The organism is Oceanobacillus aidingensis, assembly GCF_042654105.1.
GTDB classification, from domain to species: domain Bacteria; phylum Bacillota; class Bacilli; order Bacillales; family Amphibacillaceae; genus Oceanobacillus; species Oceanobacillus oncorhynchi.
Map to the genome: position 1 here is coordinate 172,589 of NZ_JBHSFT010000020.1, position 57,671 is coordinate 230,259.

The 57,671-nt window shown below is 40.9% G+C and carries 53 protein-coding genes and 1 tRNA gene (1 of these 54 cut by a window edge); 5 read left to right on the plus strand and 49 right to left on the minus strand.

The window, feature by feature from the left end; all coding sequences use genetic code 11:
• Positions 1-94: 94 nt before the first annotated feature.
• The 9 genes from eno to ACFO3P_RS14025 all read right to left on the minus strand — a co-directional run bounded on the left by eno (position 95) and on the right by ACFO3P_RS14025 (position 10,441).
• Positions 95-1,384, minus strand: coding sequence for a phosphopyruvate hydratase (gene eno / locus ACFO3P_RS13985; RefSeq protein ID WP_289584405.1), 1,290 nt, complete (start codon positions 1,382-1,384; stop codon positions 95-97).
• A 29-nt stretch (positions 1,385-1,413) separates the two neighbouring features.
• Positions 1,414-2,952: a 2,3-bisphosphoglycerate-independent phosphoglycerate mutase gene (gene gpmI, locus ACFO3P_RS13990; protein WP_042530415.1), complete on the minus strand. Its 1,539-nt coding sequence runs from the start codon at positions 2,950-2,952 to the stop codon at positions 1,414-1,416.
• On the minus strand, positions 2,949-3,704 hold the full coding sequence (tpiA, locus tag ACFO3P_RS13995; RefSeq protein WP_042530413.1) for a triose-phosphate isomerase: 756 nt from the start codon (positions 3,702-3,704) through the stop codon (positions 2,949-2,951). Before tpiA ends, gpmI begins: the two co-directional genes overlap by 4 nt.
• Positions 3,705-3,731: 27 nt before the next feature.
• A complete protein-coding gene (locus ACFO3P_RS14000; protein WP_193063371.1) occupies positions 3,732-4,913 on the minus strand; it encodes a phosphoglycerate kinase in 1,182 nt (393 codons plus the stop codon).
• A 175-nt stretch (positions 4,914-5,088) separates the two neighbouring features.
• Positions 5,089-6,096 (minus strand): type I glyceraldehyde-3-phosphate dehydrogenase, encoded by a 1,008-nt coding sequence (gene gap, locus ACFO3P_RS14005; RefSeq protein ID WP_042530410.1) that lies wholly within the window; start codon positions 6,094-6,096, stop codon positions 5,089-5,091.
• A gap of 48 nt (positions 6,097-6,144) precedes the next feature.
• Entirely contained in the window at positions 6,145-7,164 is a 1,020-nt protein-coding gene (locus tag ACFO3P_RS14010) for a sugar-binding transcriptional regulator (protein WP_042530408.1), read from the minus strand.
• Between the two features lie 798 nt (positions 7,165-7,962).
• Positions 7,963-8,190 (minus strand): glutaredoxin family protein, encoded by a 228-nt coding sequence (locus ACFO3P_RS14015; RefSeq protein ID WP_052484923.1) that lies wholly within the window; start codon positions 8,188-8,190, stop codon positions 7,963-7,965.
• Entirely contained in the window at positions 8,183-9,478 is a 1,296-nt protein-coding gene (rpoN, locus tag ACFO3P_RS14020; protein WP_042530404.1) for an RNA polymerase factor sigma-54, read from the minus strand. The genes ACFO3P_RS14015 and rpoN overlap by 8 nt, the downstream gene beginning before the upstream one ends.
• A 78-nt stretch (positions 9,479-9,556) precedes the next feature.
• Positions 9,557-10,441, minus strand: coding sequence for a fumarylacetoacetate hydrolase family protein (locus ACFO3P_RS14025; protein ID WP_042530402.1), 885 nt, complete (start codon positions 10,439-10,441; stop codon positions 9,557-9,559).
• 141 nt (positions 10,442-10,582) lie between these two features.
• Here ACFO3P_RS14025 and ACFO3P_RS14030 point away from each other — a divergent pair, with 141 nt between their 5' ends.
• From ACFO3P_RS14030 to ACFO3P_RS14040, 3 genes are all read left to right on the plus strand, one after another.
• Positions 10,583-11,086 (plus strand): FixH family protein, encoded by a 504-nt coding sequence (locus tag ACFO3P_RS14030; protein ID WP_289584406.1) that lies wholly within the window; start codon positions 10,583-10,585, stop codon positions 11,084-11,086.
• 107 nt (positions 11,087-11,193) lie between these two features.
• Positions 11,194-11,589 (plus strand): RNase H family protein, encoded by a 396-nt coding sequence (locus ACFO3P_RS14035; protein WP_042530397.1) that lies wholly within the window; start codon positions 11,194-11,196, stop codon positions 11,587-11,589.
• 28 nt (positions 11,590-11,617) lie between these two features.
• On the plus strand, positions 11,618-12,160 hold the full coding sequence (locus ACFO3P_RS14040; RefSeq protein WP_042530395.1) for a shikimate kinase: 543 nt from the start codon (positions 11,618-11,620) through the stop codon (positions 12,158-12,160).
• 76 nt (positions 12,161-12,236) lie between these two features.
• Here ACFO3P_RS14040 and clpP read toward each other — a convergent pair whose 3' ends face one another.
• Positions 12,237-12,821 (minus strand): ATP-dependent Clp endopeptidase proteolytic subunit ClpP, encoded by a 585-nt coding sequence (gene clpP / locus ACFO3P_RS14045; protein ID WP_040978891.1) that lies wholly within the window; start codon positions 12,819-12,821, stop codon positions 12,237-12,239.
• Between the two features lie 270 nt (positions 12,822-13,091).
• On the opposite strand from clpP, the gene ACFO3P_RS14050 reads away from it, so the two are divergent.
• Positions 13,092-13,167: transfer RNA gene (locus ACFO3P_RS14050), tRNA-Arg, on the plus strand.
• A gap of 173 nt (positions 13,168-13,340) precedes the next feature.
• On the opposite strand, the gene ACFO3P_RS14055 is transcribed toward ACFO3P_RS14050, so the two are convergent.
• The 17 genes from ACFO3P_RS14055 to hprK form a co-directional block, all read right to left on the minus strand.
• Entirely contained in the window at positions 13,341-13,643 is a 303-nt protein-coding gene (locus ACFO3P_RS14055) for a leucocin A/sakacin P family class II bacteriocin (protein ID WP_052484915.1), read from the minus strand.
• A gap of 404 nt (positions 13,644-14,047) precedes the next feature.
• A complete protein-coding gene (locus ACFO3P_RS14060) occupies positions 14,048-14,305 on the minus strand; it encodes an HPr family phosphocarrier protein (protein ID WP_152655201.1) in 258 nt (85 codons plus the stop codon).
• Between the two features lie 128 nt (positions 14,306-14,433).
• Positions 14,434-15,384: a DNA-binding protein WhiA gene (gene whiA / locus ACFO3P_RS14065; RefSeq protein WP_042530265.1), complete on the minus strand. Its 951-nt coding sequence runs from the start codon at positions 15,382-15,384 to the stop codon at positions 14,434-14,436.
• Between the two features lie 137 nt (positions 15,385-15,521).
• Complete coding sequence (locus tag ACFO3P_RS14070; protein WP_042530263.1) at positions 15,522-16,472, minus strand: gluconeogenesis factor YvcK family protein; 951 nt, start codon at positions 16,470-16,472, stop codon at positions 15,522-15,524.
• Positions 16,469-17,356 carry an RNase adapter RapZ gene (gene rapZ / locus ACFO3P_RS14075; protein ID WP_084612854.1) on the minus strand — a complete coding sequence of 296 codons (888 nt, stop codon included), beginning with the start codon at positions 17,354-17,356 and terminating at the stop codon, positions 16,469-16,471. Before rapZ ends, ACFO3P_RS14070 begins: the two co-directional genes overlap by 4 nt.
• A 523-nt stretch (positions 17,357-17,879) precedes the next feature.
• Positions 17,880-18,812 (minus strand): thioredoxin-disulfide reductase, encoded by a 933-nt coding sequence (trxB, locus tag ACFO3P_RS14080; protein WP_042530261.1) that lies wholly within the window; start codon positions 18,810-18,812, stop codon positions 17,880-17,882.
• An 83-nt stretch (positions 18,813-18,895) separates the two neighbouring features.
• Positions 18,896-19,894, minus strand: a complete 999-nt coding sequence (locus tag ACFO3P_RS14085) for a tetratricopeptide repeat protein (RefSeq protein WP_289584407.1) — start codon at positions 19,892-19,894, stop codon at positions 18,896-18,898.
• Between the two features lie 116 nt (positions 19,895-20,010).
• Positions 20,011-21,672, minus strand: coding sequence for a glycerol-3-phosphate dehydrogenase/oxidase (locus tag ACFO3P_RS14090; protein WP_193064308.1), 1,662 nt, complete (start codon positions 21,670-21,672; stop codon positions 20,011-20,013).
• A 312-nt stretch (positions 21,673-21,984) separates the two neighbouring features.
• Positions 21,985-23,487: a glycerol kinase GlpK gene (gene glpK / locus ACFO3P_RS14095; RefSeq protein WP_042530256.1), complete on the minus strand. Its 1,503-nt coding sequence runs from the start codon at positions 23,485-23,487 to the stop codon at positions 21,985-21,987.
• A 45-nt stretch (positions 23,488-23,532) separates the two neighbouring features.
• Positions 23,533-24,357, minus strand: a complete 825-nt coding sequence (locus ACFO3P_RS14100; protein WP_289584408.1) for an MIP/aquaporin family protein — start codon at positions 24,355-24,357, stop codon at positions 23,533-23,535.
• Between the two features lie 413 nt (positions 24,358-24,770).
• Entirely contained in the window at positions 24,771-27,500 is a 2,730-nt protein-coding gene (locus ACFO3P_RS14105) for an MBL fold metallo-hydrolase (protein WP_193064306.1), read from the minus strand.
• Positions 27,501-27,816: 316 nt separating this feature from the next.
• On the minus strand, positions 27,817-28,350 hold the full coding sequence (locus ACFO3P_RS14110; protein WP_193064305.1) for a glycerol-3-phosphate responsive antiterminator: 534 nt from the start codon (positions 28,348-28,350) through the stop codon (positions 27,817-27,819).
• Positions 28,350-28,886, minus strand: coding sequence for an acyltransferase (locus ACFO3P_RS14115; RefSeq protein ID WP_193064304.1), 537 nt, complete (start codon positions 28,884-28,886; stop codon positions 28,350-28,352). Before ACFO3P_RS14115 ends, ACFO3P_RS14110 begins: the two co-directional genes overlap by 1 nt.
• 2 nt (positions 28,887-28,888) lie before the next feature.
• Positions 28,889-29,524 (minus strand): pyrophosphatase PpaX, encoded by a 636-nt coding sequence (gene ppaX, locus ACFO3P_RS14120; RefSeq protein ID WP_193064303.1) that lies wholly within the window; start codon positions 29,522-29,524, stop codon positions 28,889-28,891.
• Positions 29,499-30,446, minus strand: a complete 948-nt coding sequence (locus ACFO3P_RS14125) for a nucleoside recognition domain-containing protein (RefSeq protein ID WP_289584409.1) — start codon at positions 30,444-30,446, stop codon at positions 29,499-29,501. The genes ppaX and ACFO3P_RS14125 overlap by 26 nt, the downstream gene beginning before the upstream one ends.
• Before the next feature lie 32 nt (positions 30,447-30,478).
• Positions 30,479-31,360: a prolipoprotein diacylglyceryl transferase gene (gene lgt / locus ACFO3P_RS14130; protein WP_193064302.1), complete on the minus strand. Its 882-nt coding sequence runs from the start codon at positions 31,358-31,360 to the stop codon at positions 30,479-30,481.
• A gap of 13 nt (positions 31,361-31,373) precedes the next feature.
• Complete coding sequence (gene hprK, locus ACFO3P_RS14135) at positions 31,374-32,312, minus strand: HPr(Ser) kinase/phosphatase (protein ID WP_193064301.1); 939 nt, start codon at positions 32,310-32,312, stop codon at positions 31,374-31,376.
• 473 nt (positions 32,313-32,785) lie between these two features.
• Between hprK and ACFO3P_RS14140 the strand changes: the two genes are divergently transcribed.
• Positions 32,786-33,559 (plus strand): MerR family transcriptional regulator, encoded by a 774-nt coding sequence (locus ACFO3P_RS14140; protein ID WP_289584410.1) that lies wholly within the window; start codon positions 32,786-32,788, stop codon positions 33,557-33,559.
• Positions 33,560-33,681: 122 nt separating this feature from the next.
• On the opposite strand, the gene ACFO3P_RS14145 is transcribed toward ACFO3P_RS14140, so the two are convergent.
• The 22 genes from ACFO3P_RS14145 to csrA form a co-directional block, all read right to left on the minus strand.
• On the minus strand, positions 33,682-34,131 hold the full coding sequence (locus tag ACFO3P_RS14145; RefSeq protein WP_246528971.1) for a MepB family protein: 450 nt from the start codon (positions 34,129-34,131) through the stop codon (positions 33,682-33,684).
• Between the two features lie 110 nt (positions 34,132-34,241).
• On the minus strand, positions 34,242-34,598 hold the full coding sequence (locus tag ACFO3P_RS14150; protein WP_042530213.1) for a phage holin family protein: 357 nt from the start codon (positions 34,596-34,598) through the stop codon (positions 34,242-34,244).
• On the minus strand, positions 34,598-34,789 hold the full coding sequence (locus ACFO3P_RS14155; protein WP_042530211.1) for a PspC domain-containing protein: 192 nt from the start codon (positions 34,787-34,789) through the stop codon (positions 34,598-34,600). The genes ACFO3P_RS14150 and ACFO3P_RS14155 overlap by 1 nt, the downstream gene beginning before the upstream one ends.
• Positions 34,790-34,925: 136 nt before the next feature.
• On the minus strand, positions 34,926-35,609 hold the full coding sequence (bshB2, locus tag ACFO3P_RS14160; protein ID WP_042530210.1) for a bacillithiol biosynthesis deacetylase BshB2: 684 nt from the start codon (positions 35,607-35,609) through the stop codon (positions 34,926-34,928).
• Positions 35,610-35,653: 44 nt separating this feature from the next.
• A complete protein-coding gene (locus ACFO3P_RS14165) occupies positions 35,654-36,007 on the minus strand; it encodes a YojF family protein (protein ID WP_040978834.1) in 354 nt (117 codons plus the stop codon).
• A gap of 330 nt (positions 36,008-36,337) precedes the next feature.
• Positions 36,338-39,211: an excinuclease ABC subunit UvrA gene (gene uvrA / locus ACFO3P_RS14170; protein ID WP_042530208.1), complete on the minus strand. Its 2,874-nt coding sequence runs from the start codon at positions 39,209-39,211 to the stop codon at positions 36,338-36,340.
• 7 nt (positions 39,212-39,218) lie between these two features.
• Positions 39,219-41,201 carry an excinuclease ABC subunit UvrB gene (gene uvrB, locus ACFO3P_RS14175; protein WP_193064294.1) on the minus strand — a complete coding sequence of 661 codons (1,983 nt, stop codon included), beginning with the start codon at positions 41,199-41,201 and terminating at the stop codon, positions 39,219-39,221.
• Between the two features lie 232 nt (positions 41,202-41,433).
• Positions 41,434-42,633, minus strand: coding sequence for a PDZ domain-containing protein (locus ACFO3P_RS14180; RefSeq protein ID WP_379542453.1), 1,200 nt, complete (start codon positions 42,631-42,633; stop codon positions 41,434-41,436).
• 224 nt (positions 42,634-42,857) lie between these two features.
• A complete protein-coding gene (locus ACFO3P_RS14185; RefSeq protein ID WP_042530202.1) occupies positions 42,858-44,333 on the minus strand; it encodes a S41 family peptidase in 1,476 nt (491 codons plus the stop codon).
• Positions 44,334-44,727: 394 nt separating this feature from the next.
• Positions 44,728-46,338 carry a murein hydrolase activator EnvC family protein gene (locus ACFO3P_RS14190; protein ID WP_212928326.1) on the minus strand — a complete coding sequence of 537 codons (1,611 nt, stop codon included), beginning with the start codon at positions 46,336-46,338 and terminating at the stop codon, positions 44,728-44,730.
• Positions 46,339-46,533: 195 nt separating this feature from the next.
• Positions 46,534-47,430, minus strand: coding sequence for a permease-like cell division protein FtsX (gene ftsX / locus ACFO3P_RS14195; protein WP_042530201.1), 897 nt, complete (start codon positions 47,428-47,430; stop codon positions 46,534-46,536).
• The gene (ftsE, locus tag ACFO3P_RS14200) at positions 47,420-48,106 is read right to left on the minus strand and encodes a cell division ATP-binding protein FtsE (RefSeq protein ID WP_042530199.1); all 687 of its coding nucleotides are present in this window, start codon (positions 48,104-48,106) and stop codon (positions 47,420-47,422) included. The genes ftsX and ftsE overlap by 11 nt, the downstream gene beginning before the upstream one ends.
• A 663-nt stretch (positions 48,107-48,769) precedes the next feature.
• A complete protein-coding gene (locus ACFO3P_RS14205) occupies positions 48,770-49,084 on the minus strand; it encodes a c-type cytochrome (RefSeq protein ID WP_042530197.1) in 315 nt (104 codons plus the stop codon).
• A 94-nt stretch (positions 49,085-49,178) separates the two neighbouring features.
• Positions 49,179-50,280, minus strand: a protein-coding gene (prfB, locus tag ACFO3P_RS14210) for a peptide chain release factor 2 (protein ID WP_139089017.1) whose coding sequence is annotated in 2 segments (ribosomal slippage) — positions 49,179-50,207 and positions 50,209-50,280 — 1,101 coding nt in all. Because the reading frame shifts where the segments join, the coding sequence is not laid out codon by codon here.
• 153 nt (positions 50,281-50,433) lie between these two features.
• The gene (gene secA, locus ACFO3P_RS14215; RefSeq protein ID WP_042530195.1) at positions 50,434-52,953 is read right to left on the minus strand and encodes a preprotein translocase subunit SecA; all 2,520 of its coding nucleotides are present in this window, start codon (positions 52,951-52,953) and stop codon (positions 50,434-50,436) included.
• Positions 52,954-53,309: 356 nt separating this feature from the next.
• The gene (locus ACFO3P_RS14220; protein WP_175297008.1) at positions 53,310-53,456 is read right to left on the minus strand and encodes a hypothetical protein; all 147 of its coding nucleotides are present in this window, start codon (positions 53,454-53,456) and stop codon (positions 53,310-53,312) included.
• Positions 53,457-53,868: 412 nt separating this feature from the next.
• Positions 53,869-54,423: a ribosome hibernation-promoting factor, HPF/YfiA family gene (gene hpf, locus ACFO3P_RS14225; RefSeq protein ID WP_042530193.1), complete on the minus strand. Its 555-nt coding sequence runs from the start codon at positions 54,421-54,423 to the stop codon at positions 53,869-53,871.
• Between the two features lie 310 nt (positions 54,424-54,733).
• Entirely contained in the window at positions 54,734-55,087 is a 354-nt protein-coding gene (gene fliT / locus ACFO3P_RS14230; protein ID WP_042530191.1) for a flagellar protein FliT, read from the minus strand.
• Positions 55,087-55,488, minus strand: coding sequence for a flagellar export chaperone FliS (gene fliS / locus ACFO3P_RS14235; protein ID WP_042530189.1), 402 nt, complete (start codon positions 55,486-55,488; stop codon positions 55,087-55,089). The genes fliT and fliS overlap by 1 nt, the downstream gene beginning before the upstream one ends.
• Before the next feature lie 19 nt (positions 55,489-55,507).
• The gene (locus ACFO3P_RS14240; RefSeq protein WP_379542454.1) at positions 55,508-57,040 is read right to left on the minus strand and encodes a flagellar hook-associated protein 2; all 1,533 of its coding nucleotides are present in this window, start codon (positions 57,038-57,040) and stop codon (positions 55,508-55,510) included.
• Positions 57,041-57,052: 12 nt separating this feature from the next.
• Positions 57,053-57,412, minus strand: coding sequence for a flagellar protein FlaG (gene flaG / locus ACFO3P_RS14245; RefSeq protein ID WP_084612853.1), 360 nt, complete (start codon positions 57,410-57,412; stop codon positions 57,053-57,055).
• A 127-nt stretch (positions 57,413-57,539) separates the two neighbouring features.
• A protein-coding gene (gene csrA, locus ACFO3P_RS14250; protein WP_040978816.1) for a carbon storage regulator CsrA crosses the window boundary here: on the minus strand, positions 57,540-57,671 show its 3' portion. It continues 93 nt past the right edge of the window; only the last 132 of its 225 coding nucleotides appear in the window; the start codon falls outside the window, past its right edge — the gene reads right to left on this strand; the stop codon is at positions 57,540-57,542.

The window sequence follows — 57,671 nt, forward strand, 5'->3', positions numbered from 1 at the left end:
TCTATGTATACCCGAATTTTCAACACAATAAAAACCCCCTGCCTACAATGAATTTATCATCGTAAACAGAGGGTTCTGCATGTAAACTGATTTATTATTTATCAGCCAAGTTATAGAAAGAAGTCAATCCGCCATACTCGCCCATGCCAGCTAGTTCATCTTCAATGCGAAGTAACTGGTTGTATTTTGCTACGCGGTCTGTACGGGATGGAGCTCCTGTTTTGATTTGACCGGCATTTGTTGCAACTGCGATATCAGCGATGGTTGTATCTTCTGTTTCACCAGAGCGGTGAGAGATAACAGCTGTGTAGCCAGCGCGTTTCGCCATTTCGATTGCTTCAAATGTTTCCGTAAGTGTACCGATTTGGTTCACTTTAACAAGGATTGAGTTGCCGATGCCTTGCTCGATACCTCTGGAAAGTTTAGCAGTGTTTGTAACAAATAGGTCGTCACCTACAAGCTGTACTTTATCACCAAGACGGTCTGTTAATACTTTGAAGCCGTCCCAGTCGTTTTCATCTAAACCATCTTCAATTGAGATGATTGGGTATTTTGAAATCATTTCTTCATACCAGTCAACCATTTCTTCCGAAGTACGTACCACGCCTTCTCCTTTAAGGTTGTATTTACCATCGTTGTAGATTTCAGAAGCAGCTACGTCCATTGCAAGTTTCACTTCTTCGCCTGGTTTGTAGCCGGCAGCTTCAATTGCTTCTACAATGGTTTGAAGTGCTTCTTCGTTGGAACCAAGGTTTGGAGCAAATCCGCCTTCGTCCCCAACAGCTGTATTGTAGCCTTTAGATCCTAATACTTTTTTCAATGCGTGGAAGATTTCAGCACCAGTGCGCAATGCTTCTTTGAAAGAATCAGCGCCTACAGGCATAATCATGAATTCTTGGATATCCACGTTGTTATCCGCATGCTCTCCACCGTTTAAGATGTTCATCATTGGTGTTGGAAGCGTTTTGGCATTGAATCCGCCAAGATAGTTGTATAAAGGCACTTCCAGGTGATTCGCTGCTGCACGAGCTGCTGCCATCGATACGCCCAGGATAGCATTTGCACCTAATTTCCCTTTATTTTCTGTACCATCTAAATCGATCATTAATGCATCAATGATGTTTTGACGTGTTGCATCTAAACCGATTAATTCAGGAGCGATGATTTCATTAACGTTTTCAACCGCTTTTTCAACGCCTTTTCCTAAATAACGATTTTTATCGCCATCGCGAAGTTCTACCGCTTCATATTCCCCTGTAGAAGCACCGCTTGGTACGATTGCAGAGCCAAAAGCTCCAGATTCTGTGAAAATTTCTACCTCAATAGTCGGGTTACCTCTTGAGTCTAATACTTCTCTTGCGTATACGTCAGTAATATATGGCATTATTTTCTCTCCTTTAATAACATTTATTTTTATTTTTTAATTAAGGATGAACCAGTCATTTCTTCCGGTTTCTCTACATCAAGTAAATCTAATAAGGTTGGTGCTAAATCGGCAAGAATACCGCCATCCCGCAATGTTACGTCATCTTTTGTCACGATAACAGGAACCGGGTTGGTTGTGTGAGCAGTCATCGGTTGATCTTCCAAGGTGATAACCTCATCAGAGTTCCCGTGGTCAGCGGTAATAATCGCATGTCCGCCTAACTCTGTAATTTTATCAACGATTTTACCCAGACATTCGTCTACTGCTTCAATCGCATCGATGGTTGGCTGCAGCATTCCGGAATGTCCAACCATATCCGGGTTTGCAAAGTTTAAAAGAATGGCGTTTTGGGTTCCAGCATCCAGTTCTTTTAATAAAGCATCTGTTACTTCATAAGCGCTCATTTCTGGCTGCAAATCATAGGTTGCTACTTTGGGCGAATCAATCAGAATCCGTTTTTCGCCTTCAAATTCTTTTTCACGTCCGCCGCTCATAAAGAAGGTAACATGCGGATATTTTTCTGTTTCGGCAATACGTAATTGGTTAAGCTTATTCTGTTCCAGAACCTCCCCAACGGTATTGTCGAGATTAACTGGTTTATATGCAACATGGCCATCTACCGTTTCACTGAAGTTGGTCATCATGACGAATTCAAGATTTTTCGGAGCGCTCTCGCCCCGGTCGAAATCTCGGAAATCCTCATTCGCAAACGTTCTGGAAACTTGAATTGCACGGTCAGGACGGAAATTGTAAAAGACAATCGCGTCTTCGTCCTGAATTGTTGCCACAGGCTTGTCATTTTCATCTGTAATCACAGACGGAATAACAAATTCATCATAGATTTCGTTCTTGTAGCTGTCTTCAACCACTTCTGCAGCACTATGATAAGAAGGTCCTTCGCCATAAACCATAGCATCATATGCTTTTTTCACACGATCCCAGCGCTTATCACGGTCCATGGAATAATAACGACCGGATACCGTTGCAATTTTACCTACGCCAAGCTCTTTCATTTTATCCTCTGTCTGCTGCAGATATTCACCGGCAGTTTGCGGACCAACATCACGTCCGTCTAAAAATGCATGTACATATACTTCTTCTAAATCATACTGTTTTGCCATTTTTAATAACGCAAACAGGTGGTTGATGTGGCTGTGTACACCGCCATCAGATAACAGACCGAAAAGATGCAATGCTTTGCCCTTTTCTTTCGCATGTTTTACAGCATTCACAAGCTCTTCTACCTCGAAAAAGTCGCCTTCTTCAATCGACAGATTCACACGTGTCAAGCTTTGATAAACAATGCGGCCTGCTCCAATATTTAAGTGACCCACTTCAGAATTACCCATTTGCCCCTCTGGCAGGCCAACAGCATTTCCAGACGCTGTCAACTGGTTATGGGCATAAGCATTCCAATAGCGATCAAAATTCGGTGTGTTTGCTTGCTTGACTGCATTTCCTTTTTCTTCATCGCGGATCGCAAAGCCATCCAGAATAATTAATGCAGCTAATTTATCTTGACTCATTTTGTACCTGCCTCCACTAATTGAACAAATGATTCAGGCTCTAAGCTTGCGCCGCCGACTAGTGCGCCGTCAATATCTGATTGAGAAAGCAACTCATCAATGTTCGCCGGCTTAACGCTTCCGCCGTATTGAATAACAACTTGATCAGCAATGTCTCCGGAAGTAACTTCTGCAATTACCTTACGTGTTTTTGCACAAACTTCATTGGCATCTTCACTGGAAGCTGTTTTCCCTGTTCCGATTGCCCAAATTGGTTCATAAGCAATAATCGTCTGTGTTACCTGTTCATCCGATAATCCTGCTAATGCTTTTTTCACCTGGCCGCCGACAACATTCATTGTTTCGTTTGCTTCGCGCTGTTCTAACGTTTCACCTACACAAACAATTGGAGTTAAGCCATGTGCAAAGGCAGCTTTTGTTTTTTGGTTAACAGATTCGTCTGTTTCTGCATAATACTCACGACGCTCGGAGTGTCCAATAACGACATGCGTTACACCGATATCTGTTAACATAACTGGGCTCACTTCCCCAGTAAAAGCACCTGATTCTTCAAAGTGCATGTTTTGAGCAGCAACTTTTACATTGGACCCTTTTGCTTTTTCAACAAGAGCAGGTAAATGTACGAAAGGTGCACAAACAATTGCTTCTGTATTCCCGCCTGGAGCTTTTGGAATCACAGCATCCATAAAATCAGTTGCTTCTGCTAATGTTTTATTCATTTTCCAGTTTCCCGCAATAACTACTTTCCGCATGCGCTCACCTCATCCATTCTAAATTTATTATTTATCGTTAAGTGCGTCTACTCCCGGCAGAACTTTTCCTTCCATAAATTCCAAGGAAGCTCCTCCGCCTGTAGATACATGATTCATTTCACTTGCCAGACCGAATTTTTCTACTGCTGCTGCAGAGTCTCCTCCGCCGATAACAGAGAATCCTTCTGTTTCTGCTACTGCATCAGCAACAGCTTTTGTACCGCCGGCAAATGCATTTAATTCAAATACACCCATTGGTCCATTCCAAATAACCAGTTTAGATTCTTTGATAATCGAAGCATATTCTTCGCGTGTTTGAATGCCGATATCCAACGCTTCCCAATCAGCAGGGATTTGATCAATACCTACATTTTTTGTATTTGCATCTTCTGAGAAATCATCAGCTACGACAACATCTGTCGGCAATACAAAGTTAACGCCTTTGTCTTTCGCTTTTTGCATGAATTCTTTTGCTAAATCCATTTTATCTTCTTCTAATAATGACTTCCCAATTTCATGGCCTAACGCTTTTACAAACGTATAAGCTAATCCGCCGCCAATAATCAAATTATCCACTTTATCAAGCAAGTTATCAATCACATTGATTTTATCTTTTACTTTTGCTCCGCCGATAATGGCTGTAAATGGCCGTGCCGGATCTTCCAATGCTTGTCCAAGAACTTCAATTTCTTTTTCCATTAATAGTCCTGCCGCGGCTGGAAGCTTTGTAGCAATACCTGTTGTGGAAGCATGTGCACGATGTGCCGCTCCGAATGCATCATTGACATATACGTCTGCCATTTTAGCGAAGGCATCAACAAGCTCTGGATCGTTCTTCTCTTCACCAGCTTCAAAACGAACATTTTCAATTAATAACACATCGCCATTGTTCAATTGGTCGATGGCTTTATTCACTTCTTCTCCGTAGACTTCATCCGTTTTAAGAACCTCTTTGTTTAAGAGTTCACTTAAACGTTTTGCTACCGGGTCTAAACGAAGTTCATCCACAGCAGTTCCTTTTGGACGCCCTAAATGGCTCGCTAAAATAAGTTTTGCTCCTTTATCCGTCAGCTCACGGATCGTTGGCAATGCAGCACGAATACGCGTATCGTCCGTAATTTCACCGTCTTTTAAAGGCACGTTAAAATCGACACGGCAAAATACGCGTTTCCCTTCTACTTGTAAATCAGCAATGGTTTTCTTGTTCAACGGAATCCCTCCTAGTTTGGTATATGCAACTCTTGTTATTATACCATTTTATCTTGCATTCCTGCTAATTCTACAAAAATGAATGTTCTAAAATGAAAATAGAGGAGGAATTGCTCCCTCCTCTATTTCATACCGTTCGGAGAGGCTTGCCTTACAACGAACGTCAATTATTATTTTACAGTCCTTTTTCAGCCATGAATACAGCTAAGTCTACACAACGGCTGGAGTAACCCATTTCGTTATCATACCAAGAAACAACTTTAACCAGGTTGCCTTCCATTACGATTGTAGATAGAGAATCGAAAATAGAAGAGTGGTTGTTTCCTACGATATCAGAAGAAACGATTGGATCTTCTGTATACTCAAGAATTCCTTTAAGCGGTCCTTGAGCAGCTTCTTTCATTGCATTGTTTACATCTTCAACAGTTACTTCTTTATCAAGCTCTGCAACTAAGTCAGTTAATGAACCATCTGGAGTTGGAACGCGTACTGCGTTACCATTTAATTTACCATTAAGTTCCGGTAATACTAAACCTACTGCTTTTGCAGCTCCAGTTGAAGTAGGGATGATGTTTTGAGCAGCTGCACGCGCACGACGATAGTCTTTATGCGGTAAATCAAGGATTTGCTGGTCATTTGTATAAGAGTGGATAGTAGTCATTAATCCACGTTTGATGCCAAAGTTATCATTTAATACTTTAGCGAATGGCGCTAAGCAGTTTGTTGTACAAGATGCGTTAGATACAACATGGTGCTGAGCTGGATCATATTTATCATCGTTAACACCCATAACGATTGTTAAGTCTTCACCTTTAGCTGGTGCAGAGATGATAACTTTTTTCGCTCCTGCTTTAATATGCTTTTCAGCAGCTTCTTTTTCTGTGAAGATACCAGTAGATTCGATAACGATTTCTACGCCAAGGTCTCCCCATCCAAGGTTTTCTGGATCACGTTCAGAAAGTACGTTGATTTCTTTTCCGTCAACAACAAGATTAGAACCATTTACACTGATTTCTTCTTCTAGTTTGCCGTGAACAGAATCATATTTCAATAAGTGTGCAAGCATGTTAGCATCTGTTAAGTCATTGATTGCCACGATTTCCACTTGGTCATTTTTTAAAGATTGACGAAATACGTTACGTCCAATTCTTCCAAAGCCGTTAATACCAACTTTTACAGTCATATTAAATTCCTCCTAAGAATTTCTTGTTTTTTTATTTATATAAAGAGGTTATCCTCTTAATATCTTTTCTGCAGCACCTTGATCGGTTATCAGCAAATTGCTCTTCCCTTGTTTAAAGTAAGAATGAATGGCATGTCCCTTTGATGAGCCTCCGGCAACCGTAATGATATGCTTGGATTCATCCATATCCTCCAGCTGCAGTCCCACTGTTTTTACTTTGTAAACGACGCGTCCATCTGCGTCAAAGTAATAACCAAACGCTTCTGAAACAGCATTTTCTGACTCCAATACATCAATTACTTTTTCGGAAGACCTTCTTCGTTCTGCCATGCGCAGCGCATCACCAACACCGTGTAAAACAATGTCAGCATTTTTTATGACAGCTAACGCATCAATCACATGTGGTTCCTGAATAATTAATTCATATGTGGAATCACTGATTGGATCTGGTACATAAAGCATTCTATACTGGCCATTTGACCTTCTTGCCATCTCTGAAACAATACGTGATGCTTGATTCTCCACCTTTTCGCCAATGCCGCCTCTTGCTGGAACAAATAATACATCCGTTCCCTCTGGCAATGGTTTCATTGCATCAGCTACTGCCGCTATGGTGCTTCCGCCTGTCACGGCAACGGTATTGTTTTTCTGCAGAGTAGATTGCAAATGCGTCACACATGCTTTTCCCATCTCTGCCTTGATTTGAGGGTTATGATCACTATCACCAGGCACTACAATCACATTATCAATAGACAAGGTGCGTTTTAACTGATCCTCCAGATTTTCTAACCGGGACATATCTCCAATCAAAGCAGCTAACTGATCTAGAACTACTTTTCCCTCATTGGTAATAAACATACCTTTGGAGGTCACTTCGACTAAACCTTGTTCATGCAGAAAATCAATCTCTCCGCGAACATGCCGCTCTGTTAAATTTGTACTTTCTGCTAATGCCCGTCTTCCAATCGGCTGATGTAAATGCACATGCTGTAATAACGTGTACCTTTCCTGCATCAAACTTACCAATTCAGGTACGATTTTTCTCTGTAGGGCCATGATGGATTCCATATTAACCATTCTCCTCCATACGGGATTGAAAACGTCCCATGTGGTTGTTTTATGTCCCGATTCATTTGTATTATAACATACCTCTTATCAAAAGCAAAGAAAAACTCTTGAAAATAAGGCTGTTTCGCACCCCTTTTGTCTAAAAAACAAGGAACCTGTCCTGCCGCCAGTTAAATGCGAAAAAGCATAGGAGTGTTTTCGTTATACTTTTGTGATGAAGAGCAATTATGTCCCGGGGTGTGGTTACCTCCTTACCAAAACATCTGCTAAATCTTATAGCATAAAAAGGCATACAGTTTACTATTCCCATTGCATATGAACTTAAACACAGAATCGAATGTTTACAAAATTTTAATGTTTATATGCGCTGAAACATTTCTTCCGGGTCAATAATGTCCCGAAATACATGATAAGCGTTTAACCATACACATTCTGTTCTTCCATCCAGACAGGGGTACTTCTATATAACTCAACATTCGCACCTAAGAATAAGCATATATATCTTGCTATTCCAGGGTGAGCATGTTCTCCATTACCATGCTTGCTTTTTGGTTAAATATCCGTCCATTTGGGAATTAGTGATGATGCATAGCTCCGCTCCGGCCAACCACTCTCGCTTTCCGACGCAGCGGCGCTTTACACTTCACCTTCTATATCTTTATCAAGGGTGTTAGCGAAGGAACAATCAACTCCTGTTTCTATGGAAATAAAGTTACTTTTTAATGTGTGAAAGTTGAGTATATAATAAAAAGGCATTCTCTAAAGCACTTACATTTGCTTTAGAGAATGCCTTTTCCTTTATTCAGCTAACAGTCTGCTGATATTTTCTATGCTGATATCATTTCCATATAATTCATTATTCTTATAAACGATGACAGGAATCATTAATTGATACGTTTCCAGTAAATCATCTGATTGATAAATATCTATTTCCTCGACAGGAATAGGAGCTGTGTTCAGTAAATCTAATAACCCCTTCGCTTCTTCACATAGCGGACAATTCGTTTTTGTATAAAATTTAATCATTATTTCTGCTCGTTCTCCTTTTGCGCTTGGAGGAAGAGGGAATACCCAGCTCTTCCCGGTATTTCATCACCGTTCTTCTTGCTACATGCACCTGATACAGCTCTTCCAGTTTCCTGCGGATTTTTTCATCAGAAAGCGGGCGGGTCTGGTCTTCCTCCGCAATTATTTGCTGTACATATTGCTTCGCAACCACACGGGCGACTCCTCCCCCTTTCCGGGATTCACGCTGCAATAAATATTTGACTCGGAGGATACCAAAACTTGTCTGCAGATATTTATTGCTGATGGTCCGGCTGATCGTTGAAACATGCAGATCCAATACATCCGCTATCTCCTGAAGGGTTAACGGTTTTAATGCCGTTATCCCTTCTTCAAAAAAGGATAATTGTTTATTGACAATAATATGCAAAACCTGCTCCAAGGTCTTCCCACGGTATTGGATCGCCTGCTCCAGCATCTCTATCTCCTTCTTCTTCTCCTTCAAAAAGTCTGCTCCCTCTTTCGGCATATCAGCCTGCAGGATATCATCCCGAAGCTGAATAGTAGGGCTTGACCAATTGAAAAAGGACAGCTGCCACTCTCCCTTTTCCTTCAACACTGCCGCTTCCGGAATAATATATTCTGTCTCTTCTTCCTCCAATAATTTACCCGGATTCGGATGACAAAGCTTCATATTCGAAATTAATCTGCCAGCTTCCTCTTCTGTAATCCCGTAGGCTTCAGCTAAAGCCTGGGCATCCTCCTCGGCTATCAGGACCAAATCATTTTCAAAAAGCTCCTCTAAAAAGGGATAATCACAATCCATTTCTTTTAATTGCAGCTGGATACACTCCTGTAAGCTCCGGGCTCCAATTCCCGGCGGCTCAAGGGATTGTAAATAGGATAGAGCCTGTTCTATTTCTTCCATGGATAACTGACAGCCGGAAGCCCACTCTTCCATAGTAATATCCAGATAGCCATTTTCATTTAAGGAATCAATTCCAAAAAGAACCGCCTTTTTTAAATTTTCCTCCGAAATAGAAAGCATGTACACATTCTCTTTTAATTGCTCGTACATATTTTTTTTCGAAGCATTCATATTTTCAAATGCGTTTGTCTCTCCATGAAATTGACTGAGCACCTGCTGATCAATGGGACGGATATCCTCAATCAAAGGATTCTCTTCAGCAATTCTTTGTACATGATCATATAATTCAATACCAGAGAGCTGCAGGATTTCAATGGATTGATGAAGCGATTGATTCATTTTCCAAGCTAATGCTTGCTTTAACACCAGACTCTGCTGCATGCTTTAACCTCCATGCATTTCAGTAGGAAATCATTTTTTTCGTATTGCTGCCGTTCCCTGTATTACCCTATACAGATATTATACTTTCTTCACCTGGTTTTCCATAGTTCCAATTCCTTCTACTTCTAACTTCACCCGGTCTCCTTCCTGAAGCAGGCCGGATGGCTCCATTGCTAAACCGACACCATGCGGCGTTCCGGTTAAAATAATATCTCCCGGCTCCAGCGTCATGATTTCAGAAATAAAATTTATAAGGAAAGGGATATCAAAAATAAGATGCGCTGTATTAGAAGACTGGCGCACCTCCCCATTTACATAGGAGCGGATAGCTAATTCATGCGGATTATCCACTTCCTCCTTTGTCACAACCCATGGCCCTACCGGCGTGGTATGATCCAGTGATTTCCCCTGCAGCCATTGCGGCGTCCGTTTTTGCAAATCACGTGCGGAGGTATCATTGGCAAGGGTATAGCCGGCAATATAATCAAAAGCATCTTCTTTTTTCACTTTAGAAGCTGTTTTTCCAATGACAATGGTTAATTCTGCTTCATAATCTAATTTTTCAGTTATTGAAGGATAATAAATATCATCCTCCGGCCCAATAATAGCATTATCAAATTTCGCAAATAAAACAGGAAAATCAGGTATATCTGATTTCATTTCATGAACATGCTCCTGATAGTTTTTTCCAACGCAAATAACCTTTCTCGCTTCTCCGAGCGGCATTCCCAATTGCACATCCTGAAGGGAAAGGTTTTCATATCTGCCCGTTTCTGGAAGTATTTTCTGCAACGCTTCTATGTATTCGGATGCATGTGCATAAAATTCACTAGGATTCGCAGGAAGTGATTTTCCTCCAAATTGCTGCGACAGGCTTTCCACATCTGCAATGGATTCCGCATCTGTTAAAACACCAACACGATAATTTTCATCTTTGTTTTTCCGATAAGCTACTAGTTTCATGTCTATTCCTCCCTTTCCCTCATTATAGTAGAGTTAGAGTTGGAAAGGAATAAATATGTCATAATTTATTCAACCTCTCCTTTGGCTGGTCATGCTATACTAGGTGTCGGGAGACAATAATAGAGAGGGGTATACATAATAATGAAGAAAAAAATATTTTTTATCCTCATCGTTCTGATGGCTGCTTTAGCTGCTTGCTCAAATAATGAAGCGGATACAGCAGAGGAAGATGACACGGATTCCATGGAACTGCCTGTTCTGGAAGTAGATTTCGATGTGCCGGGGCATGTTGAAGTCGGAGAAACCATTGATTTAACAGCTCATGTCACCTTTGACGACGAGCCTGTAGAAGATGCTCGTGAAGTGTTATTCGAGGTATGGACACAGGGGCATGCGGATGACAGTGTGGAAATCGAAGGCGTTCATCAAGAGGACGGCACCTATACAGCCAGCTTTACCTTTGAAGAAGAAGCAGTTTATGAAATGTATGCTCATACTACCGCAAGGGAGCTGCATGTCATGCCATTGAAAACGGTTATTGCCGGTGATGCAGAGCCATCGGAAGAAGAAGCCCATGATGAGATGGATCATGAGCACCATGAACACGGTCATGATGCAGACGAACATAATCAGGAAGAGGAATAATTTAGCATCATTTTTCAAGCCATTCCTGGCCCGCACGCATTCCTTTTTGATTTAAAATTCGTTATAATATGAATATAGAAAAGAACGATTTGGCGGGGGGATATGCTTTGATTCAGGTTTATACAGACGGCGCTACAAACGTGAATACAGAAAAAAGCGGAGCCGGCATTTATATAAAGGCTGGGGAAAAGAAGCTGGAATATACTGTCCCCTTACCTTATATGTCCAATCATGAAGCCGAGTTTCACGCTATCATAGAAGCATTAAAAATTTGTAAGATGAACTTCCCTGAAGAAATCTTATCTTTTCGAACTGACTCTAAAGTAGCCGCAGACGTGATTGATAAAGGACGAACCAAAAACAAACAATTTCTTCCTTTGCTTGAAATCATCCAGGCTGAAGCAGCAGACTTTCCATTCTTATTTATTAAATGGATACCGGAAAAAGAAAATAGCAGAGCAGACCAATTGGCAAGAAAAGCAATCCATCAGCAATCATCGTAACGTGCTGGATGACGAGGGGGAATGTCATATGAGAGAAATACCATTAAAGGAACAAAGTATTGTACTAATTGGATTTATGGGTGTTGGAAAAACAACCATTGGTCAAGCTGTTGCCAAAAAACTGTATCGTGATTTTATTGATATCGATGAAGAAATTGAGCGCAGATTCGGAATGCCTCCGAAAGAGATTTTTGCGAAATATGGAGAAGCCGTCTTCCGTCAGCATGAAAAAGAAATTATTTCTGAAATATGCCATAAGAAATTAAAGGTTATCTCTTTAGGCGGCGGCGCTTTTCTTCAAAAAGAAGTACAGGATGTCTGTCTCGCAACCACTACAATATTCTTTCTCGACCTGTCTTGGGACAGCTGGAAGGATCGAATCAGCCTGCTGATTGACAGCCGCCCCGTTCTACAGGGGAAGAATATGGAGGAAATCAAACAGCTTTTTGATGATAGGCAGCCAATTTATGGACAGCATCACTCCCGTGTAGTGACAGATAATCAAGAAATTGAAGAAATTGCAGATTATATTGCCGATTCCTTAAAATTAGCATGGGAGCTTTACGCTTAAAAACAAGAAATTGCACGTAAAAAACAGGCTAAGGTCACCCTAGCCTGTTTTTTTCGATTTCATGATTTATTAATGTTTACGCTTTGCGCTCAAAGATATCATCTATGATGCCATATTCTTTAGACTGTTCTGCACTCATGAATTTATCACGCTCTGTATCACGTTCAATAACTTCTAAAGGCTGACCAGTATTTTCAGACATGATGCGGTTCATACGTTTTTTAATCTCGATAATTCGATTTGCATGAATCTCAATATCTGTTGCCTGTCCCTGCGTACCGCCTAAAGGCTGGTGAATCATAATCTCACTGTTTGGCAATGCAAAACGTTTGCCTTTCTCTCCGGCATTAAGCAGGAAAGCACCCATAGAAGCTGCCATACCGATGCAGATGGTAGATACATCTGACTTAATAAAGTTCATGGTATCAAAAATAGCCATACCAGCTGTGATAGAACCACCAGGAGAATTAATATATAAAGAGATATCTTTTCCTGGATCTTCTGCTTCTAAGAATAAAAGCTGTGCTACAATAGAGTTGGCTACATTGTCATCAATGCCGCTGCCAAGTAAAATAATCCGGTCTTTTAATAAGCGGGAGTAAATATCATATGCGCGTTCACCACGATTTGTTTGTTCAATAACTGTAGGTACTAAATTCATTTAAAAATCCTCCTTAAGTTGCCAACGTTAATGGCTGATGATTTTTTCTATACTTTATATGATAGCTCATTGGTCAATGAAGGTCAAACAAAAAGTTTCACCAAATTTCTACTTTAACCATCCTTCCCGATTTTATGTTTGTTAAACATGAACCATTTAAACTTATTGAAAGACGCATAAAATAATTTTTCATCTAAATTATATAAAAAGGACTTGTCTCAAAGGAACTTCCTATGTATAATTAAGATTGTGTTTTTAATTCAATGAGATGCGCCCATAGCTCAGCTGGATAGAGCACTGGTTTCCGGTACCAGGTTTGCCGGGGGTTCGAATCCCTCTGGGCGCGCTAGATAAAGTTAATAAAAAGACAAGGGATAAAGATGTTTGCTTCCCTTGTCTTTTTTTCTGTCTTCCAGAAGTTTGGTGCTATCTTTCCTCAAACACCGCCAGGCTTTTCCACTCGGTTGCGAATGAATACTCTATTTTCCTATATGTGATACCGTGATACCCCTTGCCTAATTAAAAAGAGGGACTGCCAGTTGTCGTACCTGACTCTGGCCGGTTAGAATCATTACTTGATTTATAGTTGGACTCAATAGCAGATTTAGCTTTAGCAGGCGCTGATGTCAGTCCCGTTGCCCAGCTTTCTATCGCTCTATCTGTTGATTGTTGAAATGTTTCGCTCCAGTTTACTGAACAAGTTTTTTCATCGCAATGAACACCATTTCCATAATCTGTCGAGGCTGCTTGAACTCCTGAGGTTGAAATAGCGGATAATCCTAACGTTAAGGCTGCTAACCCTAATTTCATTCTCTTTTTCATCACAGGCACTCCCTTTATATAATGATTTGTCTCTCAACCTAACATAACTTTTGCGAAGATTCAACAAGTTACCATGAAGAATGGAAAGCAAAATAGTCCGCCGCAGCGGCGTTTTACACTTCACCTTCTATTATTTAGATAGGGATTTATCCAAGATACGGTCAACTCCTGTTTCTTTGGAAATGAAGTCACTTTTTAATAACAGAAAACTAAGTTTATTTATATTTGAAGCAGTCAAATTGTAATACTTATAGGTGCTCCAGAAATTATATAATGCTATATAAATAAGAGCCCCCTTAAAATTGAGCAATGTAACTCGCCTTTAAGAAGGACTTTTTTAGCTGAGGTTTTACTATTTGGTGCTTTGTTTATCTGTTAAATAAAGCAAAGTTCGTTATACGGCATTAAACTTTTTCACGTACAAGGCTTGTTAAATATTCCATCGCCTCTTCTTCATCTTCTCCTTCGATAATAAGCTTGATTTCTTCTCCTTTTGTTAGAGCCAGGCTCATTAATCCCATAATGCTTTTGGCATTAACCTTTTTATGATCATTCTCTAAAAATATGTGTGAATCAAATCGATTGGCCTCTTGTACAAAATAGGCAGCTGGCCTCGCTTGTAGTCCTGAATCTAATTCGATTTTCACTGTTTTCTCAACCAATAAATTCACTCTCCTGTCTTAAGTAAACGCCTCCATTTTTTTTAGGAAGCAGAAAAAATTCTGCGTCTTTCTTTCGGCGATGTTCCATGATATTTACTGCATTATATCATATTCTTCGGATACTAGCATTAATTACCAAGCTGCAGTTCGCCACGTTTGATTTTCTCTGCAAATTCATCAATTTTTTTCAAACGATGATTCACGCCTGATTTAGAAATCGTCCCGCTGGTAACAAGTTCCCCTAATTCTTTTAAGGAAACTTCTTCATATTGAATACGGAGCTTAGCTATTTCCTGTAATTTTTCCGGCAGCTGATCCAATCCAACTGTCCGCTCAATCAATTTAATGTTTTCAATTTGACGGAATGCTGCGCCGATAGTTTTATTTAAGTTCGCGGTTTCACAATTCACCAGTCTATTGACAGAATTACGCATATCACGGACAATGCGTACATCTTCAAATTTTAATAATGCTTGATGTGCTCCAATGACACTTAAAAACGTAGTAATTTTTTCGGCTTCTTTGATGTAGACGATATAACCATTTTTGCGCTCTAAGGTTCTTGCATGTAAATCATATGCATTAAACAATGTTTTTAATGCTTCTGCATGCTCCTCATAATAATTAAAAATCTCCAAATGATAGGAGGAGGTTTCCGGGTTATTCATTGATCCGCCAGCTAAAAACGCTCCGCGTAAATATGCTTTTCGGCAGCATTCTTTTCTTAGGTATTTCTCTGAAATGGTCCGGACAATCTGGTATTGATTTTCCATTAGATTCAAATCCTCTAATAAAGATTGAACACCATTTTTCATACGGACGATATATACATTATTTTTCTTCAGCTTCATTTTTTTACGGACAAGCAGCTCCACCGGCAACGTATAATTTTGTTTGATTAATGTGTAAATACGCCTTGCAATTGCTGCATTCTCTGTTTGAACATCCAGTACATAACCTTGCTTTGATATAGAAATAACGCCATTCATTCGAACTAATGCAGCTAGTTCAGCAAACTGACAGCAAGAATCCGATTGAATAGCGGTTAGTTCTTTCTTAATATCTGATGCGAAGGACATTGTATCACGCTCCTTCCCCTTTTCGAACACGCCTTGATACGTTTATTCAATGAAACTGTATTCAGCGGAATAATCCTGCATACCCCACTGAATCTGACTTCCTTGTCTTTTTCATCGTACTTTTTGAACACTCACTACTATAAAAATTTATAAAGCATTTTAGCTATTTTATCATTATTATGACGGAGAGTTCCATCTTTATGCTTCACGACAATATTACCAGGAAAAACCTGGACATTCATCGCTTCTAAACGGGAACTATCTGCTACTACCGGAAACGCCTGCTCTTCTTTATAAATCTCCTGCGTTTCTGCATCGATTGGCTGATCATGAACAATCACATAATCAACACAATCATCGCCGACATGATCATGAATCGCTTGGACATGATCTGCTGCAGAATAATTCGTTGTTTCTCCATATTGTGTCATGATATTACAAACGTACACAATCTTTGCTTTTGTATTTAATAATGCTTCCTTCACTTCTGGAACAATTAAATTCGGCATAATTGAGGTATAAAGGCTCCCTGGAGAAATTACGATTAAATCTGCTTTTTGAATTGATTCCACAGCGTTAGGTAATGGCTGCAGCGGCTGCGGCTCTAGAAAGACCCGTTTAATCCGTTTGCCGGACAGAGGAATATTGGATTCCCCATGAATAATCTCTCCATCCTCCATAATCGCATGCAAAGACATGTTATCGTTTGAAATCGGATAGATATTTCCTTTTACATTAAGCACCCGGGAAATTTCTTTTATTCCTTGATTAAAATTACCAGTCATGGAAGTCATTGCTGCCAATAATAGATTACCTAATGAATGCCCTGTCAACCCGTTTCCCTGCTGAAACCGATGTTGAAAAAGCTCTAAAAGCATCGGCTCTGCATCAGACAGAGCTGCAATCACATTCCGGATATCTCCTGGTGCCGGCATTTCCATCTCGGAACGAATTCTTCCTGTACTTCCCCCGTCATCTGCTACCGTCACAACAGCAGTCAGATCTACGGGCAAATCCTTCAACCCGCGAAGCAAAACCGGCATTCCTGTCCCTCCGCCAATCGCTGTTATTTTCGGGATATCGCTCATGAGGTTTTGGCCTTTCTCTTTTCAATATCTCTGTGGCTGACATGGGTAATATAATCATCGCTGAATTGCTTGGAGAAGTATTCGGCTAAAGCAACAGAACGGTGCTGTCCGCCCGTACAGCCAATGGCAATAACTAACTGTGACTTCCCCTCTTTTTTATACTGCGGGAGCATAAAACGGAATAAATCATTTAATTTCTCTACAAACAATTTCGTATCTGACCATTTAAACACATAGGAATTTACTTCCTGATTTAGTCCGGTCAATGGCTGCAGTGCAGATACATAATGCGGATTCGGCAGAAAACGTACATCGAAAACTAAATCCGCATCAATTGGAATTCCATATTTAAACCCAAAGGATACAAAATGAGTGGAAAATACTTCTTGTTTTTCTTCCTTGTACAATTGGAGAATCTTTTCACGCAAATCTCTCGGCTTGAGTTTTGACGTATCAATAATCCGCTGTGAACGGCCGCGCAGCTCATCGATAATAATACGCTCTTGATGGATGCCATTTAAAGGCAGTCCGCCGACAGCTAATGGATGAGAGCGTCTGGTTTCTTTATATCTTGTCACCAGCGTTTCATCCTCCGCATCTAAAAACAGGATATGGCTTTGAATCCATGGTGTATGGCTGATTGCATCCAATGCCTTGTATAAGGAATCAAAAAATTCTCTTCCCCGCAGGTCCATGACGAGCGCCACTTTTTGAATGGTGTTCGAAGCATCCTTCATTAATTCTAGAAATTTGGGAAGAAGCGCAGGAGGTAAATTATCTACACAATAATAACCTAAATCTTCAAAGCTTTGCACTGCAACTGTTTTTCCGGCTCCTGACATCCCCGTAATAATAACGAGCTTTGTTTCTTTTTCCTGATTCACTAAACTCTCCCCTTTCAGTCCTCTTCCAACACACAATTGCTTTTTACAGGTATGGGTACTGCAGCCCCAAAGAAGTTATCTGAGGTTTTAGCAGCCCGCCCCTTGTTATCGTGCTTCTTACATCTTAGTTCAATTATATTAGAAAACCTGACATTCGCCAAGCCTTTGAGTGAATGCCTTCGTTTGGGCTGCGAACACCGGTACGAAGATATCCCTTCTCTTATATAGCTGACCTGTGAAACTTCGCCGCAGCTGAGACACTCTCCTTTTTTCCATTTAAACAAAAAAATGGACAGGTGAGTCACCTGTCCCAAAACTAATCTATCTATTAAAAGGGGGTCAATTAGTTAACTCTATAATACCCTTTCATTGTTTCATGCGTGTTACAGCAACGTTAAGATGCAGTTACCATAGATTAATTTTTTTATACAAATCCTAACCAAAGATGGATATGATTTGTATTTTCGACAATTTCCAATAACTATCGTATTATGCATCTCCTAAAATACGACAATTTTGCTAATTAATCTTCTAATGTTTCTACATATTTAATTGCTGTTTCCGCTGCGATACTTCCATCGCCTGTAGCTGTAACAATTTGTCTGAGGTCTTTTGCACGGATATCTCCAGCTGCAAAAATACCAGGTATTTTCGTTTCCATATTTTCAGATGTAGGAATATATCCTTCTTCATCCGTAATCCCTAAATCCGTAAATGGATCATTTAAAGGAAGCATACCGACATAAACAAATACACCGCTTGTTGGGAAGTCATATACTTCATCCGTTTTTACATTTTTTAATGAAATGCTGCTGACTTTTCCCTCTGGACCGTTAATTTTTTCAGCTATCGTATCCCAAATAAATTCAATTTTATCGTTGTTAAATGCGCGATCCTGAAGAATGCGCTGTGCCCGCAATTCATCACGGCGGTGTACAATGGTTACTTTGCTTGCGAATCTTGTCAGATACACGCCTTCTTCTACTGCAGAGTCTCCCCCGCCGACAACAACCAGTTCTTTCTCTTTAAAGAAAGCACCGTCACAAACGGCACAATAAGACACACCGCGTCCGCCAAGCTCTTCTTCGCCCGGAATGCCGAGTTTCTTATATTGTGCTCCAGTTGCAATAATCAAAGCTTTAGTATGATAAACTTTTTTTCCTGCATAAATGGTTTTATATTTGCCATGATCTTCAATCGACTTAATATCACCGTATGCATATTCTGCGCCAAACTTTTTAGCATGATCGAACATTTTATTCGACAAGTCCGGTCCTAAAATATGGTCAAATCCAGGATAGTTCTCTACATCTTCTGTATTTGCCACCTGGCCTCCCGGAATTCCGCGTTCCAGCATCAGTGTATCTAAATTTGCCCGTGAAGCATACACAGCAGCTGTCATACCTGCTGGTCCAGCTCCGGCAATAATCACATCATATATTCTCTCTTCGGACATTCAATCCCGCCCCTTTATCCTTATAATATTCTTATTCCACCGTATAGTGTAATGAAATTAAGATTTAACGTCTATCTTTTTGCTCATTTTTTTATCGCCCAAGGCCCTTCTTCTTCTGACAGCTTGGGATGCCGCTTCAAACCCTCTTCCCATAAACGCAATGCCTTGCTTGGGTTTCCCGATTGATAAGCTGTGATGCTATACCATTTATAATAGGATGCTCTTCTTTTAGCTTGCTCCCCAGAAATATTTTGATACCGTTCATAAGCTAAACCATAATTTGCTGTTTTCGCAAAGACTTCCGCAATCCGCAGCTTTTGTTCTTCATGCATCGGATAAATATTGTTTATAATGTCGATATGCGTCTGATAATCTGCCTCTCTCGTTTCATAATAAAACAGGGCTAAATTTAAATGGCTGTGCAAATTGTTGGGATAGTCCACGAGCATATCTTCTTCAATATGCATCGCCTCTTCTTTTCTTCCTGTATAGAATAAGGCCTGGGCATAATCATGGACAGCCAGCTTCTGATCCGGAAAGTTTTCCATGAGCTCCTCAATAAACGGAATTGCTTTTTCCCATTCATCATGCTCCATATGATAAAATGCAGTCTCCTGCAGGACAATCAGTTCATCCTCATCCTCCAGAGAAAAATTTTCTTCCTCTTCATCCTCTATTTCAATGAAGTCAAGAAGCTGCGCAGCATCATTACTGAAGTCGCCTTCTGGTTTTTTATCTAAATACATCTGCGCATACTTTTTGGCATCTTGAAGCAATCCAAGATGCGCATAGTTGTTGGCAGCTAAATAATAACAATCAATATACTCTCCAGTCTGCAGCACTTCTGTCAGCAGCTGATTGGCTTTATGATAAGCACCGGTTTCTGTATAAATAATGGATAACTGACATTTATATAAAGGAAAATGAGGCTTGTCCTCAATTGCTTTTTGAATCCATTTAATCGCAATATCAAACTTCCTTTTCTTAAATGCTTCGACACCCTTTGTATAGTAAAAGTCGCCTTCAGGAATAAATGGGGTTACGTTATTTGCAGTTGTCTTCTTATTTTTCCTTCTTAGCATGAATCAATCCCCCGTTCTTAAAGACAGTCGAGAAAAGTATACCATAGAATATAGCAGATTCCCATAAAAAATAAGACGCACGATCTGGCGTGCATCTTATTTTTTGTTTCCTTCATTTATTTATCTGGATGCGTTGTTTCGTATAATAGCTGCTCGAGTTCTTTTCGATAGGCTGCTGCTTCTTCCCTGGTCCAGCCGAGCTCTTTTTCCATAAATGGCAGGACAGTATCCATATGCGTCTCCACCCATGGACGGTTGAAGAATAATGCACCGGAGCGGCGAATGAAGAAGTCTACTGCTTTATATGCCATTTCTTCATTTATTGCATATATTACCTGTGCAAATACTGCCGGTTCGATGTTTTCTTTTGCAGCTGCTTCTTTATTCTCTTTATATAGTGTAAAAATTTTATCTACATTTGCGCCATAACGCTGTGTCAGCTCTGCTGCTTCATTTTCTGATAACCCAAGGCTGCTGCCTTCTTTGACTTTTTCTGCTTTAAAATTCTTGAAGCCTTTGGATCCGCCGACTTCTCCGCCGGAAATAGGCAGGTGCTTCGTTTGGCTCTCTGTATATAGGATGCCTTCTTCTTCTTTTAACTGTTTTGCTACCATATTGACAACATGCTCGCCCATTTTGCGGTAACCAGTTAATTTACCGCCTGCCATAGAAAGTAACCCGGAATCTGATTGGAAAATCTCATCCTTACGGGAAATTTCACTTGGACTGCTTGCCCCTTCTTCCGCAATTAACGGACGGATGCCGGCCCAGCTTGATTCGACTTTACTTGCATCAATACCAACAGATGGGAACATATAATTAATGGCATCTAAAATATAATCCCGGTCCTTCTCTGTCATCGTCGGATGCGCAATATCCCCTTTATAATCGGTATCGGTTGTACCTACATATGTTTTGCCGTCACGCGGAATAGCAAAAACCATCCGGCCATCCGGTGTATCGAAATATACTGCTTGTTTCAACGGGAAGACCGATTTATCGAATACAAGATGGACACCTTTTGTTAAATGAAGGGTTTTTCCTTTTTTGGAACCATCTAATTCACGGACATCATCCACCCAAGGCCCGCCAGCGTTAATAATTTTCTTTGCATAGATTGGATGCTTTTCTTTGCTGATTTGATCCTCGGCTACAACGCCGACTACTTTGCCTTCTTCATAGATGAATTCAACTGCTTTAGTGTAGTTGACTGCTTTCACGCCGTTTTCCACAGCTTTTTTAAGCACTTCAATCGTTAAACGTGCATCATCGGTTTTATATTCTACATAAAAGCCTCCGCCGCGAAGCTCCTCTTTTTTTACAAGCGGCTCACGTTCTAATACCTCTGCCGGCTTTAACATCTCCCGACGCTCTGATTTTTTTACCCCTGCTAAAAAGTCATATACACGCAAACCAATACTTGATGTAAACGGTCCTAAATTACTTCCTTTATGGAATGGCAGCAGCATCCATTCTGGTGTCGTCACATGCGGGCCATTTTCATAAACAACCGCACGTTCTTTTCCTACCTCTGCTACCATCTTCACTTCAAATTGCTGCAGATAGCGCAGGCCGCCATGCACCAATTTGGTAGAACGGCTTGAAGTACCGGCTGCAAAATCCTGCATTTCAATCAGGCCCGTACGCAGGCCTCTTGTCGCAGCATCCAGAGAAATTCCTGATCCGGTAATACCGCCGCCGATAACTAATAAATCCAGTTGATTACTTTCTAAGACCCCTAGTGTTTCTTTACGTTCTTTACTTGAAAAATTATGCATTATTTCCACTCCCACTCCCAGTAATGATCTATTGTTTTTATTCCCTTTATTGAAGACGGTTATTCATCAAATACAGATGAAAAGCATGAATCTGCCCGACGAACATTGGCGGGCGGCTTCATTTCCAGCACAATAAAAAAGACCACAAATGCACTGGTGTCTATACACCAGATACTTTGCGGTCTCTCCTGCTTCTCCGTCCTTTATATTAACTTGATTATATCTTAACACAGATGACTTTTATTGTATAGTCACTTGCTCGATTCGGATTTTATCTATTGCACAGCCGGTATATTACTACGCGCTTGCCGATCAATCCTCTAATTTAAATACACGCGTCGCTTCCACCGCTTTCTTCCAGCCTTTATATAAGCGCTCACTTTCTTCTTTATCCATTGCCTCTTTAAATGTTTTCTCATTTTGCCACTGCTGTGAAATCTCTTCCTGGCTCTCCCAGAACCCAATTGCTAATCCCGCTAAGTAAGCAGAACCAAGCGCCGTTGTTTCCTGAACAACCGGTCGCTCCACGGTCACATCCAGGATATCACTCTGGAACTGCATCAAAAAGTCATTTTTTACGGCGCCGCCATCCACACGAAGCGTTTTCAAATCAATATTAGAGTCGGCAGCCATCGCCTCCATCACATCTCTTGTCTGATAAGCCAGTGATTCCAACGTTGCCCGGATAAAATGCTCCTTTTTTGTTCCTCTGGTTAATCCAAATACAGCACCGCGGGCTGCACTGTCCCAATAAGGCGTTCCTAAACCGACAAATGCCGGCACCACATAAACACCGTCTGTGGTATCAATTCTGCCTGCAAAGTCCTCACTCTCCGGACTCGATTCAATCATTCTTAAACCATCACGGAGCCACTGGATTGCTGAACCGGCAACAAAAATACTTCCTTCCAGGGCATAGGTTACCTTTCCGCCCAAGCCCCATGCAATCGTAGTAAGCAAACCATTTTCTGAACTAACCGGTTTTTCTCCTGTATTCATTAATAAGAAGCCCCCGGTACCGTACGTATTTTTAGCCATTCCCTTTTCAAAGCAGGCTTGCCCAAACAAAGCAGCTTGCTGATCACCAGCAATACCGGCAATCGGAATCTCTTCCCCAAAGAAATGATACGCCACTGTGTTGGTATAAATTTCAGATGACGGGCGCACCTCCGGAAGCATGGATTTCGGTACATCAAAAATGTCCAGAAGCTCCTCATCCCATTTTAAATCATAAATATTAAACATCAGTGTTCTGGAAGCATTGGAATAATCAGTAACATGTGTTTTTCCAGCTGAAAACTTATAAATCAGCCACGAGTCCACTGTTCCAAATAAAAGGTCTCCCGCTTCTGCTTTTTCTCTGGCACCTTCGACATGATCCAAAATCCATTTCACTTTGGTTCCTGAAAAATAAGGATCAATCAGCAGCCCCGTTTTATTACGAACGGTGTCCTCATACCCCTGCTCCCTGAGCTCTTTACAGATACCTTCTGTTTGACGTGATTGCCAGACGATTGCCCTGTAAATTGGTCTTCCTGTATGCTTATCCCATACAATCGCCGTTTCCCGCTGATTGGTGATACCGATTCCTTCTACACTGCTCGGCTCAATCCCTGTTTTATTAATTACTTGAGCTATGCATCCCAATACGGACGTCCAAATTTCATTGGCATCATGCTCCACCCAGCCCGGTTTATCAAAAAATTGCTTAAATTCGTTTTGTGCCGTTTCTACAATATCGCCTTTTTGGTTAAATAAAATCGCACGAGAACTTGTGGTACCTTGGTCAATGGATAGGATATATTTTTCGGTCATGGTAAATTCCTCCTCGATTTCTTTATTATTTATATAGTCTTATAGTCAGCTAGCTGATTTGGACACAACGGAATGATTCCCTTTCTTCAATTCGTTCGTTAAAGCCGTACCCATTATTACTGCAATCACTATTGACATTACCCAAAATCCGACGCCCATGCTTTCTTGAAATAATGCATTATAAAATAAGGCTCCGTATACACCTCCAATAATAGGTCCTATCACAGGAATCGGAGCATAGCTCCAATCCGATCCGCCCTTGCCTATAATCGGTAAAATAGCATGTGCAATTCTTGGTCCCAGGTCTCTGGCCGGGTTAATTGCATAACCAGTCGGTCCTCCCAGAGACATCCCAATCGCAACAATTAGTAAACCAACAACTGCCGGATTTAATCCTTCTGTGAATTCGTTTGCACCAATAAATAAAAGACCCACAACTAAAACAAATGTCCCGATGATTTCGCTTACTAAATTGGAAGGATAACTCCTCACAGCCGGACCTGTTGCAAATACTCCCAGTTTTGCCCCTTTATCTTCTGTTTCCCTCCAATGCGGAAGATACTGGAAGTAAACAATGATTGCACCAATAATAGCGCCTATTAATTGTCCCGATATATATGCCGGCACCTTTGCCCATGGAAACTCGCCAATCACAGCAAATCCTAATGTTACCGCAGGATTTAGATGAGCTTCAGATACATTCCCCGCTGCATAGACACCCATTGTCACACCCAGACCCCATCCTATTGTAACCACTACCCAGCCGGCGCCGGCTGCTTTGGATTTTTTTAATTCCACGCCAGCAACAACTCCCGCACCTAAAATGATGAGAATCATTGTCCCAATCGCCTCAGCTAAAAATTCAGTCATTACCTTTACCCCTTTTCCAAAAAGTGTATTCTACTTTTTTACAAGTTATTCAAGTATGTGCAGTTGTAAAAACAAAAAAAGTCCACAAAAACACTATCGCACTTATTCCTAGGAAAGCACGATATGCTATGTGGACTCCTTTTCTCCGTCACAATTTTTTAACTTGTTATAGAGATACTACATCAAATTGAAAACGTTGTCAACCGTTTGTGAATTTTTTGTGAATGCGTTTTATTAGTCTAAAGGACAATAGTAATGCAATTTAAGATTAGCTGGCAGCATGCTTTTATATAGAATAGTTGAAGCCACAGCTTTCTCTAATTGGCAGCTTGTGGCTTCTTCCTTTTTATTGATTTATTTTGACTGCACGTGTCTAATCTCCAACAAATTTAACTACGCTCCATACTCCAAACCTATCTCACTTCCACTTCCAGCCGATACCCCGTCTGCGCAGTTATCTGCTCACAAATCTCCGAGATTTCTGCTGTTTCCGGTTCATTCCTGACCTTCACCGATACATGTCCCGAAGCCATATGAATCGATGGGTTGCCTTTCATTTCCCAAGCATCCGGAATGGTTTCCTTCGTGAGACGCAGAATTTCATTTTGCTTCGGCTGCTTGGCATATTGAACAGCCATGCCAATTTCGTCGCTCAGTTTCTGCAGCATATCGGTGTATTGCGATGCTACTTGCGGGGAAATAAAATGGACTTCCATCAGCGGCTGGCCGTCCAATGTCTTCATGCTCGTCTTATAAATATGGACACCGTATGCTTTTCCATATTGTTTAGCAACCGCAATAGCTTGATTATTTTCCATTGGTGCTATACCGGGTTTTGCAGAAAATAAATCAACGCTGTCCGTTTGTGTATCACGTGACACACTATCATCGGCAAACTGCAGGGTAAATCCGGTCGTTTTTTGGAACTGCTCTGCAATCGCCTGTCCATTATCCGGCTTATTTTCGTTCGTGATTACCATCTTGTTTTGCAAATGAACCGATGGCATATCTGCCGGCTTGTCCAATAAGGACGCCAATAATGGCTGGAACGCTTCGTGCCGGATAGAATGAGAAAAGGCAATATCCCAGCCTGTCTGTTTTTTAATATCTTTGCTCATCTGCTTCTGTTCTGCTTCAGAAATACTGTCAGGAAAAACAAAAGACAAGAGAATATGTTCTGTTTCCATCCCCATTTCCTGCACGCCGCACCGGTAAAAACGCGAATCACCGGTAAAATACGTCCGTATATAATCCATGGCATGATTGGCATTCATTTTAATCGCTTGAATCGGCAAAGCTAAATTGCTTAACTGAAAGCGCACCTCGTTCGTCAATTTATAACCGATTCTTCCTTCCATATCCACATGCCGGTGCTCACCCGGAATACCTTGCAGTGCCAGAGCAACCGCGAATTGCTTGTGCACTTCATTAATTTGCAGTCGATCAAAGATTTCCTGTAATGATACCGTATAATCTGGAAGCAGATCCCAATTAATCTTTTCTAAATACGGACGGCTGAATGTCAGCACCTCATTTGCCGCGTCTGCAAATTTGTCTATGGATTCACTCCACGGTCCAAGCGTTTCTGCTATTTGCCCTGCTCCTATTTTATCCATTTTGCCCTTTGGCGTTTCGCAATGTAATGTGCCCATCTTGGGATGGACATTTTGACAGAGACCGAATTTAAACGGCTTGCCATTTTCTTTTTGATAAAGCAAAACGGATCCAATATAATTCCTGAGCCGCTCCTGTTCACTATTTCGTTTATACCGCTTGCCGACAACCCCTTTGCCGTCTTTTCTTTTTGTAAACGGATAGGTCTCCCCGTTCTCCGAAAGCATTGGATGGAATCGCGGATGGATTTTATTCACTAATGAATGCCGCGCTTCCTCGTCCCCGTGCACTAAAAGAGTATATGTCGGCTCCATCGTTTCTACAAAGCGCATCATTTCATTGGCGTCCGCATGGGCAGACAATCCGAATTTATCTACACTGCAATTCACTTGATAGGTTGTTCCGTCAATATCCAATGTGTCTTCCGTTCCTTCTGCCAGTGCCAGCAGTTTTTTACCAGGGCTTTCCTCATCTTGATATCCGGTTAGATAAATGGCGTTCTTTTTATCCTCGACTAAATGCTTGGCATACCACGCACTAGCACCGCCAGTTAGCATACCAGACGATGCTACAATACAAGCAGGCTTTCCGTTCACAATCGATTTCCGATCTTCGGCTTTCACTGCAATACATCTGCCCTCCGTCAAAAAGGCATCACCGGACGTCCGGACACGATGGGAAACCGGCCCTTTCAAATAGTGTGGATAATTTCGATAGATTCGGGAAACCGGTGTAACTAATCCATCTACATATATCGGAAACTCCGGAATCAACCCTTTATCCATATAATCCTGCAGCACCAGCAATACTTCCTGCCCGCGCCCAAGCGCAAAGGCTGGTATGAGCGCAAATCCGCCATTTTGAATCGTTTCTGCCACATGCTCTGCCAGTCGTTTTTCTTCTGTGTTCCGGTCTGTATGCAGGCGGTTGCCATAGGTCGATTCCATTATCATCACATCGGGCTTCAAATCATTTGCAACCTTGGCACCTGGAATGGTCCGTCCTCCGCTGAAAGACAAATCACCAGTTACCAGAATAGATTCTCCATCCGCCTCCAGCGAAAACATCACCGCACCAATAATATGACCTGCGCGATGTGCTGTAATTTGGATATCTCCAATATGCAGCACGCCATTTGCTGGAAACATCCGCAGCTCCTGGAGCAGTGCCTCCATCTGTTCTTCACTGTAAGGCATAAGTGTCTCATTTAATCGGCTTTGCTCCATCAAAATTTTATAGGAATCCTTCATCATAATTTGCATTAAATCAGCTGTCGGCGGAGTTAGAAATACAGGAGCGTCCGGATACATGGCATGAACCACCGGAAGTGCTCCAATATGATCCGCATGCGCATGTGTCACCAAAATCGCATCTGGCTTATCCAAATTCTCCAGCATTCCAAACATCGGAAGCACATCGTCCCCGCGCATCCGCATTCCCGCATCGATTAAAATACTCGTCCGGTCAAACTGAATATGTAAACAGGAGGCGCCAATTTCACTGCCTCCTCCTAAAACTGTAACCTTCATCTAATCACCTCTCTCGGGACTGGCTCTCTAACCCAGGCCGCCTGCTCGTCCATTCGCTCCAAAGCGGCTCGGACTATGATACAGACAGCTTGTCCCATTCTTATACTATATAGATTTCTTACGATGAATCTATTATAGCATGCATGTAGCGTTATTTTTCATTAGAGTATTCCAGAATATTGGCGGTTCAGGAAGCTTCTGTTACAGCGTTATTGCCAGACTGAGTGCAAAGGACGGCTCCAGCCATTCAAAAAAAACACAAGGAACAACGTTATCTCACGTCGTTTACTTGTGTTTTAAATCAATGCTGCCATTTTCAATTCCAAAGCTTCCGGCTTGAAGTAGAAACAGCAACTGCTCCAGCATCTAATGCTGCTTTCACCTGCTCTTCCTCTTTAATCAAACCGCCGGCAATGACAGGAATATCAATTTCTCCCGTTATCTCTTCAATCACTTCAGGCATCAGTCCAGGCAAGATTTCAACATAATCCGGATGAAATCGCTGAATAAGCTTAATGCTCTGTTCTAACGCCGCACTGTCCAAGATAAAAACACGCTGGATTGCCAGAAATTTATGCTTCTTAGCAGCGGCAATCACATTGCCGCGAGTTGTTAAAATCCCATCCGGCTTTATTTCACGCTGCAGAAATTCCATGCCGTACTCGTCCGCTTTCAATCCTTGGATCAAATCAAAATGGACTAATACCTTTTTATTTGCGCGATGAGCGTAATCAATCATACTCTTGAGCTGAACTAATCTGGATTCTAAAATAATAATATGTTCGTGATTGCTTTCCAATACTTTCTCAAAGTCCTTCATCCGCCGTACAGCAGGCAATACCCCATGCATCAAGACTTCCTCCCTTCATGCCCATCCGGTGATTGACGCGATTCCATTTCTTCCTTGGTATAAATAATCCGCATTGGATTCCCCCCTGCAAAAGCTCCAGCCGGGACATCTTTATGAACAAGTGTCGCAGCCGAGACAATCGCTCCATCACCGATATGCACCCCCGGCAATATCGTCGAATTGGCTCCGATCATAACCTCATTGCCAATATGCACCTCGCCTAGACGATATTCTGTAATTAAATATTCATGTGCTAAAATGGTAGTGTTATAACCGATAATGCTGTTATCTCCAACCTTGATTTTTTCAGGGAACATGGAATCAGGCATCGCCATTAAAGCAAAGGATGTACGTTCGCCTACTTTCATGCGCAACAGATGCCGATACAGCCAATTCTTCATTCTTAAAAAAGGGGTATATCGCGCAACCTGAATGACAATAAAATTCTTCACTATTTTAAAAAAAGATACGGTACTGTACATCTGCCATAGAGAATTTGCTTTATGATGAACCTTATACCTTTCCGTTCTCCGCATGCCTATTCACCTGCCACTGTCAATAAATCCCTCATTGTATCCAAATAATAGGTTGGATGATAGCTTTTTAAAAAGGCTTCCGTTTTCTCGGACCAGCTTACTGCCGCCGTTTGTGTGCCTGCCCGCTGTCCGGAAACAATGTCATGAAAATTATCTCCGACCATTAACGTTGTCTCCGGATCGGCATCCAGCAAACTCATTGCTTTTTCCACCGGTTCCGGATCAGGCTTTTTATTTACTACATCATCATAGGTAATGATGACCGAAAAGAAATCCGTCAGCTTGGTTAAATCCAGCCCCATCATCACCGTTTTTTTAATTTTTGTGCTGACGATTCCTAATGTAATATCCTTTTCATACAGCTGTTTGATTGTTTCATATACATCCGGAAAAGCTTCTACATAACGATCATGCTCTCTCATATTATACTCCCGGTACGCAGCGACCATTTGCTCAGACAGCCCCGGATTTATTTCATAAAAGGTTTCATTTAGCGGCGGTCCGTTAAGATGTTTTATTTCTTCCGGTGTAAACTGCATATCAAATTGTTGAAATGTATGTTCAAATGAAGCACGTATCAGCTCATTTGTATCAATCAACGTTCCGTCCAGATCAAACAGAATGGTACGAATGCTCATGATGCATTTTCCTTTCTTCTTTTTTCCAGAAATAAGCAAGCGTCATCGTTAAAATAATCGCTACCGATAACCGGATAATCAATAATGGCCAAACTGGAATACCAAGCGGAATAAAGACTAGTGTATCTTCGACGACTGCATGGCAGGATACCAGAAAAATCAAGGCTAAATACATATCCTTCTTTGGCACATTATCTTCCTTTACTGCCTGCATCATAAGACCTGCTCCATAAGCAAGTCCAATCGTCAACCCGGCAACCATCGTCATGGAAGCCCGTTTATCTATCCCCAGCAGATTCATAAACGGAGCGAATTTATTGGATAAGGCTGTCATCCAGCCCAGCTCCCGCATAACCTGCATAATAATCATTAACGGAATAACGATACAAGCTAGTTGAACAATTGCTGTCAGCGCAGCCTGCGCGCCATGGAGTGCAATCTCCCACCAATTATCCAGCACTACTTCATTACTGGAAATGAATCCATATTGAGCAAGCTCTGAACCGCCATTCCAGAATAAATTAATCAGTAGCCCGGAAATGACAGCCAGTCCGACCCGAATACCGACGATGACCCACCATCTTACTCCGACACTGGTTGCTACAGCAGATTCAATAAAAAGATTATGAGAGAACGACAGCATGACTGCCATAATAAAGACTTCCTTCACTGTAAAATCAAAGGAAATAATCGCTGCAATACCTGCATATAAATTCAAGCCATTCCCTAAAACAAGCGGAACAGCGGCTTCACCTGACAAACCGAATAACCCCATAAGCGGGGAGATGATATTCATAAACCAGGGGAAAACTGGTGTAAACTGTAAAATCGTTATAATTAATGTAATGGGGAAAATAACCTTTCCAAGCTTTAGTGTGGTCTTTAACCCCTCTTTCAATCCCCTGTAAAGCATCCCTTTCATTTTCTTACCTCATTTCAACTTAGACAATTCCATTACTTCTTTTTCTTCTTCTTTTTACCTTTATTTTTATTCGACGGCTTTGCCTGTTTCTTTTTCGCAGGCACGTCAAGGTAACGGACGTTGGATGTTTTTATCAGATACAGCATCATGATAACTCCTGCTACAATCGTTAGTATGGAAACAACCTGCGCCGTTCGCAGTTCACCAATAACATATAAACTGTCTGTCCGGAGTCCTTCGATATAGAACCTTCCAATCGAATAGGTAACGGCATACATTAAAAATACCATGCCGCGTTTTGGATTGATCCTGCGGAAAAACAGCAGTCCGAAAAATATCAGGAAATTCCAGACGGATTCATATAAAAATGTCGGGTGATACATCACACCGTCAATCACCATCTGATTCATAATAAAGTCCGGCAAATACTGATGGAAGCTCTCATAAGCCGCCTCGGAAATTGGCCCGCCATGCGCTTCCTGATTAACGAAATTCCCCCAGCGTCCAATTGCCTGACCTAAGATTAAACTTGGTGCAATCACATCAGCAAGACGCCAGAAAGAAATTTTCTTTACTTTTGTGAACACGATAGCTGTGAGAACCCCGCCGATAATAGCTCCATGGATAGCGATACCGCCCTCCCAGACGGCAATCATCTTCCAAAGCGGACCATTCGCATATTGTTCAAATTCAAAAATGACATAATAGATTCTCGCTGAAATAATCGCAATCGGCACAGCAAAAATAATGAAATCCATAATGGTTTCTTTGCCAAGGCCGACTCTTTCTGCTTCCCTCGTTGCTAAATAAACGGCTAATACGGCCCCAACGGCGATAATAATACCATACCAATAAATGGTTAATGGCCCCAGTTCTAAAAACACGCGATCAATAGGAGCGTCTGTCCCAGTCATCTATATCATCCTCCTATTGTGATTCCAAATCACCTTGTTCAATCATTTTAGTTAACCGATCCGAAAATTCCTCTGCTGTATTCACGCCCATCCGCTTCAGACGGAAATTCATGGCAGCTACTTCGATAATAACAGCAAGGTTTCTTCCTGGTCTGACCGGTATCGTTGCTTTTGGCAAATGAACATCCATGATCTTCATGGTATCTTCATCTAAGCCTAAACGGTCGTACTGCTTCTTTTCATCCCAGATTTCCAATTGAATCACCATCGAGATCCGCTTTTGACTGCGGATGGAGCTGGCTCCAAATAATGTCATGACATTGATAATCCCAAGTCCCCGAATCTCCAGCAAATGCTCAATAAGAGCCGGTGCATTGCCAATCAGACTCTCATAATCCTCCTGCCGGATTTCCACATTATCATCCGCTACAAGACGATGCCCCCGCTTGACTAATTCAAGCGCTGTCTCACTTTTACCGACACCGCTTTGGCCGATAATTAAGACGCCGACACCATAAATATCGATTAACACACCATGTACCGCAGTAAATGGCGCAAATTTAGATTCTAAATAATTGGTTAAACGGCTCAATACACGCGTGGTTGTCCGCGGTGATTGTATGATAGGAACGCCAGAGTGCTTCGATGCTTCAAAAAATTCTTCCGGTACATCCATCCCGCGGGAAATGATAATCCCCGGTGTTACATCCGTACATAGATTTTCAGCACGCTGCTTTCTCTCCGCTGCATTCAAACCCAGAAAATAAGCTAATTCTGTCTTTCCGATCAATTGCAGGCGTTCTCTGGGATAATAATCAAAAAAGCCAGTCATTTCTAATCCCGGACGTGAAATATCACTTGTGATAATCTCACGATGAACCCCTTCTTCTCCTGCTACCAATTGCAAATTAAACCTGTCCAATAAATCTTTTGTACAGACGGTTGATACCATTTTGAAGCTCCTCTCTTCAACAAAGCTAACTGATATACATTTTAGCATAATCCATTTAAAAAACGTAGGGGAGAAGTTTTGGTATTATCAAATTATTTTTGTTGAATAGGATAAGCCTTAACAGAGGAAAGTATGTGTTATTTTGAAAATGCGCTTCCCCATAAAACGAAGCTGTCAACAAATGTACAGTATACATTCGTTGACAGCTTCTTCATTTGAAAACTTATTCTACGTGCTGCGGCGTCTTTTGCCCCAGCTTCACTGTTACAGCCCCCAATAAATAATAGTGATAGTATGATCAAAAAAGTCATTTCTTCATTAATTTTCCTAACCTTTTCACATCATTTTTATCCGGTCTTTTCAAGCTGCTATTAAAATTTTTCTGCTTCCGATTTAGACAAGCACTTATATTATTTCTCTTGCACTTCACGTAACGGAAACCGTTATACTTATCAGTAAAGGAGCTGATTAAAATGTATACCATCGGTGAATTCGGAGCAAAAACCGGATTTTCAACCCGGACGCTGCGTTTTTATGAGGAGCTTGGGATTCTTTACCCAAGTAAAAGAAATGAGAGTGGCCATCGATTATATAGCTTGGAAGAACTCACTATCTTACAGCGTATTCAATCATTAAAGTTTATAGGATATTCGCTTCAAGAAATCAAAGAAATGCTGGATAAAGAAGAAATCACGTTAGAAAATTTTACTGACTCCCTCCCTGTTCAAAGAACGGTTTTGGTGCATAAACGCGAAGAATTAGACCGTGCCATTGCAGCTATTAATCATGTGCAAGCACTTTTAGATGATGATTTTCCATTAGATTGGACGGTCCTCACCTCGCTGCTTCACGGGATGGAATTTGAAGAAGAGCAAAAAGAATGGATGAAGGAGCATTTTCCAGATGATTTTGCATCACTTTTCACAGATATCCCAAAGGAAGAACGTGAAAAATTAGATAGAGAATGGCTTTCCATTTTGGCCGAGGTAAAAAGGCTGATGCGAGAAAATGTTCCTCCGCATGCCCCAGAAACGCAACAGGTATTTTTAAATATCAATGATTTATTTATGAGACTCGTCCCTGAAGATGTTATCTCAGAAAATATCGATAAATGGGAGGAGCAATTGGAATCTGCTGAAGCAGATGATTTTGTAGCTCCGACTTTTTGGTCGAAAGAGGAAGAAGCTTATATGGAGGAAATCGCTAAAGCGATGGAACAGAAGTATAAAGAGAGTGAAGGGAAATAATGGACTGAAAAAGTCCGAAAGAGCTCACTATCTACACTGAATCACTTCGGACTTTTTCATTCGATATTTTTATATGTACTTTTCAAGAAAAATATAATTCTGTAAGCCTTCCCCAATCTATTTCATTTGAAACATTGATAAAGTATGGCGCTTGCCATGCTTGTGTTTTTTTTTGCAGCGTTATTTAACGACTTTTCCCAAGAAGGATATACTCTTATTGCCATTTTCCCTTTGTTATCAATCGTTCTTAATATTCTTTTTTCTAAAAGCAAGGACTTTGGAAAAATAAACTGACCTTTCAGGTCTTTATCTATAATTGAAATCATTATTTTATCAGGACTTTCACTATACGCATAAGCCTGATTACGCTGATTTACATCTTTTTCCCAGAAAACAACAAAGTAGCCTTTTTTCTTTGGTGTTCGTTTAGCTAAGCGGCTCCTATACATCGTTTCATGAATCGTAAAAGTAGTCCCTTCATATTCCATATTTTGCGGCTCATTCACTATATTTGTGATGTCATCATCTGTGCCAGAAAGCAATGATTTGATTAGGTTTATCGATTTTAGCATTTTTTCTTCTCCTTCCTTTTTTATCCCCCTCGCCCTCAGAGCAGCGGTATCTTGACAATATCCGTTTTAGTACACAAAGAAAAAGCCAGGCAATAACCTGGCCTTCCCTTTTATCGTCGTATATCCCGGACAACACTGTTTAAAATCATCGAAATCAATGAAATCACAATCGATGCGATAAACGCCGTTCCAAACCCGTCAATGACAAAGGAAGGTCCGATAAGCGCCTGCGTAATCATCAATATAATCGCATTGACCACAATTAAAAACAATCCAAATGTAATCACCGTAATGGGCAATGTTAAAATAACCAAAATCGGCTTCACAAACATATTCAGGATGGCTAAAATAACACTTGCTAACAGCGCTGTGCCAAATCCATCCAGCTGAAATGAATCAAAAATCTGGGCAACTGCTATCAGCGCGACAGCATTTAATACTAATGAAATAACCCCCCGAAGTAACATTAATACACGTCTCCTCTAGGCATAATAAATGCAGCAATCAGATAAACAATTGCCAATGTAGAAAAGCTCGGGATAAGCAGAATCAAGAAAATAATCCGGAGCAGGGTCGGATCCACATTTAAATACTCTCCTATTCCGCCAAGGACACCAGCTAATATTTTATTGGTTTCGGAACGATATAATTTTTTCATGAAAGTACCTCCTCAGGTAATTGTTTTGCCATCTATTTATTCATGGATATGTGTGCTTCTACTGGTATATACGAAAATAGAAATGAAAAAGTTTCATTTCTATTTTCCCTCTCCCTATTCTTTTTAAACAAAACAATTAGTTGGAGCTGTTCTTTTCAAAATCCCAAGTATAAAAACGTTCCATCGCCTGATGCTCAATCAGTTCATTTTTCACTTCTTCATCGATTTCATCCATCTGTTTAAACCAGCCAAACATGCCTGCTACCTGAGAATCATGAGACAGAACCGTTTGCAGCTTTTTATCAAACGTATCATGGACATCATTCACGATATCAGGGCTTCCTAAATCCTCTTCATGACCATTGGAAAAGGCTTGTGCCCATACTTTTGGTCTTTTCTCAGGAGTCATATCTTCTACAGCCTGAATCGCAGCTGCTCCCAAGGAATTATGATCCGGGTGCACAGCATAGCCGGGATAGTGTGTAATCACAAGAGAAGGTTTAATTTCTTCTAAATAGCTTCTTAAATGATCGGCCACCTCTTGTTTATCTTCAAATTCAATCGTTTTATCACGGTATCCGAGCATTTTCAGTTCCATATCTAACGTTTCACATGCCTGCTTCAACTCTTTTTTACGAATTTCAGGCAAGGATTCCCGATTTGCAAATGTCGGATTCCCCATATTCCTCCCCATTTGTCCTAACGTTCCACATAAATATGTTACTGGCACTCCATCTCTTCGAAACTGTGCGATGGAACCAGAAGCGCCGAATGCTTCATCGTCTGGATGCGGATAAATAACTACTACATGTTTCTCCATTACGTTCACCTATCTTTCTAGAATCAAGCTATATCCTTCGTTTTTTATTGATGAAAAGGCGTCTCACTAATTTCTAATGCCACCATTAACCGGCCTTCTCTGTCATGACCGGCCAGCAGCAATTGGTCTTCCTGATAAATCGTCCAGTCGGTCAGTCCTTCTGCATAAATCCAGCCAAGCTCCATTTTCAAACCAACACGATAGGAGTTCCCTTCTCCTATAATCTTTGCCTGTTTATAGGTTACTTTTGCATTACGTATATATGCACCAACGGTATAGGCATTGGCGTCTAAATGATTCGCATAAGCTCCATTTGTTGTTTCCAAATGAACATACACTTCTTTATTTAAGTAACTGTCCAGCGCCTGCTGAACTTTTTCAATTTCTATCGGCTTCATGTTTCAACCTCCACTTCTTATTCTTTTACTCTATCGAAATGCGGACAAATCGTCAATTAGATAGCTTATTCATACGAAAACAACGCTTTAAGCTGATTTAAAAATTACATTTGCACCCTATTCGTAAGATATTTACGTTTTATTATACCATAGTATTCTGATTGGATTGCAAATGTATGATGAAATAAACTATTTTTTCTCCAACAGCATTGTGATTTGCCTTAAAAACATTGTATCTATCTGCAAATGTTTTTACAGTCTGTGATTCTGTGATAAAACAAAGTCCATCTAAAGAGCAAAATTGCACTCTAAAGATGGACCGGCTATCCTCTATTTACTGCTGACTTTCTCTTTCAGCATGTCCTTCATACGTTCCTTATCGCGCTCTAACACAGGGCCAAGATACTTTCCTGTATAAGAAACATCTGCCTGTTCTGCGATTTTTTCCGGCGTTCCCTTCGCGATAATCTGACCGCCGCGGTCTCCGCCTTCCGGACCTAAATCAATAATATGATCCGCACTTTTGATGACATCCAGGTTGTGTTCGATAATTAAGACAGAATCCCCATTATCTACAAGTCTCTGCAGAACCTCCAGCAGACGGCGGATATCGGCAGAGTGAAGTCCTGTTGTCGGCTCGTCCAGAATATAAAATGTCTTTCCGTTAGAGCGTTTATGCAATTCACTCGCCAATTTCACACGCTGTGCTTCCCCGCCGGATAATGTCGTTGCCGGCTGACCTAACTTAATATATCCTAAGCCGACATCATAGATCGTTTGCAGCTTCCGTTTAATTTTTGGAATCGCAGAGAAAAACTCCAGTGCTTCTTCAATACGCATTTCCAAAACATCAGATATGCTTTTACCTTTATACTTCACTTCCAATGTTTCCCGGTTATAACGTGCTCCGTCACAAACCTCACAAGGGACATACACATCGGGAAGGAAATGCATTTCAATCTTGATGATTCCATCGCCGCGGCAGGCTTCACAGCGTCCGCCTTTAACGTTGAAGCTGAAACGGCCTTTTTTATAGCCGCGTATCTTCGCCTCATTTGTCTGGGCGAACACATCACGAATATCATCAAATACCCCGGTGTACGTCGCCGGATTGGAACGCGGTGTTCTCCCGATTGGAGACTGGTCGATATCAATGACTTTTTCAATATGCTCGATGCCTTTTATGCTTCGATATTTCCCTGGTTTTACTTTTCCTTTATATAATTCTTTTGCTAAGGATTTATAAATGATCTCATTAACCAGCGTACTTTTCCCTGAACCGGAAACCCCTGTGACAACGGTCATCAGACCAATCGGAATTTCAGCTGATACGTTTTTTAAATTATTTTCCGAAGCGCCGGTAACTTTTATTTTGCGTTTATCCGCTTTTTTACGTTTTGACGGCACAGGAATAAATTCTTTTCCAGATAAATAACGGCCCGTTAATGAATTCTCATTTGCCTTCACATTCTCCGGCGTATCACTGGCAACAATCTCCCCGCCATGCTCACCGGCGCCAGGTCCGATATCAATCAGCCAGTCCGCCGCAAGCATCGTATCTTCATCATGCTCCACCACAATCAGCGTATTATCTAAATCACGCATCTGTTTGAGTGTTTCAATCAGACGGTCATTATCCCGCTGATGCAGTCCGATAGAAGGCTCATCCAGCACATAAAGCACTCCTGTCAACGCAGAACCGATTTGTGTCGCCAGACGGATCCGCTGTGCTTCCCCTCCGGAAAGTGTTCCTGCTGAACGGGACAGCGTTAAATAATCCAAGCCGACATTATTTAAGAATGACAGCCGGTTATCTATTTCTCTTAAAATCAATCGTGCAATCTGACGGTCCTTTGCACTCAATTCAAGCTGCTTAAAGAAATCCATTGATTCCAGGATAGAAAAATCTGTTACCTGACTGATATGCTTCCCGTCAATTAATACAGCAAGCGCCTCTTTATTGAGACGGTTCCCTTTACAGGTTGGACAATTTTTCTGCGCCATATATTTTTCTAATGTCTCACGGATAAAATCCGAAGAAGTTTCTTTATATCTGCGTTCTACGTTCTTTAACACACCTTCAAATGCAACATCCTTCGTACGGGAGCTGCCAAAATCATTTTCATAATGAAAGTGGATTTTTTCTTTCCCGCTTCCATATAAAATTTTATCCATTTGTTCCTCAGGGATATCCTTCACTGGAACATCCATCGAAATGCCATAATGGTCGCAGACGCTTTTCAATAGCTGCGGGTAATACTGCGAGCTGATTGGCTCCCATGGTGCGATAGCATGCTCATTTAACGTCTTATCCCAATCCGGAATAACCAATTCCACATCGACCTCCAGCTTGGTGCCCAGCCCATCACAGCTTGGACACGCGCCAAAGGGGCTGTTAAAGGAGAATAAACGCGGCTCTAATTTCCCGATAGAGAAACCGCAAATCGGACAGGCATGGTTTTCACTGAATAACAATTCTTCATCATCAATAACGTCCACGATTGCATTGCCTTCTCCCAGCTTCAGTGCTGCTTCCAGGGAATCACTCAGCCGGCTTTCGATGCCGCTTTTAATAACAATACGGTCGATAACCACCTCGATAGAGTGCTTTTTATTTTTCTCCAGATTAATATCATCCGCAACCTCCATCATATCGCCATCAATTCGAACACGCACATAACCTTGCTTTTTCAAGTCCTCTAATACTTTAACATGTTCCCCTTTTCTGCCGGATACGACCGGAGCCAAAATCTGCATTTTCGTTCTCTCCGGATATTCCAGAACCCGGTCAACCATCTGCTGTACAGTCTGCGAGCTGATCTCGATACCGTGCTTCGGACAGGTCGGCTTCCCTACGCGTGCAAAAAGCAAACGCAAATAATCATAAATCTCGGTCACTGTTCCGACTGTCGATCTCGGATTTTTGCTGGTTGTTTTTTGGTCAATCGAAATTGCCGGAGACAAGCCCTCAATCACGTCCACATCCGGCTTGTCCATCTGTCCCAGAAATTGTCTTGCATAGGCAGACAGCGATTCTACGTATCTGCGCTGTCCTTCTGCATAAACGGTATCAAAGGCAAGGGAGGATTTCCCGGAACCAGAAAGCCCTGTAAGAACCACTAATTTATTTTTAGGAATATCCACATCGATATTTTTTAAGTTATGCGCTCTGGCACCTTGGATTTTTATAGATTTACTTGGCATAAAAAATTCATCCTTCCGCTTTAAGCTCCAAGAGAACATCTCTTAATTCTGCTGCTTTCTCGAAGTCTAGATTTTTGGCTGCCTGCTTCATTTCTTTTTCCATATTTTCGATGACTTTCTGCTTCTCTTTCTTCGTCATCTTCTTCATTTGCTTCGCTTCCGATTCATACGTTTCCGGTGCTTCCGCAGCAATTGTTGCCTGGATAACGTCGCGTACTTCCTTGCGAATCGTTTGCGGGGTAATGCCGTGTTTTTCGTTATATTCCTGCTGAACCATACGGCGGCGTTCTGTTTCATCAATTGCTTTTTGCATCGAATCGGTCATCTTATCAGCATACATAATAACTTTACCCTGTTCATTTCGTGCGGCACGACCCATCGTCTGAATCAGCGAACGCTCGGAACGAAGGAAGCCTTCTTTATCCGCATCCAAAATGGAAACTAAGGATACTTCCGGAATATCCAGCCCTTCCCGGAGCAGGTTGATTCCGACAAGCACATCATATTTCCCGACACGCAAATCACGGATTACTTCAATCCGCTCTAATGTTTTGATTTCCGAATGCAGATAAGCTACTTTTATCCCGATTTCTTTCAGGTAATCTGTTAAGTCCTCTGACATTTTCTTCGTTAACGTCGTAATCAACACGCGTTCATTGCGTTCCGTCCGCTTATTGATTTCACCTATTAAATCATCGATCTGCCCTTCAATCGGACGGACCTCCACCTCTGGGTCCAGTAAGCCGGTCGGACGGATGATTTGCTCTGTCATTTCTGGTGAATGCTCTAATTCATACGGTCCCGGTGTCGCCGAAACATAAACCAACTGATTGGTCTTTTCTTCAAATTCTTCAAACCGCAGCGGGCGGTTATCCATCGCAGAAGGCAAGCGGAAGCCATGATCCACTAATACCTGTTTCCGGGCCTGGTCCCCGTTATACATACCGCGAATCTGCGGCAGCGTCACATGGGACTCATCAATAATTACTAAAAAGTCCTCTGGAAAGAAATCCAGAAGTGTATAGGGCGTTGCTCCCGCTTCACGCAGTGTCAGCGGACGTGAATAGTTTTCAATCCCGGAACAAAAGCCCATTTCCCGCATCATTTCTAAATCATAATTGGTCCGCTGCTCGAGACGCTGCGCTTCCAGCAGCTTCCCGGCATCGTTTAATTCCTTCAACCGGTCTTCTAATTCTTTTTCAATATTTTTAATCGCAATTTTCATTTTCTCTTCACGGGTCACAAAGTGAGAAGCCGGGAAAATAGCTACATGCTCTCTGTCGCCGATGATTTCTCCCGTCAGCGCATCGACTTCACGGATCCGGTCGATCTCATCTCCGAAAAATTCTACCCGGATACAATGCTCCTCATGAGATGCCGGGATAATTTCCACGGAATCCCCGCGCACACGAAACGTCCCGCGCTGAAAATTAATATCATTTCTTGCATATTGAATATCTACTAATTCCCGCAGAAGCTGATCTCTTTCTTTTTCCATGCCAAGTCTAAGGGACAGCACCTGGCTTCTGTATTCTTCCGGGTTACCTAAACCGTAAATACACGACACACTCGCTACGATCAATACATCGCTTCGTTCAAAAAGCGCCGATGTCGCAGAGTGGCGCAATTTATCTATTTCATCATTGATGCTGGCGTCTTTTTCAATAAACGTATCGGTAGAAGGCACATACGCTTCCGGCTGATAGTAATCATAATAGCTCACAAAATACTCTACCGCATTGTTTGGAAAGAACTCTTTAAACTCACTGTAAAGCTGTCCTGCCAGTGTTTTATTATGTGCAATAACAAGCGTCGGCCGGTTGATTTCTTTCACCACATTGGACATCGTAAATGTTTTCCCCGTTCCAGTAGCACCGAGTAACGTCTGATGATGCTGGCCGGCAAGTACCTTATCTACAATTTCCTGAATAGCTGCCGGCTGATCACCCGCAGGCTCATAAGCAGAAACTAACTCAAATTGCTCATTCATCCTATTTCCTCCGTTCCATACCATAGCTATTTTCTATTATATCCTTTTCTCAAAAAACGAACAAGTATTCGTTCTTGTTTTTAAGAAATTATATATTTTTTTATATTATTATTGAAATAACCTCTATTTTCATTATAGCCTTTCTGTCAATCTTTCAATCCTCGTTTTATTGTTATAATCAAATAAGAATGCTTGGATGCAGCAGTAAACCACTGTTCCAAGCATTCTTATGTTAAGAGGCGTTTGTATTCTTTTCTCTTCTAGCTTTAAAAGGCTCTTCAGCAAATTGAAAGCCTAAGGAATGGTGCTCTCCTTCATACAGAGATCCTTGTACAAAACGAACCTCTTCCTCATGGTTCAAAACTTCCATTTTAATATAAGCTCCGCTTCCCTGCAGTGCTTCATAAAAAGCTTGGCTTGTCCGTACGTTTTTCCCGCCGACTCTGTAAATGACCTCGCCAGTCTCTATTTCCAGCCTGTCTGCCGGACTGCCAGGCAGCACGCCAACCACTCTCAGGCCTTTGGCATGCGGCTGATAGTACGGACGGCGCAAACGGTCTCCTTCGCGATAGCGATAATTCAAATACTCTTTTCCGATAATCGCCAAAATTATCGCAGCCAGGGAAAGGTACGGGATAAATACTCCGCCGACAGCAATAAGTAAAATACCGATTGCTAAAAAGGTATTTGCTTTTGCCAGCTTGTAAATCGCATCCTGATGAAAATGTCCTTTTGCTTTATAGTTAAACCCAATCAAAAATGGAATCAGTGCTAAGCCTAAGCTGGATTCTCCAATGGATAAATACGGCCACCAGGGAGCAAAGGAAGTAATTAATCCTTCAGGCACAAGCATCAGCAGAGGAACAACCGTTAATCGTTTGATTTGCTGTTCGCCTACCCAGACACCGCGGTCACTCAGCGTAATTCTTGGAAACGTATCTTGCTTTTCAATACGTTTAATGAACAGGGATTCTACAAAAAGAAGCAATCCCGCTAATACAGCTAACGCCGGAAGACTGCTTTCGTAAAACAAGGAATAATCAATGACATCTTGCATGTCAATAAGATACGGTGCAAAAAACAAAATAAGAAAAGTCAGCCCAAGTGTATAGCTGGGAGACAATAATGTAAAATGCGTACTGATGCTTAATACAACAAAGCTTAACGCTAAAACGAGAAGTGTTTCATAAGAGAATACCATGCCTGTGCCAATAATGACGGCAGAAATCAGTATTCCGCTGATTAAGGAGACAAGCCAGGTCCGATGCCACTCCATAAACTTCGGATATATTTTTATCCCAAAATCGTACCGCTCCCGTTTGATTCGAAAATAACTTGCCATCGTCAATATAAATAAAAACCAGTATAATGCCGGATTCAGAAAAAATTTGCCTATACCTTTTGCCAATTCAATAAGCCATGCTTCCGCCAATACTCTTCACCTGCTTTGCAAATACAATTTGTTCATCCATCACATAGTGGTGGATGAACAAATCTCTTATTTTATCACGGAGAATCGCCCGTAAATCTTCCGTCTCAAAATAGAAAGTGGAAATATAATTAGTCAGAGGGGAGTTAACGGGCGCTAACTCCCTGAATCATTTAGGCTAATTCAGCGAGAGAAAAGCAACAACTCCCGCTGAATGAAGTTTCGTTTTATTGATAAAGTTCTTCTAAAGAGCGTTCCAGCTGTCGGTCGTCCTCTCCGTCCCGAATCTTTTCAATAACCTGTGTTTCAATTAAACCGCCTGTTTCTTCGTCTACTTCTCCAGTTGTTTCCAAGTCATTATCTTCCTGAAATTCTTCTACAGCTTGCTCTGTTTCTTCACTGAAATAACCGTCTGTTCTTCCAGTATCATATCCCAGTCCAGATAACATCACTTGCATATTTGCCACTGCTTCGCTTGTATGGTCAAACGTGAGCGGCTCGTCATCTGTCACTTGAATCGGAGTAGAGTAGTAGTAATCATCCTGCCTTTGTTCGACGGTCGGTTCCACTCCTTTTCCATCAATCCACTCGCCGCCAGGAGACAGCCATTTAAGAGTTGTCATTTTAATAGAACTGTCATCCCCAAGCGGAATAGCCTGCTGTACGGTACCTTTTCCAAAGCTTGTTTCTCCCACAACATCATAATCAAGCTCTTTCATAGCAACAGCGACAATTTCAGAAGCAGAGGCACTGCCTTCATCAATTAACACGCTGATTGGATAATCTTTCGCCTCATCCAGATTAGACACATACTCTTCTGCATTTCCATTCGCATCCTCGATTTGCAGATAAGGCATATCACTTGGAACAAATTGCTGTAAGATTTCTTCCGCAACATCTAACAGTCCGCCCGGGTTCCCGCGAACATCAATGACTAGACCGTCAATATCCTGCTCTTCCAGATCTGCCAGCTGTTCTTCAAATTCTTCTCCTGTATGTTCAGAGAAGTTTGTGATTTGAATAACTCCTGTATCCTTGCCATCTTCTGATTCCACTTCACTATATACGGTTTCCACCGGAATCGTATCTCTTTGAATCGTTACTTCAAATGGATCCGAAGTACCTGAACGCTGTATTTCTAAAACAACATCGGTTCCTTTTTCTCCGCGGATTTTAGCAACTGCCTCGTTTACATTCAATCCTTCTAAACTCTCTCCGTCCACACTTAAGACCTGGTCATTTGGACGCAGCCCTGCTTTTTCCGCAGGTGATTCTTTCATTGGCGACATAATGGTTATATAGCCGTCTATCTCACTGACCTCCGCACCAATTCCTTCAAACGAAGACTCAATCTGCTCGTTGAACTGCTCCATCATTTCACTATCTAAGTAAGAAGTATGCGGGTCTTCCAGCGTCGAAAGCATCCCTTCTATAGCGCCTTCCACCAGTTCATTATCATCAACATCTTCTATATAGTTTGATTTGATTAAATCAAAGGTTTGAGAAATCTTGTCTAAATCTGCCGGTAATTCAGCAGATGATTCTTCCTCGGCATTATCAGTTTCATTTTCTGAATTCGTTATTTCCAAAGGAGCGTTCCCCTCTGAATTTTGAGCTAATTTAACTCCGCCGTAGCCCCCTAACACACCGATAAGCAGAGCACCAATTAATATCAGTATGATTTTAGTTTGATTAAGCTTCATTTCTACACCTCTTTGTTGCTTCAAAAGCTTCCATCCAGCTCCGAAGTTGAATTAATATATCTATCACAAGCAGCAAATCATTTAGAAAAACTGATATTCGTAAAAATCATTTAAAAAGCGTATGTTCCTATATAAAAATAAAGACACTTCTCAAGTAAAACAAAGCATATTTATTTTCTAATAAAGAAATCATATCATGTTATCCAGTGAATGACTATGATTTTACACACAAACATTATCTAGAACCTTTCTTTTGAATAGACTATTCAGAACATTCTTCTGGCAGCTTTATTTAATAACAAGAAATCCGAACTAATTCACATTCTGCCTAAAAGCAAATGAAGTACTAGTTCGGATTTATTATTTGATAAATTTCTATTTATTTAGCTTTGAATTAATTCAAGTAGCCTGCCGGGTCAACCGGGTTCTTATAGCCTCCAGGGTGAATTTCAAAATGGAGATGGACACCAGTGGAACCTCCCGTATTGCCCATTACAGCGATTTGATCGCCTTGGCTCACCGTCTCGCCATTAGATACCGTAAAGCTATCCAAATGTGCATATAAGGTCGTATACTCCTGGCCGTTTATATTATGCGTAACCATCACCGTATTGCCATAACCACTCATTGAACCAGTATAAGCCACCACACCATCAGCAGCTGCACGAATTACTTTATCCGCTTCTCCGGCTTGCCCAAAATCCATTCCGTTATGCGGTCTGACATCTCCATGTATCGGATGTACACGATTCGGATCAAAAGGAGAAGTGGTCGGCCCGGAGGTTGGTCGAATAAAACCAGAACGATTGCTTGGCGCAGCATCTTCTGATTTCACCTCACCAGAAGCTCCGCTGGCTACTTGCACGTCCACATCACTTTCTTCTTCCTGCTGTTCTGTTTCTTCTTCACTGGAAGTATCTTCACTCTCTGATTCTTCCTCTGCCGGCTGGCTCTCTTGTTCCTGCTCTTCACTTTCTTCTTCCTGCTGCTCTGATTCTTGTTCACTTTCTGCCGCAGCTCGACGCGCTTCTTCCGCCTGACGTTCTTCTTCTGCCTTGCGCTCTGCTTCGGCTTCTGCCTCAGCACGTGCTTTCTCTTCTGCTTCCTTCTGTTCCAGATCATCCTTTTTACTTTGAGCAGACTCTAATGCAGATTGCTTCGCTGCTGCCTGAGCGTCAATCAGCTGCTGCTCCTCCTCAGCTGATAACTTCACTTCTTCCATTTCATCGTACTCAATTTCTAAGTCAGCTAATAACGTTTCTTTATCAGATATTTGTTCATCTAATTGGTCTTGCAATGCAAGCAGGTCATCATGCTGATCTTCAAGCGCTGCTTTATTTTCTTCTACAGCAACCTTATTTTCCTCAACCGTCACTTTACTTGCTTCCAGTTCCCCTTTATCGTCTTCCAGCTGCGCCTTATCATTAGCCTGTTCTTCCATAATAGATCTGTCAGAATCCATTACTTTATTCACCGCGGTACTGCGAGAGACGAATTCACTGAAATTTTGTGCACCAAAAATAACCTCTAAGTATTGAATTTCTCCACCATTCTGCTGAATACTGCGGAGACGGTCTTTAATGAGCGCATCTCGCTGTTCGATTCGCTCTTCTAAATCTACTATGTCTTCTTCTAATTCCTCTATACGATTAGACAATTCCTCTATTTCATCTGTTAAACTTTCAATCTCCTGATTGGTTGCTTCAATCTCGCCTTCTTTATCAGCGATATCTGATTGTGTCCGGCTCAATTCTTCATCTATGGATGAGATTTCACTTTCCACGTCACTTTGTTCTTTTTTGTTTGATTCAAGCTTTTCCTCCGAATCATCTTTCTTTTTCTTTGCTTCCTCTTTTTCCGATTCCAAATCAGACTTCTCTTTCTCCAGTTCGTTAATTTCATCTTCTACATCTTTTACAGACTCTGCTGAAACAGAATGTATTGGTGTCGTGACTGTGAGCAATGTAACCAGGCTGAATGCCGCAAGTGCTCTCAAGCTTCTCATATGTTGTTCCCCTCTCCATTTTGTTTCTGCTTTATAGTAAATTGTGATTTTTTTATCAGCTGAAAACTGCCCCCTATGTCTTTCTGCTCAGCTGACTATTCTATTTTAGAAAAACTCGTATTCACTGCGTTTGCAGCAAATGCGAGTTTTTCTTATTTTCCCTATATGGAACATAATCTTTATTTCTTTTGTATGCTAGACTTTTAAGAATTTACGTACACTCATCACGCTTCCCCAAACGCCGATTACTGCTCCTATCAGCAGTACCATCCCGGACAGCTGCCAAGCAAATGGATTGAATGGCAGAAGGTCTATAAATCGGAAGGTATTCGTTATACCTGGTAAGTTATGATAAATATAATAATAACCTCCCACGATAACGGCCATTGGGGTTATGGAACCAAGTATCCCTAACAGTGCCCCTTCCACAAAGAACGGCCAGCGAATAAAGGAATTCGTTGCTCCTACTAATTTCTGAATGCCAATTTCGGTACTTCTTGCAATAATTGTTATCTTGATTGTATTTGAAATTAAGAAAATAGCTGTAAATACCAGCGCTATAATCAATGCCATTCCAATTGCTCTTGCATAATTATTAAATTGGAAAAGCCGATCAACTACTTCTTGGCCATATAATACATCTTCTACGCTGTCTAACTCGCTGATTTGATTGGCAATAGCCTCTGTTTCCTCAGGAATGCCAGCTTCCACGATATATACATGGTTCAACGGGTTGTCCTGCTCCAGCATGACCCACGCCTGGCCGTCATCTCCCATACTGTCAATTAAGCTTTTTAATTCATTATCATTGGAAGAAAATTGAACCTCTGCCACACCATCTATCTGTTCAATTTCTTCACCGAGTTCGACAATTTGATCTTCATCTGCCGTTAATTCAATTAGCGTACTGATTTGTACATCCTGCTCGATATTCCTTGCCATTTGGTCAAGGTTCAGAACTAAAGCCAAAAATACAGCTACAAGAATTAAGGTTGTGGTTACGGCCGCAATGGAGGCAAAGGTCATCCAGCCATTCCGGAATATGTTTTTCATACCTTCACGTATATGTCTTAACAATGTTCTAAACTTCATAGCCGTAGTCACCCCGCTGTTGATCTCGTACAATATTCCCATCTTCAATTGCAATGACACGACGTTTAATTGTATTAACAATATGTTTACTGTGAGTTGCCATGATTATGGTTGTACCTTTTGAATTAATGTCTTCTAAAACTTCCATAATTCCCCATGAAGTATCCGGGTCCAGGTTTCCTGTCGGTTCATCGGCTATTACAACCTTAGGGTTATTTACAATCGCCCGTGCAATTGCCACACGCTGCTGTTCCCCGCCAGATAATTCACTTGGAATCATTTTTGCTTTATCCTCTAATCCTACAAGCTGCAAGACTTCTGACACTCTGCGTTTAATACTTTTTGGCGACGTTTCGATTACTTCTAAAGCAAACGCCACATTTTCATAGACTGTCAGTTTTTGCAGAAGTTTGAAATCCTGAAAGACAACCCCTATATCACGACGCAAGTATGGGATATGCCTTTCTTTTATTTTACTTAATTCTCGTCCATTAATGATTATCTTACCTTTTGTCGGCTTTGCTTCACGATAAATCAAACGAATAAAGGATGATTTACCAGCCCCGCTCGGCCCGACAAGATAAACAAATTCACCACGATCGATATGTATATTTATATCGTTCAGTGCTGTCACACCATTACTATATGTTTTGGATACATTCTCCATTGTTATCATTTCATGACCACCTAATTTAATATATTATTTCCGCTTATGACTTTAACCGTTACTGATATCTGTCTGATTAACTGCCAAAAAAATACATATTTTGCAAGATCTATCTATTTATATATTTCTGTTATATTTTTATTTCTGCTATTTTATCTCTATCTTTTTATATCATTAGAATTCATTTAAATAGATTTAAACGACCAAAAATAATTATAACATCTCTGTGTATTTTATGATGAAAAAATCGTATTACATTTTTATTTCAATTCGACAACTCTTGTAACAATCAAAAAAGAACACTAATTAAGCTCGGCATAGAGCGGTTTAACACAGCTTCTTATAATCGACAATTTTTTATGTTTACTAGTTGAAAAGGTTTTGTTTTAAAGGATAACGGGTAATTGAGCGGTTTGTGCTAAAACGACGGATTTTGGAATTTTTGAAAGGCTGGAGGGTACACTGTATTTCATGAAGAAGATTGATTTTTATCATTATTTCTATTTGAACATTCAAGTAAAAAGCAGCATTAACCCGCTATACCTAATAAACGAAGAACTATGAATGTAAACCTGATAACGACGAAATATCAATGCTTTTAAAATACTTTTTTTAAATAAAATGAGAAGAAGAGACACAGACGCTTGCCGTAAAGCAAACGTCTGTCCGTCCCTATTGTTCAATTAACCAGGATGCCAACTCTTCTAAGTCTTGTCCTTCTACTTGCGACTGCGGCGGCATGCTGCCTATACCTTCTTGGACGATATCCTCAATTTGTTCCTGAGAATATTTTGACCCAATATCAAGCAGTTCAGGACCGCCATTTCCAGAAAGGTCAGCACCATGACAGTTAGCACAGTTATTGCGATACACTTCCTCGCCAGCTTCTAAATTTTCAGCTGAATCGCTGTTGGTATCGTCTGCATTACCGCAAGCTCCCAGAATAATAACCATTCCCAGGAACAAGGCAGCTAATCCTTTTTTCATCGCCTCAATCCTCCTTGCCAGTTGCTACTATTAGTATATCTGCTTCGGTTTCATTCTACATAAATCATTATGAACAAAAAAGGACAATTGGTGTTTATTTCATTTGGGAACGGAGATATCCGTCAATAAATATATCCAGATTACCGTCCATTACTGCCTGCGTATTCCCTGTCTCCACATCTGTTCTATGATCCTTGACCATTGAATACGGGTGGAAAACATACGAACGAATCTGGCTTCCCCAGCCAATTTCCATTTGTTCTCCGCGAATTTCTGCTAGTTCTTGCCGCTGTTTTTCAATCTCCAGCTGATAAAGCTTTGATTTTAACATTTTCATCGCTTGTTCCCGGTTTTTGATCTGGGAACGTTCATTTTGACAGGTAACAATGATATTAGTCGGAAGATGCGTAATCCGTACAGCCGAATCCGTCGTATTGACATGCTGCCCGCCGGCGCCGCTTGCACGATACGTGTCTATTTTTAAATCCTCTGTTTTTACATCAATATCTACGTCGTCGCTCATCTCTGGTGTCACATCACAGGATACAAAAGATGTATGCCGTCTTCCTGAGGAGTCAAAAGGAGAAATTCGGACAAGACGATGAACCCCTTTTTCCGCTTTTAAATAGCCATAGACGTTATGACCTTTGATTAATAACGTAACGCTTTTCACACCAGCTTCATCTCCGGGGAGGTAATCAATGGTCTCCACAGAAAACGAATGGCTTTCCGCCCAGCGCTGATACATACGCAGCAGCATACTTGCCCAATCCTGCGATTCTGTACCGCCTGCTCCTGGGTGCAGCTCTAAAATCGCATTATTCGCATCGTAAGGCTCGCTCAATAAGAGCTGTAATTCAAATTTATTTACTTTCTCTTTAAAATCCTTCAGCTCTGACTGCAGATCTTCAAATAACTCTTGGTCATTTTCCTCTTTAACCAGCTCATAAGATACTTCCAGATTGTCTAATGTTTCTTCAATCTCTTCAAAAGAATCGACGTAGCTTTTTAATCCATTCGATTCTTGAATAACTGTTTGCGCTTGATTCTGATCATCCCAAAAAGCAGGATCGGCCATCAATGCTTCTAATTCAGCAATCCGTGCTTTCTTTTGTTCGAGGTCAAAGAGACCCCCTGAAATCTTCAACACGTGAAGTTATTTTTTCCAGTTCTTGTTTAATTTCGCTTAATTCCATATACTGATTCCTCCTAATATTGCTTTTCCTTGCCATGGTATAACAGGTGCTCTGTGCAGGAAAGCTCTCTGTTTCCCCCAGCCGGGTTTCCCCGCCAATAGCCGTTGTATCCACTATTGAACAGGGGGTTATTTCAAATGAATGCCGATTAGCTTATTGCTTACCATGACAGTTTTTATACTTTTTACCGCTGCCGCATGGACAAGGGTCATTTCGCCCTACGGTATTATTTTTCACAACTGGTTTTCTGGATTTTTTCTTCTGACCGTCACCGCCTCCAGAAACAGCTTGCGTATTTTTAACGACTTCCTGACGCTGCAGATTATCCTGAATCTGTGCTTTCATCACATATTTGGATACTTCCTCTTCAATGCTTGCAATCATTTCTTCAAACATTGTGAAGCCTTCCATTTGATATTCACGCAGCGGATCGTTCTGACCGTAGGCACGTAAATGAATACCTTGGCGAAGCTGATCCATCTGGTCAATATGGTCCATCCATTTTGTATCTACTGTGCGCAGCAGAATAACTTTTTCAAACTCAACAAACTGTTCCGGCGTAATCTCTGCTTCTTTTGCATCATAACGGCGATTCACTTTTTCCATAATAATGCCGGTTATTTCTTCTGCTTCCTTATCCTGAAGCTCTGCCGTTGTCATATCACCTTGCTCTAATAGGTTACCTTCTATATATTCCACAATAGCATCCAGGTTCCATTTATCTTCATCATTATCCTGTGTATGTGTTGCAACAATTCGCTCTACAGTAGATTGAATCATATTTATAATGATTTCACGCAGGTTGGTTTCAGAATCAATGACGTCAAAACGCTGTTTATAAATAATTTCACGCTGTTCACGAAGCACATCATCATAAGACAGAACCGTTTTACGTGCATCGTAGTTATTCCCTTCCACACGCTTTTGAGCAGATTCTACTGCACGGGAAACCATTTTACTTTCGATTGGCTGGTCATCATCCATGCCAAGCCTTTCCATCATCGCTTTCAAATTATCTGAACCGAAACGGCGCATCAGCTCATCTTCCATAGATAAGAAAAATTGGGATATTCCCGGATCACCCTGACGTCCGGAACGTCCGCGGAGCTGATTATCAATACGGCGTGATTCGTGTCGTTCCGTGCCGATGACAGCCAGTCCGCCGAGGTCTTTCACACCGTCTCCTAATTTAATATCTGTACCGCGGCCTGCCATGTTGGTTGCGATGGTTACTGCACCTCGCTGACCGGCATTTTCAATAATTTCCGCCTCACGGAAGTGGTTTTTCGCATTTAGTACTTCATGCTTTACTCCCGCACGCTTCAGCAGCTGTGAAATCAGCTCGGAGGTTTCTACCGCTACCGTACCGACCAGAACCGGCTGGCCCGTTTCATGGCGTTCTTTGATGTTATTAACAACGGATTTAAACTTGCCTTCCATCGTTTTATAAATTTGATCTGCACGGTCATCTCTTTGGACTGGCTGATTAGTTGGGATAGCAATAACATCCATATTATAGATGCTTCTGAACTCTTCTTCCTCTGTTTTTGCTGTACCTGTCATACCAGACAATTTTTTGTACATACGGAAATAGTTCTGGAAAGTAATCGAAGCAAGCGTCATACTCTCATTTTGTATTTGTAAGTTTTCCTTCGCTTCAATTGCCTGATGCAGACCATCACTATAGCGGCGGCCTTTCATTTTACGTCCAGTAAACTGGTCGATAATAATGACTTCGCCTTCTTCTACCATATAATCCGTATCTTTATGCATGGATACGTGCGCTTTCAATGCCTGATTAATATGATGCGTTAAGGAAACATGTGATAATTCAAATAAATTTTCAATACTGAAGAATTTCTCTGCTTTATCAATTCCTTGTTCCGTTAATTGTACTGCTTTTGTTTTTTCCTCGAAGGTATAATCTGTTTCCTTTTGCAGTGTACGCACAAATCGATCTGCCTGCTGATAGAGCGATGCAGATTTTTTTGCTGATCCAGAAATAATCAATGGCGTACGGGCTTCATCAATTAAAATCGAGTCAACCTCATCGATAATGGCATAATTCAATGGCCGCTGCACCATCTGTTCTTTATATAACACCATGTTATCTCTTAAGTAATCAAAACCAAATTCATTATTTGTTCCATAAGTGATATCTGCTTGATACGCTTTACGCTTATCTTCCTTGGGAAGACCATTGTGGTTTAAACCGACCGTTAATCCTAAAAAAGCAAACAGCTCTCCATTTTCTTTCGCATCACGATCTGCTAAATAATCATTGACTGTAATAATATGCACGCCTTCACCCGAAAGCGCATTAAGATACGCTGGCATCGTTGAAGCCAACGTTTTCCCTTCCCCTGTTTTCATTTCAGATATATTTCCATTATGCAGCGCTACCGCACCGACTAACTGTGTACGGAAAGGGCGCATTCCGAGCACACGCTTAGAGGCTTCACGAACAACCGCATATGCTTCTACAAGAAGGTTGTCCAATTCTTCTCCATTTGCGACCCGTTCCTTAAATTCCTCTGTTTTCTTCTGTAAATCATTATCTGAAAGCTTCTGCACCTCAGGCTCTAATGCTTCGATCTTGTCCACCTGTTTTTCGATACGCTTCACTTGTTTTTGATTTCCGTCACCAAAAATCTTCGTTAAAATTCCTGCCATTATGAACGCTCCTCAGTTAATTGAAACTTTTATTGCTTATAGAATTACACTTGATTCAAAATTATATGTCATATACCACTATTTAAAGGTAATGATATCGTAGCTGATAAATTTACCATGTCTGATAGGCAATAGTCAATATAAGTAATCATAACACTTCCTAAACCGTTATGACAACTTACATTGTCCGTTTCGTTCCCAGCAGGGTCTCTTTCTGACACAAGCTAATTATCTATATACTGACAGACCTCCTGCATGTATAAAAAAAAGAACTGAAATGTTGATTTCAGTCCTGAATGAAGTGATCTTCCGAGGGTGTTTTGCGAAGAGTAGTACCGATTATAGATACACTACTTTTAAACTTTTTCTTTTTGTTCAGAGGATATCTGTGCAAGATGCTTATTGAGGTTGCCTACAATACGTAATAGCTGCTGAATCGTATGCTCGTGCTGACTTACCCGCTGTTCCAATTCATCCAGCACTCGCTGTGTCGTATACTGCATTTGACTGCCCCCCTTTACTTTCTAATTTATTTATACCACACGCCTTCTTTTCCAGCGAATCCGCAAACTCCATTTTTCAACAGCCAAAAACACAGTTTGTCTAGACAAACTGTGTTTTTGGCTGTAAAAATGACGCGTTTACCCGTATAAACTGAAAAAAAACGCCAGTTTGATGTTTTTTTCGACAAAATTTCATCGATTGGATAAAATTGATAAATTTTTTGGCTTATTTATTCTTCCTTTACCACAACAAAGCCTGTACATACGCACTTTGTGAGCTATTTCTATCATCGCTATATATTTTTTTCTTGATAAAAAAACTTTTTAGCCATCTCGTAAAAAAGCAGGATATTGCTCCCTCCATCGGAAGCAATATCCTGCTTTTTCTATTAATATACTATTTTATTTTGATTTAAACATGCGGTTCAATCAATCCGTATTTTCCATCACGGCGTTTATAAACCACATTGGTTTCTCCAGATTGATCATTAGTAAATACAAAGAAGCTGTGTCCAAGCATATCCATTTGCAGGATTGCTTCTTCAGAATCCATTGGTTTTAAGTTAAAACGTTTGGTACGTACTAATTCAATTTGATTTTCATTTTCTTCAGATGCCAGTTTTGCTTCTTTTTCTAATTCAGCAAAAGCATGCTTAGGAGCGCCGTTTTGTCTGAATTTACGATTGATTTTAGTTTTATGTTTGCGAATTTGTCTTTCTAATTTATCTACGGCTAAGTCTACAGCAGCATATAAGTCAATATGCTGTACCTCTGCACGCAGTAAGAGATTTGTCATTGGGATGGTAACCTCAATGCGCTGTTCATCATTATAGACACTTAGATTTACATGCACATCGCTAGTCGGAGCGGAATCAAAATATCTTTCCAGTTTGCTGATTTTCTTCTCAACATACTCTCGAATAGCGTTTGTAACCTCAATATTTTCGCCTCTAATATTAAATTTCATATAAGTGTCCTCCTTCTTTACTTTTATAAATATATTATAGCACTATTTCACAAACTTCTCTTGTCTAAACCCTTAATTTTCGTAAACGTTTTCTATTCATCCGGCCCAACCCCTGTACATGCAAGGGTTAGAAAGATTAAAATTTTTTGACAAAATTCGAAGTTATGTTTGAATTCGATTTACTAGAATCATATCCTTCTATTCTTTTTCTTCTCCACATCTAAGACAGAAAGTAAAGCATCCTCTCTTCTAAAAAAAGATAACCAGCCTGGCCATTGCTGATTATCTCTTTTTGAAAGGTAACAAACCTTTATTTTTTCTGATCTAAAAACATGCCGTCCATGCTTTGCATATTTTTATATGGATTGGAATAGCTTGATGTTGATTTCTTTTGCTGCTGTACCTGCTTCATTTCATTTTTTAAAGCAAAGAATATAAATTTTATCTTTTGCTCAATATCTTGGTTCATGTGGACGATTGCTTTTCCCAGCTTGTCTTCATCCTTTGTGTATGGAGGAGCTATTGCATCAAGCAGCTCTCCTCTCTCTTCCATCATTTTTTGAAAGGTATTGATAACCTCTTCCCGATTATGTGAATCAATATCCTGGGATAATAGCTGCTGCATGCTCTCTGTTAATTGGTAGATAGGTATGATCCGGTTCATCAGATGGAAGCACCCTGACTGTATTTCTGCTGACGATCCTTTAGAATGACCTGTTTCCAAACATCGCGAAATTCCTCTGCATAGCTGAGCGCCTCTTCTAACTTTTCGGTATCATTTTTTATATTCGCTTCTGTTAATAGATTATGCATATAGTCATATAACGGCATCATCTGATGAGAGATTTCCATATTCATATCCAATGTCACCATGAGTTCATTAATGATTTTTTGCGCTTTTTGGATGTTGGTATTTTTAGCAGCAAAATGGTCATTATCCATCTCTTTCCTTGCTTGTTTAATAAATTTAATACAGCCATTATAGAGCATCAGCGTCAGCTCTCCGCCTGATGCTGTATTAACGGCGTTATTTTGATAGGTTTGATATGCTTTATTACTACTCAAATTGCATCACCCTTCTTTCTTATTGTGCCAGTCCAGGAGCAAAATTCGACATCAGCATATCGGATTGCTGATTCATCATGGAAATAGCACGCTCCATCTCTGAAAATTGTCTCCAATAACGCGATTCAACTTTTTCCAAACGACGCTCGAAATTCTCAATTCGGCTGTTGATTTCTTCCATGCGCTTCCCTAGTGCATACCCATCTAAGGATACACTTGTTGCCGTGCCAGCACGCTGATTAATTTGACCGATTGTATCTTCCACAGCATCTTCCAGACGATTGATTAATCCTCTGCCTTCTCCTTCTGAACTGTTCGAGAAGAGCCTTTGTACACTTTCCGGATCGGCAGCAAGTGCATCCCACAAATCAGCTTCATTAATAACAAGCTTCCCGCCATCCATATAATCAGATGACGTTTCAATTCCAATCTCTGTTAATGAAGTGAATGCTCCGTCATTTTTAACTGTTCCATACCAGCTTTGGCGCATATTAGTTAATCCACTAGATAAGAATGATTCTCCCCGCAGCATTCCGCTTTTTGCTTTTTCTTCCCAAAGTTCAATTTCACGCTCGGACATATCTGATTTTTGCTCATCTGTTAACGGAGGAAAATCACGGAAAACTTGTTCCCGCTGCGATTCATTTATTTTCTCAACAATTTCATTATAAGCTTCCACAAACTCGGTGATTTTTTCAACGGTATGGTCAATATCATTGGTTACGTTTAATGTTGCTTCGCCTTCTGTTTTATTTAAGAATTGGAAGGTGACGCCATTTAGCTGGTAGTGGTTATCCTGAGTTTCTACTTCATAGGCACCGTTGTATGTGAATTTTGCGTTTTGGGCGCCTTGTTCTCCACCTCTCATTACTCCATCTTCCACTTCTACCGGATCTTGACTTAGTCCTAATTGTGAGAAAAAACTTCCTTCACTATCATCAAATTCTATTTCTTTTCCATTCGGATTATAAACCCCGGTTCTTGTAGCTTCTATAATAACTTTATTTGAATTCTCATCATAAGTCATCCGAACTGGACTATCTACATCATCATTAATTCTCTTGACAACATCGGAAAGTTTGTCTCCATCCCGAATCTCATATTTATGTTCTTTAACCCCGTTATCTCCGTAAGAACTATCTTTTCCATATGTTTTAAATGTGATAGAACCAGTAATTCCTTGCTCACTTAAAGTCTTTTCAGTATCAAATTGAACTTCTTTAGCTCCAACATTAATCGCAGAGGTCGCTAACTGCTCCACATTAATCCGATACGTACCACTATTCGCACCAGCATTCCCCGTAGCACGAACCGCATCCTCCTGTGTCGAGGAAATAATTTTTTTATTAAAAGTTTCACTCAATTTCATATTCAAAATCATATTCTGATCAAAGTTGCCTAATAATTTATTAACGTCCCGGAAAGCATCACGTTTCCATTCCAGCTTTGTCCGGTCCTGATGCATTTTATCAAGCGGGATTCTTTCTGCGTTCATTAAATCTTTAATCATGGATTCTGTATCAATTCCACTTGCCAATCCGCCAATTCGCATATTCACTCACCTCTATATCTTTTTATTGATTAACAGGCCCATGAAGTCGGCCATTTCTGCATACATATCTAATAACTTTTTGGGAGGAATTTCTCGTATAACCTCGTCTTTATCTGCGTCTACAACAGTAACATAATACTTTTCCAATTTATCGTGCATTTCAAACTTTACATTTCTTCTGACCGGCTCTAAAAAGCCATTCATTTTTTCAATAACCTGCTCTACTTGTTCTTTGCTCACTGCTCTGCTCGCTTCTGTCTTGGTTGCTTCTATTTCTTTTGCTTCAGATGGTAAAGCAGCGGGGGATGTAACAGCCTTAATGGGATGAGGAATAAATGAAGTGTCCTGCACTCCAGTTTTATTTACAACCATCAGGTCACAACTCCTTACTGTTTATCTTTTATATCGGCTTCTTTTATGAAATGTAAAGGGTTAAATACAAGTTTTCTAGCATGATTGTCAGGTTTATCTGTACGATAATAAAAGAAGGACGTAAAAGTTATAGTTTTTCTCCTTTTAAGAAATCAAAGAGGTTTTGATCAATCTGTGCCGCTTGATTATTTTGGTTTTTGATATCTACATAAATCTCCTGCCGGTAGATATCTACTGACTTTGGCGCACGAATACCCAG

Bases quoted from the DNA above. Each gene is read 5' to 3' on its own strand.
- ACFO3P_RS14030 (WP_289584406.1), top strand. From the start codon at position 10,583: ATGAAGAAAAAAATATTTTTTATCCTCATCGTTCTGATGGCTGCTTTA.
- ACFO3P_RS14105 (WP_193064306.1), bottom strand. From the start codon at position 27,500: ATGAAGGTTACAGTTTTAGGAGGAGGCAGTGAAATTGGCGCCTCCTGT.
- ACFO3P_RS14155 (WP_042530211.1), bottom strand. From the start codon at position 34,789: ATGAAAAAATTATATCGTTCCGAAACCAATAAAATATTAGCTGGTGTC.
- ACFO3P_RS14085 (WP_289584407.1), bottom strand. From the start codon at position 19,894: ATGCTAAGAAGGAAAAATAAGAAGACAACTGCAAATAACGTAACCCCA.
- ACFO3P_RS14100 (WP_289584408.1), bottom strand. From the start codon at position 24,357: ATGACTGAATTTTTAGCTGAGGCGATTGGGACAATGATTCTCATCATT.
- ACFO3P_RS14150 (WP_042530213.1), bottom strand. From the start codon at position 34,598: ATGTTACTTCGGGGGGTTATTTCATTAGTATTAAATGCTGTCGCGCTG.
- fliT (WP_042530191.1), bottom strand. From the start codon at position 55,087: ATGAACCGGATCATACCTATCTACCAATTAACAGAGAGCATGCAGCAG.
- gpmI (WP_042530415.1), bottom strand. From the start codon at position 2,952: ATGAGTCAAGATAAATTAGCTGCATTAATTATTCTGGATGGCTTTGCG.
- ppaX (WP_193064303.1), bottom strand. From the start codon at position 29,524: ATGAGCATTCGTACCATTCTGTTTGATCTGGACGGAACGTTGATTGAT.
- ftsX (WP_042530201.1), bottom strand. From the start codon at position 47,430: ATGAAGTTTAGAACATTGTTAAGACATATACGTGAAGGTATGAAAAAC.
- ACFO3P_RS14055 (WP_052484915.1), bottom strand. From the start codon at position 13,643: ATGAAAAAGAGAATGAAATTAGGGTTAGCAGCCTTAACGTTAGGATTA.
- ACFO3P_RS14140 (WP_289584410.1), top strand. From the start codon at position 32,786: ATGTATACCATCGGTGAATTCGGAGCAAAAACCGGATTTTCAACCCGG.
- ACFO3P_RS14185 (WP_042530202.1), bottom strand. From the start codon at position 44,333: ATGAAGCTTAATCAAACTAAAATCATACTGATATTAATTGGTGCTCTG.
- rpoN (WP_042530404.1), bottom strand. From the start codon at position 9,478: ATGCAGCAGAGTCTGGTGTTAAAGCAAGCATTAGCTTGGAAAATGAAT.
- glpK (WP_042530256.1), bottom strand. From the start codon at position 23,487: ATGACCGAAAAATATATCCTATCCATTGACCAAGGTACCACAAGTTCT.
- uvrA (WP_042530208.1), bottom strand. From the start codon at position 39,211: ATGCCAAGTAAATCTATAAAAATCCAAGGTGCCAGAGCGCATAACTTA.
- ACFO3P_RS14190 (WP_212928326.1), bottom strand. From the start codon at position 46,338: ATGAGAAGCTTGAGAGCACTTGCGGCATTCAGCCTGGTTACATTGCTC.
- ACFO3P_RS14015 (WP_052484923.1), bottom strand. From the start codon at position 8,190: ATGATTAAATTTTATACAAAAACGAATTGTCCGCTATGTGAAGAAGCG.
- lgt (WP_193064302.1), bottom strand. From the start codon at position 31,360: ATGACTGGGACAGACGCTCCTATTGATCGCGTGTTTTTAGAACTGGGG.
- ACFO3P_RS14165 (WP_040978834.1), bottom strand. From the start codon at position 36,007: ATGAAGCCGATAGAAATTGAAAAAGTTCAGCAGGCGCTGGACAGTTAC.
- ACFO3P_RS14220 (WP_175297008.1), bottom strand. From the start codon at position 53,456: ATGCAGTATACGACACAGCGAGTGCTGGATGAATTGGAACAGCGGGTA.
- clpP (WP_040978891.1), bottom strand. From the start codon at position 12,821: ATGAATTTAGTACCTACAGTTATTGAACAAACAAATCGTGGTGAACGC.
- ACFO3P_RS14025 (WP_042530402.1), bottom strand. From the start codon at position 10,441: ATGAAACTAGTAGCTTATCGGAAAAACAAAGATGAAAATTATCGTGTT.
- bshB2 (WP_042530210.1), bottom strand. From the start codon at position 35,609: ATGGAGAAACATGTAGTAGTTATTTATCCGCATCCAGACGATGAAGCA.
- uvrB (WP_193064294.1), bottom strand. From the start codon at position 41,201: ATGAATGAGCAATTTGAGTTAGTTTCTGCTTATGAGCCTGCGGGTGAT.
- ACFO3P_RS14205 (WP_042530197.1), bottom strand. From the start codon at position 49,084: ATGAAAAAAGGATTAGCTGCCTTGTTCCTGGGAATGGTTATTATTCTG.
- ftsE (WP_042530199.1), bottom strand. From the start codon at position 48,106: ATGATAACAATGGAGAATGTATCCAAAACATATAGTAATGGTGTGACA.
- ACFO3P_RS14125 (WP_289584409.1), bottom strand. From the start codon at position 30,446: ATGAAAGGGATGCTTTACAGGGGATTGAAAGAGGGGTTAAAGACCACA.
- tpiA (WP_042530413.1), bottom strand. From the start codon at position 3,704: ATGCGGAAAGTAGTTATTGCGGGAAACTGGAAAATGAATAAAACATTA.
- gap (WP_042530410.1), bottom strand. From the start codon at position 6,096: ATGACTGTAAAAGTTGGTATTAACGGCTTTGGAAGAATTGGACGTAAC.
- ACFO3P_RS14240 (WP_379542454.1), bottom strand. From the start codon at position 57,040: ATGCGAATTGGCGGATTGGCAAGTGGAATTGATACAGAATCCATGATT.
- ACFO3P_RS14010 (WP_042530408.1), bottom strand. From the start codon at position 7,164: ATGGAATCCATCATGGCCCTACAGAGAAAAATCGTACCTGAATTGGTA.
- ACFO3P_RS14090 (WP_193064308.1), bottom strand. From the start codon at position 21,672: ATGCATAATTTTTCAAGTAAAGAACGTAAAGAAACACTAGGGGTCTTA.
- ACFO3P_RS14110 (WP_193064305.1), bottom strand. From the start codon at position 28,350: ATGCATGGGGTATTGCCTGCTGTACGGCGGATGAAGGACTTTGAGAAA.
- ACFO3P_RS14070 (WP_042530263.1), bottom strand. From the start codon at position 16,472: ATGAGCGATATCCCGAAAATAACAGCGATTGGCGGAGGGACAGGAATG.
- ACFO3P_RS14145 (WP_246528971.1), bottom strand. From the start codon at position 34,131: ATGCTAAAATCGATAAACCTAATCAAATCATTGCTTTCTGGCACAGAT.
- secA (WP_042530195.1), bottom strand. From the start codon at position 52,953: ATGGCAGGAATTTTAACGAAGATTTTTGGTGACGGAAATCAAAAACAA.
- ACFO3P_RS14115 (WP_193064304.1), bottom strand. From the start codon at position 28,886: ATGCGGAGAACGGAAAGGTATAAGGTTCATCATAAAGCAAATTCTCTA.
- ACFO3P_RS14040 (WP_042530395.1), top strand. From the start codon at position 11,618: ATGAGAGAAATACCATTAAAGGAACAAAGTATTGTACTAATTGGATTT.
- hprK (WP_193064301.1), bottom strand. From the start codon at position 32,312: ATGGTATCAACCGTCTGTACAAAAGATTTATTGGACAGGTTTAATTTG.
- trxB (WP_042530261.1), bottom strand. From the start codon at position 18,812: ATGTCCGAAGAGAGAATATATGATGTGATTATTGCCGGAGCTGGACCA.
- eno (WP_289584405.1), bottom strand. From the start codon at position 1,384: ATGCCATATATTACTGACGTATACGCAAGAGAAGTATTAGACTCAAGA.
- hpf (WP_042530193.1), bottom strand. From the start codon at position 54,423: ATGAAATTTAATATTAGAGGCGAAAATATTGAGGTTACAAACGCTATT.
- flaG (WP_084612853.1), bottom strand. From the start codon at position 57,412: ATGGTTGTAAATAAAACTGGAGTGCAGGACACTTCATTTATTCCTCAT.
- whiA (WP_042530265.1), bottom strand. From the start codon at position 15,384: ATGTCCTTCGCATCAGATATTAAGAAAGAACTAACCGCTATTCAATCG.